Origin of the sequence: Acidiphilium sp. C61 (genome assembly GCF_905116885.1) — a bacterium.
In the GTDB taxonomy this organism is placed as follows: Bacteria; Pseudomonadota; Alphaproteobacteria; order Acetobacterales; family Acetobacteraceae; genus Acidiphilium.
In genome coordinates, this window is sequence record NZ_CAJHNI010000005.1 from 1 (window position 1) to 57,671 (window position 57,671).

Below are 57,671 nucleotides of genomic sequence, written 5' to 3' on the forward strand. Positions count from 1 at the left end.
AATTCGCCGGGCCAGGCGGTGAAGCCGGGGTCGATGGGAGGCCGCTGCCGGGCTATCGCATCGCCATTCTCGACCAGGCGAACGATTCGGTGACCGAGGGCGAGGTGGCGCTGCCGCTCGGCGCGGCGCGGCCGGCCGGGCTAATGCGCGGCTATGTCGATGCCGCAACCGGCGCGCTGCGCGGCACCGACGGCGCCTATTACCGGACCGGCGATGTCGCTCAGATCGACGCCGATGGCTATCTCACCTTTGTCGGGCGCGCGGATGACGTGTTCAAGTCGTCCGATTACCGGATCAGCCCGTTCGAGCTTGAGAGCGTGCTGATCGAGCACGCCAGCGTCGCCGAGGCGGCGGTGGTGCCGAAGCCGGACGAGATCCGCCTCTCGGTGCCGGTCGCCTATGTCGCGCTGGTGCCCGGCGCGGTGGCGGACCGGGCGACCGCGCTGTCGATCTTCCGGCATGCGCGAGCGCGGCTGGCGCCGTTCAAGCGCATCCGCGAGATCGTGTTCGTCACCGATCTGCCTAAAACGATTTCGGGGAAGATCCGGCGCGTGCAGCTGCGGCGCGGCGAGGCGGGCGGCGAGGCTGGGCTGGCGGGCGAGGTGGTGCGCTTCGCCGAGAGCGCATTTCCAGAGTTGGCCTCGGGCGAGGGCGGCGCCCAGGCATGATGGCACGCCGGGCAATCTGACGGGGTGGAGTAAAAATGGACATTCGCGACAGGGTATTTCTGATCACCGGCGGTGGCTCCGGGCTTGGTGCGGCCGCGGCGCGTGCACTTGCCGCGCAGGGCGGGCGCGTGATGCTTGCGGATGTGGCCGAGGGGCCGGGCATGGCGCTGGCGGCGGAACTTGGAGCGGCCGCGCGGTTCGTGCGGACGGATGTGACGGATGCCGGCCAGGCGGAGGCTGCTGTCGCGACTGCGCGGGCGGCGTTTGGCGGGCTGCACGGGCTGGTGAACTGCGCCGGAATCGTGCTGGCGAGAAGGTGCTGGGACGCGACGGGCCGGCATCGCTCGAGCGGTTCGCACGGGTGATTTCGGTAAACCTCATCGGCACGTTCAACATTATCCGCCTCGCCGCCGCGGCGATGGCGGAAGGTGCGCCGGATGAGGGCGGCGAGCGCGGGGTGATCGTGAACACCGCCTCGATCGCGGCGTTCGACGGGCAGATCGGCCAGGCCGCCTATGCCGCCTCGAAGGCCGGGGTGGCCGGCATGACGCTGCCGCTGGCGCGGGAGTTGGCGCGCAACGGAATCCGGGTGATGACGATCGCGCCCGGCGTGTTCGAAACCCCGATGATGGCCGGCCTGCCGGACGAGGCGCAACACACCTCGGCGCCGCCGTACCGTTTCCGCCGCGACTCGGACGGCCGTCGGAATATGCCGCGCTGGTCTGCCATATCATCGGGAACACGATGCTGAACGGTGAAACAATTCGGTTGGATGGTGCCTTGCGGATGGCGCCGCGCTGACCGGCTCCGACCCTCTTGCATCGCGGGGCGCGGCCTGTAATACCCGGTGCACCGCATCGGCGGGCGCGTAGCTCAGCGGGAGCACTGCCTTGACATGGCAGGGGTCACAGGTTCAATCCCTGTCGCGCCCACCACTCAAATCCGCGAAATCACACTGTTTTCTCGAAGACGGCCCGGTTGTACCTCCGGCTTTGAGGCTGTTCAGCGAGCACACAGCGAGCGACGCACGCCTTGTTTCCTGCGGTTCTCAGCCGATGGGAAGCGGAGCGAGCGGCGGCATCGAGGTGATGTCCGAGATGGTGGGATAGGTCTCGGGGACGGTCGTTCGAGGCGCCTCGGCTGGCACGACTCGGTCGCAGGTACCGGCGGTAGGAACCAGCCAGCGAGCAACCAGCGAGCAGGCGCAGCCTATAGATCACGCCGTCGTGAGGCTCGGTAGGGGCGGTTACGGACGGCAGAATGCGGCGGAACGGTCATCCCCACGGTCACCCAGACCGCCTGTCGGGCGCATCCTGACCGTCTCTGGACCGCTGCGGCGAGCGTCGACCGTGGCGTCGCGACTGCCGGCACTGGGTCGCGCGCGGCACGTGGGAGGAAGGTCATCCCCACGGTCATCCAGACCGTCGGCCGAGCGCAGGAGATGATCTCGGCGCCGCTGGCGCTCTGGATCATCAAGCCGGACGCTCGCCGCTGAACGGTCCCGCGAGCCGTCCTTCGGCCGTGTCCATCGGCACGCGATGCGCACGTCGATAATCGCGAGGATGTTCGGCGCATCGGATTCCGACATGGCGTCGCCCGAGAGGCCGGATCGATCCGAGAGATGCTCATCCACACCATCACCCAGATCGTCTTGCGGGAGCGCCTTGACCGTCTCGACACCGGTGCCGCGAGGAACCGGAGCGGCGGTGTCATGGCGCGCGAGAGCCGGCGGGAGGACGCGCGAGGTAGGGCGCGATGGTCACCCTCACGGTCGCAGGGACCGTCTTCCCGAGCGCCTGAGATCATCTCGGCGCCGCTGGCGCTCTGGATCATCGGCCCGGACGCCGCGAGATGAACGGTTCCGAGACCGTCTCCATGAGCATGCGCCGATGACCACGCCGATATTCGGCGCACCGGATTCCGTCATGTGGTCTGGCATGAGGGTTGGCGCGATCCGCGCGAGATGATCACTCCCACGGTCACCGAGACCGTCTTCCTGAGCGCTTCCCGACGATCCCCGGATCGCGGCGCGTCACAGAGGATCGCCTGCGCGCTGTGACGGACGGTATCCGCGACCGGCTGCCGAAAGCATCGATCATGGTTGGGTGATGATCGTGTCCGTCGGCGATCACCGCTTCCTCCGGTGATCGCCTCGGGTGCCCCTACGCCGCCTTCTGCGGGTGAGCCTCAATGTGGACCCGCGTGTACGAGAGCGACGCGAGCCTTGCGTTCGACCATTCGCGGATGGTCTCGCCCATCGAGACAGCGTACTGCGGCGCCTGTTCTGTGGCCGCGTGACACCGATTCCTGCGTGTCTCGGCGAGATCGATGATCGCCGTGGTGGCCGTCGGTTCGTCCATGAGGTCCTCGGCGTCGTTCTCGTGGTTGACCGGGGCCTGCATCCCCGTGACCTCGAAGCACGCCAGCGGGCCGTGCATCTGTTCGAGTTGGTCACGCAGCCAATCGATGCGACCCGGCATGCACAGCGCCTCGCGCTTCTTCTGGCGTGCGCCCCGCGCCTGATACCGGATCAGGAATGCAGACGGGGACAAATCCATATAAGTAGTAATTATAGGGGTTTGTCCCCGTGTGACCTGCGCGCGCCGCAGCGCCTTCTTCGCGGCCTCCTCGGAACAGAACAGGTCCGGATAGACACGGCAGGCGTCCGAAGGCGACAGGAGCGCCGCACCGCGCCCGAGCATCTTCTCGACGACATCCGGTGTGATCTCGCGCCACGACGTCAACGTATCCACCGAGAACGGCAGGACGACATCGTTGAGCACGAAGATGCGTGCCGGATTGTCCGCCGTTCGGTTGACGCCGCGAGCACGCCCGACCGCCTGAATCACTTCTGCGTCCGTGATCGCGCGCCGGATGCTTTCGAGTGAGGGATCGACGAAACCCTTCCGAGAAATCGGTTCGCCACGACCATCACGCATCAGGATGTAATCGACGACGTCCGTCAGCTCGGTGATCTCGGGATGCATGCCGGTCAGCGCGACCGCATGGTCACGGTGAGTATGTTGCGTCGCGAGCGGTCGGCCGATCACGAATAGACAGTCCACCACGCCGAAAGCATCGAGACCGGCGATGGCATTGAAATGTGCCACATCGACGCCGGGGATGCCGGTGAATTCGGCTTCTGCGCCGTGATACGTGATCACCAAGCCGGTGCCGTCACCCACCTGCAGCCGAATGAAATCCCGGATGTTACGGATGCGACGGGCGCGCCGTCTGTCCTCGGCGGTGCCCCCCTCGGTAGGAAGCACGGACGTCTTGCCAAAACCACCTGTGAGGAGACCTTTCTTGTCGACCGTCGGGAGCACTTGCGTCACATGCTGATGCGGCGTGGCGGCGCGCAATGAGGCCGTCAGACGCATGTGCGGAAGGAAAGCCCTGACCTGATCAAGGGCCAGTGTGGCGCAGGGCAACCCGATAGTCTATGTGCAGGCAGCAGTGCTACACTTTGACCCAATGGCCCACGATGACCGAACATCGCCCATTTTTAGAAGACGGTTCCGCGTCTGGCATATCTCGAACGGCCTTTCGGCGAATGCGGAAGGCGCAAAAGCTGGAGCTAATGATTGAGTGGTTTGGCCAAAACTACGAGGACCCGCCGAACGCACACCCTATCAAAGCGCCGAAGGCGGCTACCTCTGGATTTGGGGAGGGCCGCATGACGCGCGTGACGTGCTATATACGAAGTTTGGGAGTTTGGTTTCAGAAGGGCTCATCGACGAAGCGGTGCAGGAGATAGAAGCTGAAGGCACGGTCGATTGGGCTTCGAAGCCTACACGTGAAGATTATGACGAAACTGCCCCCCCGACGAACCTATCGCTCTGGATGTCTTTCTAGACGAACCTAGCGCTGAGTACGGAACGCTCGGCGAACGTACCGCTCGTGCAGAAGCGCGGGCCGCGGTTGAACAACTTCGCGCAGAACTGGATCAGGTTCGACCTATCGCATTGGCCACAATCGGCCACCGGCCAGTGAGTCCGAAGCTGCAGAAGATGAGGGCGCCAACCTTGAGGAACTGCGTCATGCCGCCGCAGAACTCAGCGCCGAACTGTCAAAATCCAAGCCGACCATCGCATTTGTTAAGCGGTGGGCGTCGCCCCTCCGGAATGCGATCATTGCAACTGCAAAGTGGGGCGCGGAAAAGCTCAACAAGGCGATAGACGCGGCAATGGCAACCGCAGGAAGCATTGTAGGGGGGGGAGCGGTCGCATGGCTCGCGAGTCTCGACCCGGCACTTCATCATGCATTCGGCGCGTTGGTGAAGTGGCTGGAAATAGCAGCCAAGCCTATTTTTAGATACAAATTCAAAAGTGAACGCAGACGAGCACGTCGCGGCTTCCTATGTAACGGGACAGCCCGCAGGGCATGTCGTCGGAAAGAGAGCACCCCAAGCCCCCTGCTCCTCTCAGAACTGCAGATCGTAGTGCTCGTCGTGATTGTCGGTGCAAGTCCCGATACCATGCGGATTGAGCCCCGCCTGAATCTGCATGCTGCAGGTTAGCATCGTTCCCTTGTCGCCGTGCAGGAAACCCCTCGCATTGGCCATGTTCGAGCGGACAGTAGTGAAACTTTCGCCTGAGGGAACACCGCCACCTACGTTTGCGACGCCGAAAGAACTCGCTTGGGCTGAAGGCAAAACGCCGACGTATGAACCTGTGAAGGCTTCGCCAGTCTTTTGATTGAATGCCTTCATGCCGCCCGTGTGGAACTCCTTTTGGATGGAGAAGCTCAGGACAGTCCCGTCGTTGCTATAGATCGTGCCGGGAATCCATCCGCCTATCATCGTGCAGCCGACCAGACCAATGCTTGCGACGTACGCGATAGCACGAAAGACCAATTTCAGACGGCGCATTACGAGTCCCTTGCACCTGCATCCAATGGCACACCTCAACAAAGCGCCGTTCTATTAGTGCCGTAATTGTATTGCAAGCGCACCGAACTCGACATGAGGAGCCGGGGCCGACATGACCAGCGGACCACTTATCGTGGGCATTGGACGAAGAGGTCACGCCGGCTCCACAGATCGACGTTCTTGAATGATTCTTCACCGGCGCGTTGTTCGGCGATACGGCGATCCCGGCCGAGTGAGGGTGGTGTCAGCGTAAGCCGAACCAAATGTGACGACTGGGACGCAGACCCGTTCGCGGCCGGCGCAGGTGGGAGAAGATCGCGAGCTAAATAGATATGGACGAGGCAATTCGGCCTCGGGTAAAATGCCGGAATTAGACGAAAAATGGATTTCGAACCACGAACTGGCTCACGCGGGACAATTTGTCCCAAATTTGGGAATCGCCCGTTCAACGCTGGATAACGCTGCGGCCCGTGGTTACGGACCGCCGTTCTACCGCGTTGGGCGGCTGATTCGGTACGACGCGACCGAAGTGCAAGCGTGGATCGACGCCGGGTACACTGTCCCCAAGCGTACAGCCACGAGCGGCTTTTTCGAGACGAACTGACAGAAGACTACGCCCGGCGCAGACACGCCGGGCGCATTGATTGGCATTATTTTGATGAACACTTCTATTTATGACGGCGCTGACAATGATCGAAATTTTTCATCAGCTTCAGACGCCGAACTGCATTTGATCTTGGCGGGAGAAGCGCGGTATTTCCGGTCCTCTATTTTTCGCTGTGGTTACCTTCCAGTTCCTCTCGCCAGTGCCGAGAAGGTCCCCTCGGAGCACGATTGGCCGACCAAGGCCCGTGCCCGTGCTGGCCAAACAGAGTGGACCGATCCGATCACGGCTCGCGACTGGAACAGCGGTATTCTCTGCGCCGGCCTCTACGCCGTCGACGTGGATGTTGATGATCCGGATGCCGCCGACGAGGTAACGGCCGCGCTGCTCGACACGCTCGGACCGTCGCCGGCAAAGCGCGTTCGCGGCCATACTCGCCTCGATATCTCGCGCTGTACCGCGCCGAAGGCGAGTCGAGAAAGCAGAAGGTGGGTAAGGTCGACGGCTACAAGGTCGAAATCCTCGGCCTCGGCCAACAGTGCATGGTCCACGGCATCCATCCCGATCTCGGAGTCGTCGAATGGATCACGCCTGAGGGCCGCTCGGATGACGGTCTCGCGCGGGTTCCGCGTGAGACCCTGCCTCTGATCAAGGCGGTCCAGATCGCCGAGTTCCTCTCCCGGTGCCGCACGATCTTCGGCATCGGCGACGATGAGCCGAAGACGACAGACCCGGAACCGTGGGCACCGCACGGCGCGAGCGCAGCGACTACACCGACAACGATGTCGCCGACATCGTGGCCCACCTCCCGGCTGACACGGGCTACGATGACTGGGTCGCTGTGCTGTCTGCCATCTATCGCGCGACCGGTGGCAGCGCCCGTGGCCGCGATCTCGCTCACGAGTACAGCCGCAAGAGCCCAGCCTACCGGCACCGGTCCGTCGACGAGAAATGGTGTGCCTTTCGCCACGGTGGCGCGCTGCGGCACGATTTCGGCCATCTTCTCAACCGCGTGAAGGAGGCCGAGCCCGGCTACCTGACGCCCAGCTTCCGCGCGAAGCTCTCCTCGGCCCGTCTTGAACATGCGCCCGCATCGGCCGGGGTTCCGCCGATCAGGTCATCATGGACGCTGATTTCTGATGACCCCGGAGCAGTACGAGAAGCATATCGCGGCGGTCTGCGATCAGATTGCTGCGAAGTCGAACGCGGGTGAAGTCATCGATCCCACCGCCATCAACGCTCGGCTCGAAGCCGGGAACCCGGCCAACTGGCCGATCCACGCTCTGTGCGCCAAACTCCGGGTGCCGGGTTTCCATGGACCGCGCCACGAACCGGCTCTTGCCAGCGCGGCGGCGGTCCGCGTCAAAATGGTGCGGGAGATCCAGAACGTCATCGACAAAGTTCTGACGTGGCACCGAAGCGGAAGCGGTGACGCCGGCGTAGCCGGTCTTCATTTCGCCATGCACGTCGATGTTGGCCTTGGAAAATCCTCCGCCGTGCGACGAGAGGTGCACCGCTTCATATCTGAGGCGCGCGCGGCCGGGAGCCCGCACCGGGTGCTCTGGCTCGTGCCCCACCATAGGCTCGCGGATGAGACACTGAAGGAGTTCAGGCTGCTCGGGATCAAAGCTATCATCTGGCGCGGTCGCGATACCATTGATCCCGGCTCGGGTCAGACAATGTGCCGTGACCTCGACGCGATCAATGAAGCGCAAGCCGTCCACGCCGACGTGGGAAAGACTGTCTGCGGCACTCAGGGAGGGCCGCAGTGCCCGTTTCGGGGTGGCTGTCAGTACTTGCAGCAGAAGCAAGCCGCCGCATCCGCCGACGTCATCATCGCGGCCACCAACGCGCTGTTTGCGCCGATCCCGATTTCGGTCAGCGATTTCGGCATTGTGGTCGTAGACGAAGGGTTCTGGCAGCGTGGCGTACAAAAGAAGCGTGACATTACCCTTTCATCGTTCGCCTCCGATGTACGTCGCAATCCGGTCCTCGCGAACGGCGCCGCCGATCCGAGTGGGACCCGCAAGCTCTATGGCTGGTGCACCATCGTCGAGCGTGCAGCGGCCGCCGCGGCCGAAAATGAGTTCCTAACCTCCGCATCCTTCAACGGCCTGCTGACCATCGCCGACGCGCAGGCGGCAGCCAAGCTGGAGTGGGCGCGCAAGGTGGACACGACACGCCTACTCCGGCCGACGATGAGCGCCGCGGATCGGGAAGCGGCCTTGGACAAGGCTGCTGTGAACCGCACTCTCGCGCGCCGTGCAGAGATGTGGCGTGCCATCGAGGCGATGCTCTCCGGCGCGGAGGACGGTCGGCTGCAGAAGATCGAGGAACGTTGCTCTTCGGGCAGGCAGGCGAAGCTGGCCCTGTACGGACGACATCAGGTCAATGAGGCCCTCTCGCGGCTTCCCATCCTACACCTCGATGCCACACTGGCCCTTGATCAGGTCAGGGCTTTCCTTCCGCACATGCGTCTGACGGCCTCATTGCGCGCCGCCACGCCGCATCAGCATGTGACGCAAGTGCTCCCGACGGTCGACAAGAAAGGTCTCCTCACAGGTGGTTTTGGCAAGACGTCCGTGCTTCCTACCGAGGGGGGCACCGCCGAGGACAGACGGCGCGCCCGTCGCATCCGTAACATCCGGGATTTCATTCGGCTGCAGGTGGGTGACGGCACCGGCTTGGTGATCACGTATCACGGCGCAGAAGCCGAATTCACCGGCATCCCCGGCGTCGATGTGGCACATTTCAATGCCATCGCCGGTCTCGATGCTTTCGGCGTGGTGGACTGTCTATTCGTGATCGGCCGACCGCTCGCGACGCAACATACTCACCGTGACCATGCGGTCGCGCTGACCGGCATGCATCCCGAGATCACCGAGCTGACGGACGTCGTCGATTACATCCTGATGCGTGATGGTCGTGGCGAACCGATTTCTCGGAAGGGTTTCGTCGATCCCTCACTCGAAAGCATCCGGCGCGCGATCACGGACGCAGAAGTGATTCAGGCGGTCGGGCGTGCTCGCGGCGTCAACCGAACGGCGGACAATCCGGCACGCATCTTCGTGCTCAACGATGTCGTCCTGCCGTTCTCGGTGGATACGTTGACGTCGTGGCGCGAGATCACACCGGATGTCGTCGAGAAGATGCTCGGGCGCGGTGCGGCGCTCCTGTCGCCTTCGGACGCCTGCCGTGTCTATCCGGACCTGTTCTGTTCCGAGGAGGCCGCGAAGAAGGCGCTGCGGCGCGCGCAGGTCACACGGGGACAAACCCCTATAATTACTACTTATATGGATTTGTCCCCGTCTGCATTCCTGATCCGGTATCAGGCGCGGGGCGCACGCCAGAAGAAGCGCGAGGCGCTGTGCATGCCGGGTCGCATCGATTGGCTGCGTGACCAACTCGAACAGATGCACGGCCCGCTGGCGTGCTTCGAGGTCACGGGGATGCAGGCCCCGGTCAACCACGAGAACGACGCCGAGGACCTCATGGACGAACCGACGGCCACCACGGCGATCATCGATCTCGCCGAGACACGCAGGAATCGGTGTCACGCGGCCACAGAACAGGCGCCGCAGTACGCTGTCTCGATGGGCGAGACCATCCGCGAATGGTCGAACGCAAGGCTCGCGTCGCTCTCGTACACGCGGGTCCACATTGAGGCTCACCCGCAGAAGGCGGCGTAGGGGCACCCGAGGCGATCACCGGAGGAAGCGGTGATCGCCGACGGACACGATCATCACCCAACCATGATCGATGCTTTCGGCAGCCGGTCGCGGATACCGTCCGTCACAGCGCGCAGGCGATCCTCTGTGACGCGCCGCGATCCGGGGATCGTCGGGAAGCGCTCAGGAAGACGGTCTCGGTGACCGTGGGAGTGATCATCTCGCGCGGATCGCGCCAACCCTCATGCCAGACCACATGACGGAATCCGGTGCGCCGAATATCGGCGTGGTCATCGGCGCATGCTCATGGAGACGGTCTCGGAACCGTTCATCTCGCGGCGTCCGGGCCGATGATCCAGAGCGCCAGCGGCGCCGAGATGATCTCAGGCGCTCGGGAAGACGGTCCCTGCGACCGTGAGGGTGACCATCGCGCCCTACCTCGCGCGTCCTCCCGCCGGCTCTCGCGCGCCATGACACCGCCGCTCCGGTTCCTCGCGGCACCGGTGTCGAGACGGTCAAGGCGCTCCCGCAAGACGATCTGGGTGATGGTGTGGATGAGCATCTCTCGGATCGATCCGGCCTCTCGGGCGACGCCATGTCGGAATCCGATGCGCCGAACATCCTCGCGATTATCGACGTGCGCATCGCGTGCCGATGGACACGGCCGAAGGACGGCTCGCGGGACCGTTCAGCGGCGAGCGTCCGGCTTGATGATCCAGAGCGCCAGCGGCGCCGAGATCATCTCCTGCGCTCGGCCGACGGTCTGGATGACCGTGGGGATGACCTTCCTCCCACGTGCCGCGCGCGACCCAGTGCCGGCAGTCGCGACGCCACGGTCGACGCTCGCCGCAGCGGTCCAGAGACGGTCAGGATGCGCCCGACAGGCGGTCTGGGTGACCGTGGGGATGACCGTTCCGCCGCATTCTGCCGTCCGTAACCGCCCCTACCGAGCCTCACGACGGCGTGATCTATAGGCTGCGCCTGCTCGCTGGTTGCTCGCTGGCTGGTTCCTACCGCCGGTACCTGCGACCGAGTCGTGCCAGCCGAGGCGCCTCGAACGACCGTCCCCGAGACCTATCCCACCATCTCGGACATCACCTCGATGCCGCCGCTCGCTCCGCTTCCCATCGGCTGAGAACCGCAGGAAACAAGGCGTGCGTCGCTCGCTGTGTGCTCGCTGAACAGCCTCAAAGCCGGAGGTACAACCGGGCCGTCTTCGAGAAAACAGTGTGATTTCGCGGATTTGAGTGGTGGGCGCGACAGGGATTGAACCTGTGACCCCTGCCATGTCAACGTCGTGACGGAAGGGGAATCCTCGTGATTTTGGGTGAGGACGCGATGCGTTTTGGCACCTGCTGCTCGCTGTATGCTCGCTGATTTCAGTAGACAAATCGCCGATCCGTGAGAACCAGCTACCGAAGGGGTACGGAAGCTGGGCGCACGGATTGGATTGCGGATCGTCGAGGGGCTCAAAGTCGGCGAGACCGTGTGGGACACCATGGTCATTGGTTTCGGTGCGCGCCGGCAGCGTGGACGGCCGACCTATGTTTTTCGATATCGAACAAAGGAAGGTCGGCAGCGGACCTACACGATAGGCCGTCATGGATCGCCATGGACACCGGACGAGGCGAGGGCCGAGGCGATCAGGCTGTTACGGATCGTGATCGATGGCGGTGACCCGAGCGGCGAGCGCCAGATCGAGCATCAGGTGATTTCGATGGCGGACCTCTGTGACGAGTATCTCGCTGATGCCGCGGCCGGCCGGATACTGACGCGGCGCGGGGTCGCAAAGAGCGCGAGCACCATCGCGACCGACCACTGCCGCGTCGACGCACATATTCGTCCTCTGGTCGGCCACCTGCCGGTCGCCTCGATCTCGCGGCAGGACATCGAGCGCATGATGATCGACATCATCGCGGGCAAAACGCACAAACGGGTCAAGCTCGATAGGCTCCGTGCCGTGTCGCACGTCCGTGGTGGACGCGGTGCCGCGAGCCGGACGATGGGGCTGCTCGGAGCCATCATGACGTACGCCGTACGGCGCGGGCTCCGCGAGGACAATCCCTGCCGGCTGGTGATCAAGCCGGCTGACGGCCGCCGCGAGCGCCGGCTCGATGACGCCGAATACCGTGCGCTCGGCACTGCGCTGGATGTGGCCGAGGCCGGGGGCGAATGGCCGCCTGCACTCGCCGCGATCCGTTTCCTCGCGCTCACGGGCTGGCGGCGCGGCGAGGTTCTCGGGCTGCGATACGCGGAGATCGACGTGGCGCGATCAACCGCTCGACTTGCCGCGACCAAGACCGGCGCGTCGATGCGACCGCTGTGCACGACTGCGTGTCAGATGATAGAGGCGATGGCGCCGGGTGAATTCGTCTTCAAGTCGGCCGGCGGGGATGCGCCGATAGCCAATTTTCGACGCGTATGGGAGCGGGTCGTCTATCGTGCCGCGGGGCTACCACGCGACGTGACGCCGCACGTGCTGCGCCACTCGTACGCCAGCGTCGCCGCCGATCTCGGGCTGCCCGATGCGACCATCGGCTCGCTGCTCGGGCACCGGGGCCATACTGTGACACGGCGCTACATCCACGTCGCCGACACGACGTTGATCGCCGCCGCCGATACCGTGGCGACGCGGATCGTCACACTGATGCGCAGCGATCCGGCACCCTGATGGAGGCGACGACGAGCACGGACAGCGTGTATGGGATTGTCCATGTCGAACACCGCATCCCATGGCGCGGTGCAGAACTGACCTTCACGTCGTACGAGCTGCAGCTTGTGCTCAGGCTCGCGGACGGCGGCCACGTTCCTCTCGCGGATTTGCCAATCGCGTGGGCGTTTGTTGAGAGATTCAAAAAAGACGGTCTGGATTTCAAAGAGGTTGCCGCGGCGATCTCGCAGACGGTGAGCCCCTCGTCGCCACACCTAGGTTTCTTGGACGACAGCGCCATCAACGACAGCCCGGAACTGCTCGCCATCGCAGAAGCGATCTACGTCCAACACAATGATAGATGGCGGGAGGAGGACGCCGACTTTTGGACGACAGCCGTCCTGTTTCCGTCGTCTACTGGCCTGCCGGTCACGATTTGGCTGCCGACGATGCTGTCGACCGATCAGCGGGCGGTCGTGCTCGTGGCGACTTCTCCAAGCGAACAAATGGACGCGACGAACGCCGCGATCCTTGGTGTCCAGCCCGAACCACATCTCATCGTGGGTCCGCTGGACCCGGCCTACGAGGCCGCTGCCGTCTCATGGATTCGCGCCAATAGGGAACCGCTGCTAGCCCGCTGGAGCGGTGTGATCGACAGTGCCGAGATGATTCGCCGGCTGCGACTACTTGGTCCCGATCATCACTCTTGAGGTCGGTTTCGAGGCCCCCCGGAACCTGCGGCATCGGCCCGGTCGATCACTGGCGACGACGCTTCCGCTTCTTCTGCAACCGCTTTTGTCTTTTCGCTTCTCGGTCCCATGCTGCCGAAATGGCGGCTCGCAGGAGCGCGGCCATCTCGTCGAGATGGCGGTCGTATTCCGCTGGCGTCATCGTCTCTAGGATGTCGGTGAAGAGATTGGGTTTGATGTCGCCGGGGGGATCGAACGACAGATCGAGGCCGAGAACAGCGGCGACGTCCTGCATGTCTTCGATCTGATCGGCTGTGTAGCGCGACGATTTGACCGGGTGATCCGGTTGATCACGATCTTCGCCGGGGTCGTCAAAACCATTTTCCCGGTCGTTCATGCTGCGTGATCCAGCACAGCGCGCCGTCCGCCGGGGATAGTCCGATACAGCGTCGATGGCGCGACGCCGAGTTGTTTGGCGATCTCGGCGCCGCTGAGAGTTCCCGCCGCAAGCATCGCCTGCGCCGCGCGGACCTTGCCGTCGTCGAGCGCGCGCGGACGACCGCCCTTTCGGCCTCGCGCTGCCGCCGCTGCCAAGCCGGCTTGCGTGCGCTCGACCAACACCTCGCGTTCCATCTGCGCCAACGCCCCGAGAAGGGAGTAGACAAACCGGCCTGCCGTCGTCGTCGTGTCGATCCCTTCGGTCAAGCTGCGAAGCGCGATCTCTCGCTGCTTGAGGTCCTCGGCCACTTTGATCAGATGCTGCAACGACCGACCGAGCCGGTCGAGCCGCCAGACCACCAGCGTGTCACCGGCTCGTGCCGCGTCGAGCAGCGCGGTCAGCTGCGGTCGGTCCGTCCGTGCCCCGCTCGCCGTCTCAGTCCAGATGCGGTCGCACCCGGCCGCGCGAAGGGCGTCGTGCTGCAGGTCGTGGTTCTGGTCACCCGTCGAGACGCGAGCGTAACCGATAAGCATCCTGTTCTCCCGAAACTCATCCACGCCGTCCGTTCTCGGACGACCAGTTTCAGGATATGATAGCGCGACAATCTGTCAGCTTTTTTCTGCAGTTTTCGGATACGGTTTTCGGAGACATAACGCGTTGACCCGAAAACCACCGTTTGCAGGAAAGATCGCGCAGCGGTCGGGTGCGAGGAAGATGATGGTCGTCGAGGTTGGCGACAACGACGGTCTCAGAGGCGCTCGGTCATGGGCCACAGAACCGACGCCGTCACTTGACACTGAAAGCGCCCGATGCCGGTCAGGCGGTTCGTTCCGGCCGGTCACTGTGTACGGCATTGTTCTGGGTAGACAGTGAATGCCAATTCAGGAACGTATTGACCGCCATTGAGAAGGAAGGTTGCAGATATGGACAGAGGTCATAAGCACCAAGAATGTGCCGTTAACAACAAATGGCAAATGCGACAAGAATGTGTTGCCAAGGACAATCGGGATCCATATCAACGAGACTACGCGCGAATTATTCATTCGGCCGCCTTCAGGCGACTGCAGTCAAAAACGCAGGTCCTAGGCATAGGTGATAGCGATTTCTATCGCACTCGCCTCACACACTCACTAGAGGTCAGTCAAATTGGTGAAAGCATTGCTTTGCAACTGAAGCGTGACCATAATGGATCATATTATGCAGAAATTCTTCCTGATCCGATATTGATCCGCACGATCTGCTTGGCGCATGATCTAGGACACCCGCCGTTCGGTCACGGCGGTGAGGTCGCGCTCAATCGCTGCATGCTCAACTACGGCGGCTTCGAGGGCAACGGTCAGACACTTCGAATCATGAGCCATCTCGAACCGTATCATAAGTGTTTGGGGATGAATCTCACCCGCAGGACGCTGCTCGGCGTCCTGAAATATCCAGCCCCGTATAGTCTCGTCGTCGACAGCAACGTTTATCCAGAGGTGGATCGGCCAATTCGGTCTGTCTTCAAGGCCGAGCCGTTCAAGCCCCCCAAATGCTATCTCGATACAGAATGTGGGCTCGTGGACTGGTTGTCGGAAGAGATAAATCCGCTCGACTGGAATCGCGTCAGCACAGAGTTCGAGGAAAAGGAGGCGGGGAAGCATTGGAAGACCAAGCACAAGACACTTGATACGTCGATCATGGAGATCGCGGACGACATCGCCTACGGCGTTCACGATCTTGAGGATGCGATTGGATTGAAACTGATTGATGAGACAGCATTTCGCAAGGATGCGAGTGAAGCGAATCTTCAGCCATTCTGCAAATGGCTCGATGGCTTGGTATACGATGATCTGATCAAAAGCCTGTTCTCGACTGAGACATACGAGCGGAAGAATGCCATCGGGAAACTGGTTGGCTTCTGCGTACAGCATACGAAACTTGAAACATCCAATCCTTTTTGTTTTATCGAACCGATCTTTGCGTTCAGGGCGGTCTTGGCAGACGGCGCTCGCCAAGTTCTCAATATCTTGAAAGATTTGGTGGTCAACAGGGTCATTCGGTCAGCAACCGTGCAGCAACTGGAATTCAAAGGCCAAAAGATCGTTACCGAGTTGTTCGAAGCTTTCGCAACCGATCCGGAACGGCTGCTGCCAAAGGGGGATGCGCAGCGTTGGGAAAATGCTGGGGGCAAAGTGGACAAAGTGGTCAAGCAACATCGGGTCATCTGCGATTATATCGCTGGCATGACTGATGAATACGCGACCAAGCGATATCAACAGCTATTCTCCCCCCGTATCGGATCCGTGTTTGACAGACTATGACGTGTTCATAGGGAACTTTTCGGACGGCGATGGCTGAGCCTTCTGGCCGAGTTGTTGCCTCAAAAATAGGTCGTGACGTGCGTTGATCTGTTGGTTCTTCCGGCGGTCACGAGGTCGCGGCATATAACACGTGAGAGCACTCGACCTGACCGGTCAAAACTATCTGTCAAGCTGAATTCATCCGCTGACCTGCAGGACGGTGCCGGTCAGAACGTCCTGCAGCAGGCCGAGGCCTTGTCGGCGGCATGGGCTGCCTGCACACGCATACCTTATCGACCGATCAAGATCACGCTGATCATGTCGATTACCATGCGGATTTCAGCCGCGATGCTGCTTCCGCGCTCGCGCAGGCGACAAACACGGTCCAGATATCAGGCTGCGATTTGTCGACATCGAGAACACGCAGCTCGGGCGCATCTTCGGTCAGGCAGCTGAACCGATAATAGTCGGCAGGATCGAGTGTGATTTCTGCAACGTAAGGATGTGTGGGCGGGATTTTGCCTTGATAGTGGATCATCGGAAGAACTCCATTTTGACGGGGTGACCTATTTAGCCGTCGTAATCAGCCGACTCCTTCCGCATAGGGCGCCTTTCAGATTGGACGTGACCATCGCCCTGTATTGGTAAACCTCGTTCGGGTCGCAAATGAGAGACCGGGGCACCGGGGCGACGACATGCCGATTCACGTCGATCCCTTTCGAGCGATCCGTGCAATTCCCGGATGCAGGCGCCGATGGCGTGGGCGCCTGCGCGACTACAAGCGGCGGCTGAGCGCGTGCGTGACGCCGGACAGGGTGCTTCCCACATTCGACCTGCGGCAGTGTGTTACAGCGAATTTAGATCGAAGCAGATCCACGAGATATTGCGCGCGGAATGGGAGATGTGCGTTAATGATGCATCGGTCATTTGCCGATGTCGGTCGAGAAGAACATTTTCGCCCGTCAGGCTCGCTGAGATTCGAGGCGGGTCAGTCCTTTTGAAAACTGTTTTTGAATTGAGAATTCTATGCACAACGGTCACCCGACGGAACACGACCCCGTCAGCAGCTTCAATGCCATTGCAAGCAACATCATCCACACGGGCCTCAACCGCATCGAATCCGGGAATACGGACGATCAGAAGCATGCTGGGTTGCCTCCGGCAAAGCCGATGATGTCCACGAAGGCGGCGCGAATTTACGAACGCGCTATGTGGCGCTGGAACACTGATCATACAGAGGCCGAGCGGTATCTACGCTCCGCAGCGATGTGTCTCTCTCCGCTGCAGTGCGAGACTATGTTTGAACACCTTCCTCCGCAACTTGTCGATACGTTCCGTGATTGGTTGGCGACCAAGGCTACCAAGGCCGCAAAGCGCGCGTGGAAACGGCAGCTCAGGAACGACCCCGATGCGAGGAAGGAACGCGAAGAGCAAGCAAAGCGGATTCGGGAAGCCGCCGCGGCGCAGTGGCAAGAGAAAGAAAGTTCTCGTCTCGCAGCGCTCTGCGCTGAAAAGGATGCACTTTTTGATGGCGATAGGCTGCTGTTTCTCGCCCGTCTGATGGCGTCGGACCGCAACAAAATCGCGACGGAATCGGAGCGGCATGCGACGATTCAACTTCGGAAGGCCTGTATCTGGCCGTCTAAGACAATGGAATTGCTCGGTTGCACTGAGAAGGAACTTAATCGGTGGGACGCGGATGGACGCCTGCCGCACCGGTTCAAGCGGCCGCTTTACCGACACCGTCTGTTCTTGGCTCGGGTCTGGCACATCAACGACGTTGCAAATGCCGCAAGCAAAGTCTCAGAGTGGCGTCAGCAGGACGCCATGAAGCAGGCACAGAGGCGGCGCTAAACTCAACACTGTTGACGGCGCGGCGGGCATGAGTGTGATGGTGGGATGATGTGTATGGAGGACGGCAATGACCACCTCACCTGACGGCCAGCAGACCGTCGCGCTGCCGCTGGTTGTCGGTGTCTCCACGCGCGCCATGTTTGATCTCACTGAAGAGCACGACGTTTTCACCCAGCGGGGCGTCGAGGCATACGCTCAGTTGCAGCGCGAACGCGAGAGGGTGCCCCTGAAACCCGGCGCGGCCTTCGAGGTGACACGTCGGTTGCTTGCTCTGAACGCCGAGGGACCGGCGCCGATGGTAAAGGTGATCCTGCTGTCGCGAAATTCACCGGACCTGTCGCTGCGTGCCTTCAACTCGTTCGAGCACTACGAACTGAGTGTCCAGCACGGCAGTTTCACAAGCGGTCGCACGGTAGCCCCATTTGTCGCCGCGTGGGGTATCGACCTCTTTCTCTCGAACGCCGATGACGATGTTCAATCGGCGATCACCGCTGGCACGGCCGCCGCCCGGCTTGGGCCTACTCCCGGAGCCGCGAGCGGAGAGGATGACCGTGCTCCCAAGGACGAGGTGCGGATCGCGCTGGACGGCGACGCCGTCCTGTTCAGCGAGGCGTCTGACCGGATTTACCGTGACCATGGGCTGAACCAGTTCCTAGAGCATGAGCGTGCGAACGCGCATATACCGATGGAGCGAGGACCATTCGGACGGACCTTTTTCCCGAAGCTCGCGCTGATCCGGCAAGCCTTCATGCGGGACGATGGAACCAGTCGGGTCCGGCTCTCGATTGTCACGGCCCGAAACGCACCTGCACATGAGCGTGTCATCCACACGCTCCGCGCTTGGGGCACGCCGGCCGACGAGGCTCATTTTGTCGGACGGCACGCGAAGGGACCTTTCCTGCGCGCCTGTAGGGCGCACATCTTCTTCGACGATCAGGAAACACACGTCGTCGGTGCGAGCGATTACGTGCCATCTGGGTTGGTGCCCGGGCCGCATTCGCCGGAGGACCCGGTCATTCCCGCCGGATAGGTTGGATCGTCAAAAAGATGAAATGCGGAAGCGGCTGTCGCCAGCGAACCCACTCGCGTTGATCGGGTCCAAGACAAGGCGCGATAGCGTATGCCGCCATCGAAGGATCTGCCGATAATCACGCGTGCGCGTGCGCCGCTCATACGTAAGGTGCGAGCGCGTCCTCGGTGTCAGCGAACACCTGTCTCTCACTCCCGCGTACAACCCTTTGATTCAATCGCATCACGACATCTTCAGTCACCGGCCGCTCAGCGATCCGGGTCGGCAGTTTTACGTCATCGAGCAGGAGCGCATATCTCGATGAGACAGGATAGTAGAGCGCCAGATGACCCGGCGGAGCATCGTCCATCTCGCCACCGAGAAGGTTCACGGTAGGTTGATCGCCGGCGATGAAAGACATGGACGTCTTGTTTTCCAAGAGAGCAAGCGGCCGTATCTTTCGCTGGGCGAACAGGGTCAAACCGACATTGGCCGCGAGAATGTGGGAAATGACGTTCCAGCATCGTTCCATATCCGCGGGAAGGTTGAGGGTGGCGCATCGCGCGAGAACGCGGCGCCGTAGTGCGGCCGTCCTAAAATGCTGCAAGCATATGAAGTGCGAAATTAGGATGGCATTGCCATCATCGTCGTAGAAACAGAGGTCCCCTTTCCGAGCCGCCTTGATCAGTGGCGCCGCGCGTGTCTCAAGCACCGAGTGGTAATCTTCTTCGGCATTGTGGACCTGTTCGTCCAAGAGGGCGACAAGCTGAGGGTTGGCCGAGGCCTGCGCTTCGGTCAACGCTTCCCTGAGTATGGCCCAAACGGATAATCTCCGCAGCGTGTCTTCGTGCAGGTCCCGAGACTCCGGTGGCGAATGCTCGATCCAGAATGTCCGGATGAACGCGATTTCCGACGGTGTCAGAGCATGCAGCTTGTAGAAGTCCCTCTGGACCGCAACGTCGTTGACGTTCGCAGAACGGATACGATTGTCCTGAAGCACCATAAGTCGATCTTTCGTCGCCCATGCGCGAAGATATGCTTTCCAGACGTGGTGGTGGCGGCGCTTCTTCATCAGTCCGACGTTACAAGAACAGGGTTCATCCACCGCAGTCGGGAGCTACGACCCACTCAGCAATGATGTGGTCGTCCACTAAAATAAGCTTGAAACCGTGCGCCAGAGATGATCGAAGGCGCGGAGCAAGTCGTCGCCGCGTACAACGAAGCGACAAAGCAGGCTAAGCAGCACGATGGTCGTCTGTCGGCGATACCAACGTCGCGCCGCTTCAATTCCATCCACTGACTCGCGTCGTACGAACTCTTCGTCGAGGTCGCCAAGCATCCCTTCACCAGTGCGCGGCGCGAGAACATTGACCAGCATGGCGACCACTTTGTACGGTCTGACGAACGTCGCATCGGTTTCGGTTGTGTTGCTACTGTTGCGGGCCGCAAGCATCAAGCGCTCTGTGTCTTTGACATATTGCTCAAAATCAGAGATCGCTTCGGAACCTTTGACTATTGCCTCGCACCGTTTTCGAAGCACAGCCTTCTCAGGGCGCCTCATGATCCGCGGAAGCGGAAACGGCAATATGGCATTTGCGCCGAACTCGACCACAAACCCTCGCTCAATGCTATCAAGGGCCTTCAACACGGCTCGCGTCGTTTCGTTATCGATACTTCTCTTCTCAGTATTTTCCTGCTCGACTATGCCAACACTCATTGATCACGCCCCTGCGAACGCGCCGTCGGCCCCCAATAGATGACGCAGGTGTTCTTCCGTTTGATGGACTGCTTCTCGTCCGGCGGTCTCGATTCTATAAAAGCGCTTCCGCCGTCCGCCGCGTTCGGCGGTCGCTTCTCCCCACCATGATGAAACGAGCCCCTTGCGTTCCATTCGGTCAAGGGTCGTATACAACGCTCCAATACTCGCATCGTGACCAGTCCTCTCCGAGATTCGGTCCAACAACGTGACGCCGTAAGCGTCCTCTGGCTGCTGGATCAATGTCCTGAGTACAGTAAGTTCAAAAGTTCCAAGGGTTCTACGTGGCATTTCTGTTTTGCGAATGTGTCTGCGAGGGAGTGTGTCTGCGAGGGAGTGTGTCTGCGAGGGAGTGTGTCTGCGAGGGAGTGTGTCTGCGAAAGGTCCAATGAGCTTCGTGACAATGTTTTTTACACTTTGTAGTAGATATCATCTGTAGCGATGCCGTGCAAGCAAAATGTTTGATCAGCGGGCAGTTTTCAACGGATCAACCACCGCGGCGACGAAGTTCTTTCACCGCGACACCCTTTATTATGTTTTCCCACAGCCGCCCCGCCGAGTATCGCCGGCAACCCCTTCGACCTGTGCCGCTCTCGGGGCAGCATCCCTCGACCCATTTCTCACAGCTTCTACCGCATGCCTCTGAGCGGCCCGTCTGTATAGAGACGGCCCTTTGAATTGTTCGGTGATCCACCCGGCGATCTCGGGTGCCGGTGTGAGCATGGACGGTCGGTGGCGCGGTGTGGTGCTTGTAGGACGACCGTCATGACGAGCGGGGATCGTGATGAGCGGTGCCAGTGATGCTCTCCGCGACAATCAGTGTAGACGGGACGGTGGAGCTTGATGGTGCGGGTCGGTGACCGTCTCCGTGGTGACCGGTACGCCGGACGTACCCGCCGTGACCAACCTGAGCCCGTTCATCGTCGTCATCCTCTGACCGTGCTCGCCTAAACGGTGGTTTTCGGGTCAACGCGTTATGTCTCCGAAAACCGTATCCGAAAACTGCAGAAAAAAGCTGACAGATTGTCGCGCTATCATATCCTGAAACTGGTCGTCCGAGAACGGACGGCGTGGATGAGTTTCGGGAGAACAGGATGCTTATCGGTTACGCTCGCGTCTCGACGGGTGACCAGAACCACGACCTGCAGCACGACGCCCTTCGCGCGGCCGGGTGCGACCGCATCTGGACTGAGACGGCGAGCGGGGCACGGACGGACCGACCGCAGCTGACCGCGCTGCTCGACGCGGCACGAGCCGGTGACACGCTGGTGGTCTGGCGGCTCGACCGGCTCGGTCGGTCGTTGCAGCATCTGATCAAAGTGGCCGAGGACCTCAAGCAGCGAGAGATCGCGCTTCGCAGCTTGACCGAAGGGATCGACACGACGACGACGGCAGGCCGGTTTGTCTACTCCCTTCTCGGGGCGTTGGCGCAGATGGAACGCGAGGTGTTGGTCGAGCGCACGCAAGCCGGCTTGGCAGCGGCGGCAGCGCGAGGCCGAAAGGGCGGTCGTCCGCGCGCGCTCGACGACGGCAAGGTCCGCGCGGCGCAGGCGATGCTTGCGGCGGGAACTCTCAGCGGCGCCGAGATCGCCAAACAACTCGGCGTCGCGCCATCGACGCTGTATCGGACTATCCCCGGCGGACGGCGCGCTGTGCTGGATCACGCAGCATGAACGACCGGGAAAATGGTTTTGACGACCCCGGCGAAGATCGTGATCAACCGGATCACCCGGTCAAATCGTCGCGCTACACAGCCGATCAGATCGAAGACATGCAGGACGTCGCCGCTGTTCTCGGCCTCGATCTGTCGTTCGATCCCCCCGGCGACATCAAACCCAATCTCTTCACCGACATCCTAGAGACGATGACGCCAGCGGAATACGACCGCCATCTCGACGAGATGGCCGCGCTCCTGCGAGCCGCCATTTCGGCAGCATGGGACCGAGAAGCGAAAAGACAAAAGCGGTTGCAGAAGAAGCGGAAGCGTCGTCGCCAGTGATCGACCGGGCCGATGCCGCAGGTTCCGGGGGGCCTCGAAACCGACCTCAAGAGTGATGATCGGGACCAAGTAGTCGCAGCCGGCGAATCATCTCGGCACTGTCGATCACACCGCTCCAGCGGGCTAGCAGCGGTTCCCTATTGGCGCGAATCCATGAGACGGCAGCGGCCTCGTAGGCCGGGTCCAGCGGACCCACGATGAGATGTGGTTCGGGCTGGACACCAAGGATCGCGGCGTTCGTCGCGTCCATTTGTTCGCTTGGAGAAGTCGCCACGAGCACGACCGCCCGCTGATCGGTCGACAGCATCGTCGGCAGCCAAATCGTGACCGGCAGGCCAGTAGACGACGGAAACAGGACGGCTGTCGTCCAAAAGTCGGCGTCCTCCTCCCGCCATCTATCATTGTGTTGGACGTAGATCGCTTCTGCGATGGCGAGCAGTTCCGGGCTGTCGTTGATGGCGCTGTCGTCCAAGAAACCTAGGTGTGGCGACGAGGGGCTCACCGTCTGCGAGATCGCCGCGGCAACCTCTTTGAAATCCAGACCGTCTTTTTTGAATCTCTCAACAAACGCCCACGCGATTGGCAAATCCGCGAGAGGAACGTGGCCGCCGTCCGCGAGCCTGAGCACAAGCTGCAGCTCGTACGACGTGAAGGTCAGTTCTGCACCGCGCCATGGGATGCGGTGTTCGACATGGACAATCCCATACACGCTGTCCGTGCTCGTCGTCGCCTCCATCAGGGTGCCGGATCGCTGCGCATCAGTGTGACGATCCGCGTCGCCACGGTATCGGCGGCGGCGATCAACGTCGTGTCGGCGACGTGGATGTAGCGCCGTGTCACAGTATGGCCCCGGTGCCCGAGCAGCGAGCCGATGGTCGCATCGGGCAGCCCGAGATCGGCGGCGACGCTGGCGTACGAGTGGCGCAGCACGTGCGGCGTCACGTCGCGTGGTAGCCCCGCGGCACGATAGACGACCCGCTCCCATACGCGTCGAAAATTGGCTATCGGCGCATCCCCGCCGGCCGACTTGAAGACGAATTCACCCGGCGCCATCGCCTCTATCATCTGACACGCAGTCGTGCACAGCGGTCGCATCGACGCGCCGGTCTTGGTCGCGGCAAGTCGAGCGGTTGATCGCGCCACGTCGATCTCCGCGTATCGCAGCCCGAGAACCTCGCCGCGCCGCCAGCCCGTGAGCGCGAGGAAACGGATCGCGGCGAGTGCAGGCGGCCATTCGCCCCCGGCCTCGGCCACATCCAGCGCAGTGCCGAGCGCACGGTATTCGGCGTCATCGAGCCGGCGCTCGCGGCGGCCGTCAGCCGGCTTGATCACCAGCCGGCAGGGATTGTCCTCGCGGAGCCCGCGCCGTACGGCGTACGTCATGATGGCTCCGAGCAGCCCCATCGTCCGGCTCGCGGCACCGCGTCCACCACGGACGTGCGACACGGCACGGAGCCTATCGAGCTTGACCCGTTTGTGCGTTTTGCCCGCGATGATGTCGATCATCATGCGCTCGATGTCCTGCCGCGAGATCGAGGCGACCGGCAGGTGGCCGACCAGAGGACGAATATGTGCGTCGACGCGGCAGTGGTCGGTCGCGATGGTGCTCGCGCTCTTTGCGACCCCGCGCCGCGTCAGTATCCGGCCGGCCGCGGCATCAGCGAGATACTCGTCACAGAGGTCCGCCATCGAAATCACCTGATGCTCGATCTGGCGCTCGCCGCTCGGGTCACCGCCATCGATCACGATCCGTAACAGCCTGATCGCCTCGGCCCTCGCCTCGTCCGGTGTCCATGGCGATCCATGACGGCCTATCGTGTAGGTCCGCTGCCGACCTTCCTTTGTTCGATATCGAAAAACATAGGTCGGCCGTCCACGCTGCCGGCGCGCACCGAAACCAATGACCATGGTGTCCCACACGGTCTCGCCGACTTTGAGCCCCTCGACGATCCGCAATCCAATCCGTGCGCCCAGCTTCCGTACCCCTTCGGTAGCTGGTTCTCACGGATCGGCGATTTGTCTACTGAAATCAGCGAGCATACAGCGAGCAGCAGGTGCCAAAACGCATCGCGTCCTCACCCAAAATCACGAGGATTCCCCTTCCGTCACGACGTTGACATGGCAGGGGTCACAGGTTCAATCCCTGTCGCGCCCACCACACAACCCACCGAAATCAAACGGTTTTTTGAGTTGTGCCACGATCACTTATCTTGGTCGTGCGCCTCTTAGATACCACCCAGCTACCACACGAAACCTTGTTTTCTGTCACTTTTGGCAAGTGGTGGTCAGGACGACCATGGATTTTCAGGCCGGTTGTGGGAGTTCGGAACGGCAAAAACCGATTTTGAAGGGATACGCCGCGCTCGCGTGAACCTGGAAAGGCGCCGCTGAGGGTTCCCGCCACCAATATAGCCTGTTCTGCCCGGATCTTGCCGGCCTCGACGAGCGCGGGATCTGCTGCGCACGGTGACTATCACTCTTCGGTCGCGACCAATGTTGGCGTTGATTTCTGCGCCGTTGCCTTGTCGCTCGGCTCCCATGGCAGGCGGTCGTCCCGTTCATCAATCAGGAATGGCAGACAGCAAAACGGACCGCATTGATGAACGATTTCGGCTTCGTGTTCGACGCCATCAATCACATACTTGACCGTTACACGTGGAGCCGGCTGTTTTTTGCGTTTCCTCATGCGGATGGCTCCTGATCTGAGACTAGAGATTCCAAGACCGTGGCAATCGCGTCCCAGATTGCCATGTCAAATTCCTGCTCCTCAGCCGGCGTCATTGGCTTGCGGAAGCGGGCCAGAAAGTTTGGATCGTAAAAATCACAATCCGAATCTTCGGTGGGATCGACGCCATCCATCTCCCCGCCAAGCAGCATTGACCGCAACTCATCATCGCTGAGATGCGGCGCGTCACCTGCGTTGTGCTGATCGTCCAGCGGCAACTGAGGCTGCTCAGACTGTATGCATGAGGTCATCGTCGAGTTCATAAGTATGGCAATGAGGGCATGGCTTCGGCTTGGTTTCGTCCGACAGGCTCTGTGCATGCACCTCTGCCTGCCACCACCAGATCGCCGCCACCTGCAAATCCAAGTTGATCTTGTCTGGCATCACATTCCGGCGAACCGCCAGTTCTTGGACCAGCGCATAGGCGAAGATCGACGCGGCGTAGTCGTCCCGGTTCAGCACCGTCGGCGACCGCCTGCAGGCTGCGCCAAACATGCGGGCGATTTCTTCGATCACTTCGGTCGGCACGCTCGCGCTGAAGAGGCGGCGTTTGCCGAGCCTCTTGAACGGACCACGTGGCACAACGGTCTGATCGGTGTCGGTATCGGGGTCATAATATGTCAGCATGAGGATTGTCCCATATCGGTTGGTTCTCTGTCGGGTGTTTTCGACGCGGCCATGATGGATCGACGCACCTGCGTGACCTTGGCCGGACTGACCTGCAGCAACCGTGCCGTCTCCCGCACTCCTCGACCTTCATTCAGCGAGCGTGTGATTTGATCGATCCGGATGGGTGCCAACCGAGGCCGGCCCAATCGTTTGCCCTCTCGGCCGGCACGATCCAGCGACGCGTTGATACGATCTCGGATGATGGCTCTCTCGAATTCGGCGAAGACGCCCAGCATCCCATACAGCGCCACCCCGGCGGGCGTGCTGGTGTCGATGGACTGTTGGTGCAGATAGAGATCGACGCCTGATGCCCTGAGTTCACCCAGCAGGCCAACCAGATCGGGTAGCGACCGTCCGAGGCGACAGACTGACCATGCGGCGACCACATCATATTCGCGCCGGGTCACGCCCTTCATGAGAGCATCGAGACCGGGCCGTTTCTGGCGGCCCTTTGCACCGGAGATGCCTTCGTCCGCGTGGACCGCCACGATATTCCATCCCAGCCGGGCGCCGGTATCACGCAAGGGTGTCAGTTGGTTCTCGATGGTCTGGCCGCGATCAGAGGTCGAGACCCGAACATAGAGTGCGGCGCGCTTCGTGATTTCCATCTCCAGAAGGAACCACGGATTTTCGAACTGTCAACAAAAAAGGATGATTCCGGGTACGCTCCGCTGATCTGATCCCTTCCGAGTCGTCCTGACGCTGTTTTGGGATTTGGCACGAAGGAGGATGGGGGTGTCGAGGAATCACAAGCCGGAAGAGATCATCGGCAAGTTGCCTGAGGCTGCGATTGTGCTGGCGCAGGGTGACCGAACTGAACCACGCTGGGAATCCCGGATACTCCAACTCTTGAGTAGGATGGAGCGCTGGAAAAGCGGAAGACATCGGTTCGGTATTCGCCTGAGGTCCGGGAGCGAGCGGTCCGGATGGTGCTGGAGCATGGCAAGGATCATGCTTCGCAATGGGAAGCGATCGGCTCGATAGCACCGAAGATCGGCTGCACGATCGAGACACTGAGGGGGTGGGTTCGCCAGGCGGAGCGCGATCAGGGGCTACGGCCCGGTCCGACGAGTGCTGACCAGGAGCGGATCAAGTCTCTGGAACGAGAGGTCCGGGAGCTACGCCAGGCGAACGAGATCCTGCGCAAGGCATCGGCTTATTTTGCGATGGCGGAGCTCGACCGCCGGTACAAGCCATGATCGCGTTCATCGACGCGCATCGTGAGGTCTACGGTGTCGAGCCGATCTGCCGGATGCTGCCGATCGCTCCGTCGACCTACTATGAGCATGCTGCACGCCGTATTGACCCAAACCGCTTGCCGCCCCGTGCGCGGCGCGGCGCGCGGCTTATGAAGCAGATGGAACTGGCCGGCGTGATCCGCGGCAAGCCGATGAAGACGACGGTCAGCAACTCCGCTGCGCCCTGTCCACGAGACAAGGTGAACCGGCAGTTTTATGCCTCAAGGCCAAATGCCCTATGGGTGTCGGACTTCACCTATGTCGCGACCTGGCAAGGCTTTGTATATGTGGCGTTTGTCATCGATACATTCGCTCGGCGTATCGTCGGCTGGCGGGTCAGCCGCACGGCGCATGCCGGTTTCGTCCTCGATGCCCTGGAACAGGCTCTTCACAACAGACGCCCGATGCGTGGCGGCGGCCTCGTCCATCACAGCGACCGGGGCAGCCAGTATGTCTCGATCAAATACACCGAGCGCCTGTTGGAGGCCGGCATCGAACCGTCCGTCGGCAGCGTCGGCGATTCCTACGACAATGCCCTCGCCGAAACTATCAACGGCCTGTTCAAGGCCGAGGTCATCCACCCTCGTGGCCCTTGGCGGAATGCAGAAGCAGTGGAATTCGCCACACTCGAATGGGTGGACTGGTTCAACAACCGCCGCCTCCTCGAGCCCATTGGCAATATTCCACCCGCTGAGGCCGAGGCGAGGTACTATGAACAACTGAACGAGCTGGCTATGGTCGCCTCAGTCAAACAAAATGGCCTCCGGGATTCCCGGCGCGGTTCAGACCACTCATAGGCTGATGCTCAAATTGTCGGTATGATAGAGCACTTGCCGATCTTGCCTGATCGGGTGATCTTTCAGCCGATTTGCAGCGGGCTCTCCATGCTCGGCGATAAGCACGCGTTGAGACCTACGATTTCATCGAACTGTGCCATGGGCGCAGGGCGGCCGATCAGATAGCCCTGCAACAGTGCGCAGCCTGCCGTGCGGAGCATCTCCGCTTGCGCCGGAGTTTCCACACCTTCGGCAACAACCGACAAATCGAGTGCCCGGCCAAGTCCCAAGACCGCCAGCACGATCGCCTCCGCCTCATCCACGCGGCCAAGATCGGACACGAAAGAACGATCGAGCTTGATCTTGTCGAAGGGGAACATTCGAAGCGTTGCCAGCGATGAATATCCCGTTCCGAAATCATCCAGCGATATCGTTACCCCCAGAGCCCTGATGCGGGCCAGGACGTCGGTCGCGGCGCGGGCATCGGCGAGCAGCAGGGATTCGGTGACTTCGAGTTCGAGCCGCGCGGGGGCCAGCCCGGTTTCGGCAAGCACCGCGGCGACCAGTTCCGGCAACTGGCCGTGCTGGATCTGGACAACCGATATATTGACCGCAACGCGCAGCGGAGCGCGCCATCCCGCGGCTTCGCGGCATGCCTCCCGCAGCACGAAACTGCCGATCTCGATGATCGATCCGGTTTCTTCGGCGACGGGAATGAACGCTGCCGGCGACACGTCGTTCTCGTTCCGCCGCCAGCGCGCCAGCGCCTCGAAGCCGACAATACTGCCAGAGGCGATGTCGAGCTGTGGTTGATACTGCACCGAGATTTCATTCCGGTCGCAGGCGCCACGCAAATCCGCTTCCATCCTGCGGAGGGCGAGCTGGGCGTCGTTGATCTGGGTGTTGAAGAATGCAAACCCGTTTCGGCTGGCCGATTTAACCTGGTAGAGTGCCATATCAGCGTGTGAGAGAAGGGCTTCGGCGGTCTCCCCATCATCAGGCGCCAGGGCGATGCCGATCGACACGGTCGTCGAGACGGCAGGCACCTCGCTCGTGGAGAGCCTTGCACTGACCGCGCCGATCAGTCGCTCGGCCAGGCGACTGGCATCCCCCGCACTGGTGATGCCGTTTTGCACGACAACGAACTCATCGCCGCCGCTCCGCGCGATCACGTCGTTTTCGCGCACTTCCCCGCGCAGGCAGGCCGCGAGATCAATCAGCAACTTGTCGCCGGTGGTATGCCCGTAGAGATCATTCACCGTCTTGAAACGGTCGATATCGATCACGTGGACCGCGAATTTCAACGTCTCCACACGGGCAGCAGCGAGCGTCGTGTCAAGATACGAGATCAGCCGCCGGCGATTGGCAAGGCCCGTCAGCGGGTCGTGTTCGACAAGATAGCGAATCTGTTCGGCAGCACGCCGGCTCTCGGAGATGTCCTTGGTAATTACGAGGTAGCCGCTCCCCTCGTCATCTTCGCTCACGGCCGTGACTTCGGTGCAGAACCATGTTCCCGCTGCACTGCCTGGCCATTCGACCGCACCGCCCGATCCGCCGAAAAGCTTGGCCACCGCTTCGTGGTAGTCGCTATCCACCCTGCCGAGAAACCATTCGATTCCGCGCAGCGTCTCGCCCTCATGTTCCGGCAGGCCACGAACCTGACCGATCGGCACAATCTCGCCCGCGGGAAGCGTCATCCGCCAGGCCTCGAGCTTTGCAACACGCTGCACATTGTCGAGCGCGTCGGCATTATCCTTGCTGCGTTCCACCGCACGCTGAGCGGTTTCGAGCATAAAATTCGTCAGCAAGGACAGTTTCTGGACCGTCAGGTCCGTACTTTCGGTGCGGAGTCGTAACGACAGATCCCCGGTGATGACGCCGCACATTGCCTGGCAGAGCGCCTCGATCGCCTGGCGATCGACAGGGTCTCCGCCGCCTGCGATGTTCATGCGATACCGGTCGCCTGTTTCGGTTTGAGCCTCACCTCGATGACGGACGTGCTTGAGGCGGTACTGCCTTCGATGAAGCTGATCTCGGCAACCTCGCCCCGGCGCGCGGCAAGATTGCGGGCGAGGGAACAGTAGAAATAAGCCAGCCGGTTCGAGGATCGGTAATGCATCCGGATCCCGTCCGGCAACGCCACGGCCCTGAATTTCTCGGCTACCTTCCGCTGTTCGTTAGAGCGCAGTCCGCAGGCCATGCTGCTATGGATGTCCGGCTGCAACATCAGGAAGTTCCGTGTGTCCGGTGCCACGGCGAAGAAGCCGGGGAAAGTCTGTTCCGCCCAGTCGAGGAAGAAGTCGGCGATCTCGTCGAACGCCGTCTCTGTATCGCAGCCGGTTATGTCGGCGATTGCGGCGACCAGCGCGCAGCATTCCGCATCGTCATATTCGGTATCGAGACGGAATTGCTGCTCGCTCTGAAAGCCCGCCCGCAGCAGGATCGCCATTCGTGTCTCCGCCGTTACGCGGCGTTTGAGATACCGGTCGATGGTATGGGGGATGATACCGAGCATGATGATTATAACTCTTTACATAAAATGTTTGATATTTAATTACCGGATTGATCATCGCTTACGTCATGATTCCATGACGGTACGCGGCCTGCCGATCTTCGGGCGGCCGCCTTACCCGGTCAGACGACCCCATCCGATCGGATGATGCTCTAACAGACGGAACCGGTCGCGCGGTAAGACTGCACGAGACCGTGGACGATGCGGAAATTGATCACACAGGTATTTTTGTAGGTCTGTGGCGGAACGGTTGGCGGGATGCCGCCAATTGCCGGCCGCTGATCCACGAAAGCGGGTCCGCCGGTCCAGCCCGGCACTGAATAGGTGATTGTGTGCCTGTACTGATCGTGGACAACGTCGCCGTTCACGCTGCGCCGGTCGGGCACACCGAGGGCTCTGACCAGGGCCGTTTCCGGCTTGCCGATGAAGTCCTGCATCTTCCTCGCGAGCCGGGGACCGGCGCATCCGGTCAATGCGAGGCATGACAGGCCCAAGAGCGATGAAGCGACCAGGGTTTTCCGGGTTTGCATGCTTGTGCACCTCTCCCTTCGTGATGGTCGTGGCACCCTCATGCTCTCAAATGGATATGCCCGGTCGCGCCGAAAGACCCGGTTGCCGGATCGCTCACGAATTTTTGCAGGATCGGATATCCCGGACCGGCAGCGGCGCCGGTCGCGCGCCGTGGCGGGGCGAGTGGCCGGCGGATCAGCTGCGAAGGGCGGCCAGCACCGCGTCGATCGGCCTGGACCAATCCCCAAGCGTTTGCTGCCGATGCAGCCTGATCGAGCTGTACCACGGCGTGTCGGATCGGCCGAGCAGCCAGCGCCAGTCGCACGAGGCTGAGAGGAGCACATGGCAAGGTTTGCCCATGGCCCCGGCAAGATGGGCAACCGAGGTATCGACCGTTACCAGCCCGTCGAGATGGTGCAGGATTCCGGCCGTCGCACCGAAATCGTCCATCTCGCCCGCCATGCTTGGCACGTCGTATTCGCCCTGTCGTGCGCCGAGCTGAAGGGCGATGAACCGGAGACCCGGGCTTTCGATCAGCGGCGCCAATACGCCCGTCGGCAGCGAGCGCCGACGATCGTTGTTGTGTCCCGGATTGCCCGCCCAGACCAGACCAAACAGCCGCGTGCCGGCAGGGCGCGCAAGATCGGCAAACCGCTCCACTGCTGCGGGTGGTGCGGCGAGATAGCCGCCCGCTGCCGGAATCGTCTCCGGCGTCAGCCGCAGCACATGCGGCAGGCTCATCTGGTCGATCGCGCAATCAACGTCCGCGGGCGCTGGATCTTCCAGCCGGCAAAGCCCGACTCCGAGCCCCGCGAAGAGCGGGAACAGCGTGGCCTGGCATGCGAGCGTCACGCGTCGTGCCTCGGCGATCAGACGAGGCAGGAACCGCGCGAACATGATGGTGTCGCCCAGCCCCTGCTCGGCGCGAACCAGCAGATGACGGCCTGCCAGATCGTCGCCGGTCCATACCGGGGCGGGCAGGTGGTCGAAATGCGGGCCGTAGATCGGATGGCGCTTGCGCCACTCATAGGCTTCAAACCCGGTGGCAAAATCGCCTGCCAGCAAGGCCGCGACGCCGCGATTCCATTGCGCGACGGCAAAATCCGGGTCGAGCGCGATGGCGCGGTCGCACAGCGCTATCGCTTCCGCGGTATCACCTTGGATCGTCCGCAGCACGGCAAGACTTGCCAGGGCCTCCCGCAGGTTGGGATCGATGGCGAGTGCTGCGCGCAAATCCGCCTCGGCCTGCTCGATGCGGTCGAGCCCGACAAGCGCGTTGCCGCGGTTGAGCAGTGCCCCGGCGTGGCGCGGTTCGGCGGCCAGAACCTGGGTGAACAGGCTGATCGCGGTGTCGGTCTTGCCCAGCGCTGAAAGGGCGGAGCCAAGGGTGAACCGTGCATGGTTGCACGTCGAATCGAGAATCAGCGCAAGCGCTGCGTGTCGTGTCGCCGCAGCGTTGTCGGCATGGGCGAGATAGGCCGCAGCGAGCCCGGCCTGCGCCGGCGCGAAATCCTGTCGCAGCCTTGTCGCCTCGGAATAGGCGGCGATGGCGCCGGCGGAATCCCCGCGCTCGATCCTGATCGCGCCAGCGACCATCCACCCTTCGGCAAGACCGGGCATGGCAGTGCAGGCCGCGACCGCATCCCGCTCGGCATCATCGAGCGCCCCGAGCGACCATAGCGAGAGGGCCCGGTTCGCCAGTGCTGCAGGAAAACCGGGCATGGCTTCGAGCACACCGGTGAAGCACCGTGCCGCCGCGGAATAATCGCCATTGCCATGGGCGGAGAGCCCGGCCGCGAAAAGCGCTTCCGGACCGTCGGCGGCTGCGGTCATGTTCTGATCCATGACCGTAACCTATCGGGAGAAGCTTAATGAAGCCTTACAAGGCCGTTTTGCGCGTCCGGTTCAACGTTCAGCGATTGCCGCCATGGCATCCTGCAACCGGGGAACGTGCCCCTCGGCCAGCGCCGTCAGGCTTGCGGGTACGTTGCCGATCTGCTCGCCATAGATCCAGCTGTCGGTCAGAACCTGCCGCACGAACCGGCGCGTGGTGGCGTTCGGGATCGATTCGACGAAGATCAGAGGATCGCCGCCATCCCTGATCGTTCGTGCCCATTTCGTGGCGGCCACCGGCCCGGCATTGTAGCTGGCCAGAATGCGCAGCAAATCGCCGTTCACGTCAGGCTGGGCGCCGAGATATTGCAGATAGGATTGGCCGAGCGCCAGATTGGCTGCCGGGCTCTCCAGGTTGCCGGCGATGTCGTAGCGCTGCGCCATCGCTCTCGCGGTTGCCGGCATCAGCTGCATCAGCCCGCGCGCGCCGACCGAGGACACGGCACGAGGATTGAAGCCGGATTCAGTGCGCGCCAGCGCGTAGACCAGGGCGGGGTCGACCCTGAAACCACCCGCGGGGTGCAGCGCCGGCAAGGGCAAGGTGACACCCGCAATCTCGTTGCCGGGCAGGGTCCGCACCAGGGTTACGGCGACATCGACCAGTCCCGCCCGCGCCGCGACGCGCAGCACGGCCCGACCCAGATTGGGATCAGCCTTGATTTGCGGCCAGAGGCTGCGCAGGGCGAGGGCGGCATCGGCGGTACGGCCGACCTGCAGCAGCGCGAAGGCCAGCGAGCCCTCGGGCTGCGCGGCTACCGCCTCGACATCCGCTTCCGACAGGCTGGCGGTCAGGCTGGCCAGACCGAGTTCGCGGCCCAGAAGCCGTGCCGCGAGCATGCCGTAGAACGTGCCCTGGTTGTTCGCGGCCTTGCCAAGGCTGGCGATGTAGGCATCAGGCTGGCCAAGCCGCAATGCGGCGCGCGCGGCCCAGAAGGCGCCGGCGGCGTGTTCCTCCGGATTCGCCTTCACGGCGTCGGCAGCCTGTTCGAAATGGGTTCTGGCCTCGGCGAGCCGGTTCAGTTGCCAGGCGGCCAGTCCGGCGATGAAATCCGGTGCCCAGACGTGATTTCCGCCTTCCTTCGCGGCGTCAGCGGCGATCTCCAGGGCCTGTGCATTGGCCCCACGCTCGAAAAGGTGCCGCGCGACGATCGCCCGCAACGCAGCGCCCGTCTCGGGAGAAACGTGATTGTCATTCCGGATCAGGTCGATGGCGCGGCTGGTCTGCCCCGCGCTGCTCAGCCGCCGGACCAGATCGGCCAGTCGTGCGGGCAGGTGCCTGCCGCCCTGCGGCGGGGTCGCCGCGCCGCTTGCCGCGAGGCCCGGCTCAGGCAGATATCGGACATCTGCCGCCGGTATCGTCGCGCCGCGCGGCAGCCGTGAGGCGAGCAGGCTCCTGATCCGCCCGGTGCCCGGCTGGCCGCCATATTTCCGCAGCCAGGCTTCGAGTTCCGGCGGCGTCGAATGATGATGCGGTCCGAGATAGCGCTGCGCCAGCACCTGCCCCATCAACACCTTGTCGCCCAGGCGCTGGATGAGTGCTGCCGCTTCCGCCATCCTGCCGGCCGCCTGGTCGGCGAAGATGCGCCGGTACAGCGCAACATCGCTCGGCGCCAGCGGACGGGCGAGCACCACCTCGTCGCCATTTGCCGGCGCCGATCGCGGGATCGCATAGGCTACTGATTCCGGGTGCGCTGCGGCACCCTGCATGTCGGTCGAAGGCCCCCTGTGCCCAGCCGGCGCCGCGTGAGCGGCGGTTATTCCGGTGGACAGCGCCGCGGTGACGATACACGCCCGGGCGACGCTTAGGCGGGAGAGCTTTTTAACGGCTCCTCGCATGACCGTTTGGCTACAACCCAACTTAGCGGCTGGGCAAGCTCTCCGAGAGGTTGAGAATCTCAAAAAAAACGCAAAGTCCCAGAATTGCTGGGGTTTCGTTGCGCTCTGGATTTCAACTTTTCGTGATTGACTGCGAAAATATCATGTTTGAATCGTCCTAGGCGCATGACTCAACACATTCGCGCCGCAATTCGAGCAGATCTGTCCAGGCCAGCCGCTTCGCATCCGGTTGCCGCAGCAGGAACGCGGGATGATAGGTCGGCAGGACACGCAATCCGCCCTCCATCCCGGGGATCTCGATCTCGCGCCATTTGCCGCGCAGCCGGGTAATCCCGTCCTTGCCGCCGATCAGCGCGCGCACGGCCACGGCGCCGAGCAGGACCAGGCGCGCCGGGCGCACGAGCGCGATATGCCGGTGCAGGAACGGCAGACACTGGGAGATTTCCGTATCGGATGGCGTCCGGTTTCCCGGCGGTCGCCAGGGCACGACGTTGACGATCCGCACCTTGCCCCGGTCGAGGCCGATGCTTTCCATCATCCGGTCAAGCAACTGGCCCGCAGGGCCGACGAACGGCCGGCCGATGCGATCCTCCTCGGCGCCAGGCGCCTCGCCGATGAACATGATCCGCGCATCCGCGGCGCCGTCGGCGAAAACGAGCTGGGTTGCCGTGCGTTTGAGCGCGCAGTGATCGAAGCGTTCGAGCGCGTCGCGCAGCGCGGCGAGCGTGGTCGCGGCGCTGGGATCGGCTCCAGGATCGGAATTCTGATCGGCATTCTGATCGCCGCCCGGCGGGGCAGGGGGGAGGGATGTTGCAGATGGCGCGATCGTGCGCGGTGCGGCTGCGGGCATGTCCCGGCGGCGCGGCGGTGCGGCGGCGTGGTCGGCCGGGGTTTCCAGCAACGCCTCGTCCGCCCCCCATTCCGCCTGCAGCGCGAGCGCCGCGAGCAATGCGGCGCGCGTATCTCCCGTCATGTTTCCGCCCTGTGCGTCCATCACCCGATTTGCGCCCGAGGCCGGGCTTTGCGCAATGCCCCGCGCTTCCCTATACGTTAATCGAAGCGCAGGAGAACTCACATGTCAGACGAAGTGCCGCCCCGGGAATCAATGGAATTCGACGTCGTCGTGGTCGGCGCCGGCCCGGCCGGCCTTTCGGCGGCGATCCGGCTCAAACAGCTCGATCCGGAGATATCGGTCTGCGTCGTTGAAAAAGGCGGCGAGGTGGGCGCGCATATCCTCTCCGGCTGCGTGCTGGAGCCGCGCGCCATGGCGGAACTCCTGCCCGATGCCGATATCGGCGCGATCGAGTTCTCGGCGAAGGCGGGCGAGGATCGTTTCCTGTTCCTCACCGAATCCGGCAGCCACCGCATGCCGACGCCGCCGCAGATGAACAATCACGGCAATTTCGTTGTCAGTCTCGGCAATGTCGTCCGCTTCCTTGGCGCGAAGGCTGAGGAGCTCGGCGTCGAGATCTATCCCGGCTTCGCCGCGGCGGAACTGCTGGTCGAGGATGGCCGCGTCGTCGGCATCGCCACCGGCGACATGGGAATCGGCAAGGACGGCCAGCCGACCGCGCAATACCAGCGGGGGATGGAACTGCGCGCACTATATACTGTATTCGCCGAGGGGTGCCGCGGTTCGCTCGGCAAGCAGCTGATGTCCCGCTTCGGCCTGCGCGACGGGATCGATCCGCAGACCTATGGCATCGGCATCAAGGAACTCTGGGAAGTGCCGGCGGAGCACCACAATCCCGGCATGGTCATGCATACGATCGGCTGGCCGCTCGATATGAAAACCTATGGCGGCTCGTTCCTCTACCATCTGGGCGGCAACCTGATGGCCTATGGTTTCGTGGTCGGGCTCGATTACGAGAACCCCTACCTCTCGCCGTTCGAGGAAATGCAGCGCTTCAAGACCCACAAGGCGATCCGCCCGTATTTCGAGGGTGCGAAGCGCATCGCCTACGGCGCGCGGGCGCTGAACGAGGGCGGTGTCCAGTCGATCCCCAAGCTCGCCTTTCCCGGCGGCGTGCTGGTCGGCTGCGAGGCGGGCTTCCTCAACGTGCCCAAGATCAAGGGCACACATACCGCGATGAAATCCGGCATGCTCGCCGCCGAGACAATCGCCGAGGCGCTGGCCGGCAGCCGCCCCGCCACTCTCGACGCCTTCCCCGAGAAAGTACGCGCCTCCTGGCTCTGGCCCGAGCTTGAGGCGGTGCGCAACATCCGCCCCGGCTTCGCGAAATTCGGCATGTGGGGCGGGCTGATCAACGCCGCCTTCGAAACCTACGTCACCCGTGGCAAGTCGCCTTGGACGCTGCGCAACCACGCCGACAACACCACGCTGAAACCCGCTCGCAACGCCGCGCCCATCGCCTATCCGAAGCCCGACGGCGCGCTCACCTTCGACCGGCTGAGCTCGGTGTTCATGTCGAACACCAATCACGAGGAAAACCAGCCCGCGCATCTCACCCTGATCGATCCGGCGAAGGCAATCGCGGTGAACTGGGCCGAATATCGCAGTCCGGAGACGCGCTACTGCCCGGCCGGCGTCTATGAGATCGTCGGCGCCGAGGCGGGCGATCCGAAGCTTCAGATCAACGCGCAGAACTGCGTGCACTGCAAGACCTGCGACATCAAGGACCCGACGCAGAACATCAACTGGGTGGTGCCCGAAGGCGCCGGCGGCCCGGCCTATCCGGGCGGGATGTGAGCATGACCCGGATCGGCATTGCCGGCATCACCGGCCGGATGGGCAAGCTGCTCGCCGAGGCCGTGCCGTTGGCCGGCGCCACGCTGGCCGGGGGCATCGGCCGCGATGGCGATCTCGACGCACTTGCACGCGAAAGCGATGTGGTGATCGACTTCACCCTGGCCGCCACGGTCAGCCGCCATGCCGGCATCCTCGCCGCATGTGGCACGCCCTGGGTGCTCGGCACCACCGGCTTCGATCCAGCCGCCGAGGCCGACATTGCTGCCGCGGCGGCGCGAATCCCGGTTTTCCAGGCGGCGAATTTCGCGCCGGGCGTGAACCTCGTGATCGCGCTGGCCGAGCGCCTCGGCGCCGCGCTTGCCGCCGAGACCCACGACGCCGAAATCCTCGAAATGCATCATCGCCAGAAGATCGATGCGCCCTCCGGCACAGCGCTGGCGATCGGCGCCGCGGTGGCGCGGGGCAGGGGAGTTGATCTCGACGCCGTCAAGGATTCCGGACGCGACGGCCATACCGGCCCGCGCGAGACTGGCGCCATCGGCTTCGCCGCCCTGCGCGGCGGGCAGATCGTCGGCAGCCATAGTGCGATCTTCACCAGCGCCGTCGAGCAGATCACGCTGACCCATCACGCGCTCGACCGGCGGATTTTCGCCGAAGGGGCGGTCCGCGCCGCGCTTTGGCTGGCCGGGCGCGCGCCGGGGCGCTACGGCATGCGCGACCTGCTCGGCCTCTAGCGGCGCGGCTCCTTGTCTTGACCCCCGGGCGGGATTGCGTCATCCCCCGCTTCGCTCCGGCATTCCGCCGGCGCCGCCGCCCGGCCCGGGCACGACGCTTCGCGACAAGAGGAGAAATCCATGCGCGACAAAGGTGACTACCTGTTCACCTCGGAATCGGTCTCCGAGGGCCACCCCGACAAGGTTGCCGACCGGATTTCGGACACTGTGCTCGACGCCTTCCTGGCGGCCGACCCCTATGCGCGCGTTGCCTGCGAAACGCTGGTGACGACGAACCGGATCGTGCTCGCCGGCGAAACCCGCGGCCCCTCGACCATCACGCGCGAATATCTCGCCCATCTCGCCCGTCTTGCGGTGCATGACATCGGCTACGAGCAGGACGGCTTCTCCTGGCGCGACGCGAAGATCGACGTGCTCCTGCACGAGCAGTCGGCCGATATCGCCGTCGGCGTCGATGCGGCCGGCAACAAGGACGAGGGCGCAGGCGACCAGGGCATCATGTTCGGTTATGCCTGCTCCGAGACCGACGCGCTGATGCCGGCGCCGATCTATTATGCCCATCTGATCCTCCGCCGCATGACCGAGCTGCGCAAGATCGGCGATGCCCGCGCCGCGGGCCTGCTGCCGGATGCCAAGAGCCAGGTCACACTGCGCTATGCCGATGGCAAGCCGGTGGGCACCACCTCGATCGTGGTCTCGACCCAGCACGAGGACGGGATGAGCCAGGACGAGATCAAGGCGATGCTCCGCCCGCTGGTCACCGAGCTGCTGCCCGAAGGCTGGATGTGCCCGGACGATCAGTTTTACGTGAACCCGACCGGCAAGTTCGTCATCGGCGGGCCGGACGGTGATTGCGGCCTGACCGGGCGCAAGATCATCGTCGACACGTATGGCGGCGCGGCCCCGCATGGCGGTGGCGCCTTCTCCGGCAAGGACCCGACAAAGGTCGACCGCTCGGCCGCCTATATGTGCCGCTACCTTGCCAAGAACGTGGTCGCCGCCGGCCTCGCCACCCGCTGCACCATCCAGGTCAGCTACGCGATCGGCGTATCCCACCCGCTTTCGGTCTATGTCGACATGCATGGCACCGAGCGGGACGTCGATCACGCGAAGCTGGAGGCCACGCTGCGCGAACTGGTCAACCTTACCCCGCGCGGCATCCGCGAGCATCTGCACCTCAACCGGCCGATCTATGTGCCGACCTCCGCCTACGGCCATTTCGGCCGCGAGCCGGATGACCGGCTCGGTACCTTCACCTGGGAAAAGACCGACCTCGCGCCGGCGCTGAAGGCCGCGTTTGGCCGCTGAGGAGACTGTCGAAGAGGCGGGCGGCAAGGCACTCAAGCCGCCGCCCGACCGGCTCTATGGCCGTGCCCGCGGCCACGCGCTGCGGGCACGCCAGGAAGAGCTGATCGAGACCCTGCTGCCGCGTCTGCGCTGGCCGGGGCAGGATTTCTCGAACGCGCCGAAGGAACTCTGGATCGAAGTGGGGGCCGGCGGCTTCGAACATGCCGAAGCGATTGCCGCGGCGAATCCCGATATCGGCCTTGTTGCCTGCGAGGTGTTCGTCAATTGCATCGCCTCGCTGCTCTCGCGCCTCGCCCCTGACGGCGCCGAGCCGATAATTCCGGACAATCTGCGCGTGCATGATGACGATGCCCGCGCCCTGCTGCGCAGCCTGCCGGCGGGTTCGGTTTCGCGCCTGTTCCTGATGTTTCCGGATCCCTGGCCGAAGGCGCGCCACGCCAAGCGCCGGTTCGTTCACCCGGCAATTCTCGCCGAGGTTGCCCGCGTGCTCCGTCCCGGCGGCATCTGGCGCATCGCCAGCGACGATCCAACCTATCAGCAATGGGTCGATGAAGTCTTTTCTAACGATGTTACATTTTCTTTGTTAAATAAAACGATGTCCCGGCCAGAAGGATGGCCGGCAACACGCTATGAAGCCAAGGCGGCAAGGGCAGGACGACAGTCGCACTACTGGACATTTGTTTCAAAATAGCTTTTTGTCGCGACGTTTTACGACCTTACGGCGGTTGACAGATCAGGTATGCACGATACAACCGGAATGTGACGTGCGGTCGTCACTGGGTCGTCTGCATCACAATGTTGTCAGAATGTCTCGTTAGTGAAAACGGGCCGCATGTGTCGCTGAGCCGGTGTGCCGCCTTGCGCGGCCACATTACGGAAGGGGAAATGATCCAAATGGATTTTGTGAATTCTGCATCGTTCAACCGCCGCGGCCTGCTCAAGGCTGGCGCGGCCGCCGGCGTGTCCAGTCTTGTCCTGCCGCAGGTCACCTGGGGCGCCAGCGAAAAGCCGGTCAAGATCGGCATGATCGACCCGCGCACCGGTGTCTACGCACCGGCTGGCCACAACGAAATCATCGGCGCCACCATGGCGGTCGACGAGATCAACAAGAAGGGCGGCATTCTCGGCCGGCCCGTCCAGCTCATCGTCGAGGATGACAACAGCCTCCCCGGGCCTGCCGTCAGCAAGGCGCAGAAGCTCGTCGCCGAGGACAAGGTCAACTTCCTCATGGGCACGGTGAACTCCGCCGCGTCCGAATCGCTCAGCCAGTTCGCCCTGCAGCACGAGATGCTGTTCGTCGACACCGGCGGCCACGCCGACGACGTGACCGGCAGCAAGTGCCACTGGACCACGTTCCGCACCTGCTCCACCACCTGGATGCTCACCGCGGGCGACTTCAAGACCCTGTTCAAGAAGTTTGGCAAGAAGTGGTTCTTCGTTGTCCCCGACTATGCGTTCGGTCACGCCCTCTACAAGGACTACATGGTCCAGCTGAAGAAGGCGGGCGGCGAGGCCGTGGGGCATGCGCTCGCGCCGCTCGGCACCACCGATTTCTCCTCCTACCTGATTCGTGCGCGCGCCGCGAAGCCGGACGTGCTGATCTGCCTGCAGGCGGGCGATGACCTCGTGAACCTGCTGAAGCAGGCGGTGCAGTTCGGTCTCGACAAGCAGATCGCCATCGCTGGCGCGCTGCAGGAAATCGAAGTGCTCCAGGCGCTGCCGAAGGCCGCTCTCCTCGGCTGGTGGACCTTCGAGTGGTACTGGAACCAGCCCGGCGTTCCGCATGTCGCCGATTTCGTCACGGAAGTGAAGAAGCGAAGCGGCGGCAAGGTGCCAACGGCGCGAACCTGGTTTGGCTATTCGACCGCCCACGCCATCGCGATGGCCGCGAACCAGGCGAAGTCTCTCGACTCGCTGAAAGTGGTCAAGGCTCTCGAGGGCATGGAACTGCCGCCGGAAGTCGCGCTGCAGCCGGGCAAGGTGCATTACCGCGCCGAGGACCATCAGATGATGGCGAACATGTTCCCGGGCTACGTTCCCAAGGACGCGAGCTACCCGAACCTGTTCAAGGTCGCCGATGTGGTCCCGAGCGAGTCGATCGCGCTCTCGCCCGCCGCGTCCGGCTGCAAGATAACCTACCCGAGCTAAACTCCGTCCGCATGGTGGCTTTCTCTGGCCCACGACGCGAGTCGTGGGCCAGTTCGCTGGTGCGACCATGCGACTTGTCTGAAGCCGCGCCCGCGGGCGCTAAATGTGAAGTGAAACCGTGGAATCTCTGTTATTATACAGTGCCTTCAACGGCTTGGTTGTCGGCATTTTCTACGCGCTGATGGCGCTTGGTCTGTCGTTGATTCTGGGTCTGAACGGCGTCATCAACTTCGCCCATGGCACCTTCATGGCGCTTGGCGGCTATCTTGCCTTCACGCTCGAGCCCTATATCGGCTTCTGGGGCGGTCTGGTCGTGGCGCCGATGCTGGCGGTCGTGGTCGGCCTGGCGACCGAGCGTTTCCTGATCCGCCCGCTCTACGGGCGCGATCCGCTGTTTTCGCTGCTGCTCACCTTCGGTCTGGCGATGATCATGGAAGACCTGATCCGCACGATCTGGGGATCGATCGGCCAGCCTTTCTCCCTGCCGGCCTATCTGAATTCGCCGCTCAGCTCGTCGCTGTTCTTCCTCACCGGCTTCCGCCTCGTCGTCATCGCCATCACCGTCCTGGTGACCGGCGCGCTGTTCGCGGTGTTGCGGTTCAGCCGCATCGGTATCCGGATACGCGCCGGCAATGCCGATCTGGAAACCATCTCCTCGCTCGGTGTGAACATCTTCTTCCTGCGCGCTGCGAATTTCGGGATCGGCATTTTCCTGGCCGGTGTCGCCGGCATTCTCGCCGCCGGGCAGCTCGGCCTGTCGCCCACGATCGGTGATTCGCTGATCATGCCTGCCTTCGTCGCCATCATCGTCGGCGGTGTCGGCAGCCTGATGGGCAGCGTGCTCGGTGGCCTGATCATCGGCATCGCCTCCGGTCTTACCGCGGCGTTCTTTCCGGTCGCGCAGGAAGTCGTCATTTACGTCATCATGGCGGTGGTCCTGGTCATCCGTCCCCGTGGCCTGCTCGGGCAGGAAGGTCTCTTCGAATGAGTTCTGCACTTGAAACCAGGCCGCCCTCGCGGCCTGCCTCCTCGATCGGCGGCCGCGAGATTTCCGCGGCCATCATCTGGCTCGCCCTGCTCTTCGTGCCGATCTGGCTGCCCGCCATCGGCGGCTTCACCGATCTCGCCTCCCGCGTGCTGATCTACGCTATGGCCGCGACCGGGCTGAACCTGCTGCTCGGCTACACCGGCGGCCTGTCCTTCGGCCATGCAGCCTATTTCGGCCTCGGCGCCTACGGCACCGGATTGTTCATCATCCACGTGATCCCCTCGATGCCGCTCGCCCTGATCGCCGGCACGCTGCTCGGCGGGATCGGCGGCATCCTGGTCGGGCCGATGGTGATGAAGCGCAAGGGCATCTATTTCTCGATGATCACCATCGCCTTTGGCCAGATGTTCTACTTTCTGGCGGTCCGCTGGAACACCATCACCGGCGGCGAGGACGGGCTTACCGGCTTCTCCCGCGTGCCGCTGCATCTCGGTGGCCAAGCCGTCAAGCTCGGCCCGGCGGGATTCTATTACGTGGTGCTGGCGCTGTTCGCCGTTGTCATGCTGGTGGTGTGGCAGATCCTGCGCTCGCCGATGGGGCATGCTTTTGTCGCGACGCGCGAGAACACCACGCGGCTGCGCTTCCTCGGCGTTGCGGTGGACAAGCAGATCTGGGTCGCCTTCGCGATTTCGGCCTTCATCACCGCACTGGCCGGCAGCCTGAACGCGATGCTCACGGCCTTCGCCTCGCCGGATGACCTGCAATGGCAGCTTTCCGGCTCCTTCGTCGTGATCTGCGTCCTGGGCGGCATGCGCAGCTATTGGGGTCCGTTTCTCGGCGCCGCGATCTACATCGTGGCGCAGGACTACCTGTCGAGCGTGACGCAGAACTGGATGAGCTATATCGGCCTGATCTTCGTCCTGTCGGTGCTGTTCTTCCCGCAGGGACTGCTTGGCTTCATCAAGGGGAGGGGGCGGTCGTGAGCCTTCTGAAACTCGAACATGTCGGCCGCCGGTTCGGCGCGCTCCAGGCTCTCAAGGATATCTCGCTCGCGGTCGAGCCGGGCGAACTGCGCGCCGTGATCGGGCCGAACGGCGCGGGCAAGACCACGCTGTTCAACCTGATCAGCGGCTTCTTCCCGCCCACCGAGGGGCAGATCATCTTTGACGGCCAGCCGATTACTGCGGTCAGCCCGAACGACCTGGTCCGCCGCGGCATCATCCGCACCTTCCAGATCACCCAGGTTTTCCTCTCGCTCTCGGTCTATGAGAATGTCCGCGTTGCGGTGGAGACGGCGATGGGCTTGCAGCTCCGCCCGTGGATCTCGCGGGCGACGCGCGCAAAGGTCGATGACAAGGTGGACGAACTGCTTCAGGTCACCCGCATCGCCGACAAGGCGGATCGCATCGTCGGCGAGATGTCGCATGGCGACCAGCGCGTGGTGGAAATCGGCATCGCCCTGTCGCGCCATCCGCGCCTGTTGCTGCTCGACGAGCCGACCGCCGGCATGGGGGATGAAGAAACCCACCACATGACCGACCTGATCCGCCGGCTCAACAAGGACCAGGGCATCACCATGCTGTTCGTCGAGCACGACATGGCGATCGTGTTCGGCATCGCCGACCGCATCACCGTGCTCGACAACGGCACCTTCCTTGCCGAGGGCACGGCGGCGGAAATCTCCGCCAATCCCCGCGTCCAGAGCGCCTATCTTGGAACCGCCATCGAGGAGACCGCCGCATGAGTGCCGTTCTCGAAGCCGAGGGCCTGCAGACCTATTACGGCAAGAGCCACATCCTGCACGGCGTTTCGCTGAAGGTGAACCAGGGCGAGCTGATCGCCCTGCTCGGCCGCAACGGCGCCGGCAAGACCACCACGATGCGCAGCGTCATGGGCCTCACCCCGCCGCGCGATGGCAACATCAAGCTGTTCGGCAAGGATGTGACTAAGGCGGCGTCCCATCGCATCGCCAATGCCGGCGTCGGCTATGTTCCCGAGGGTCGCAAGATTTTCGGGCACATGACGGTCCACGAGAACCTGCTCGTTCCCCCCGAGACCAAGGGGCCCTGGACCATCGAGACCATCTACAAGCTGTTCCCGCGGCTTGAGGAACGCAAGACGAGCAAGGGCGGACGACTCTCCGGCGGCGAGCAGGAAATGCTCGCCATTGCTCGCGCGCTGCTGCTGAACCCCAAGTTCCTGATCCTCGACGAGCCTTCCCAAGGGCTTGCCCCCGTCATCGTGCAGGAAGTGATGCGCACGATCGGGAGGATGAAAAACGAGGGGATGTCGATCCTGCTGGTCGAGCAGAACGCGCATCTCGCCCTGCAACTCGCAGACCGGGCCTATGTGCTTTCCGACGGCGAGGTCGCCTATGACGGCTCCGCCGCCGAACTTGGCGCCGATACCGAGCGGATGGAACACCTCGCCGGCGTCAGCCACGTAGGCTGACGCTTTCACGTTCGGCGTCAGCCATCTAGGCTGATGCTGGAGCGATTGGCGTCACGGCGCCGTTCCGTTAAGCATGGCAGGTCAGTCATGAGGCCTGCCATGTCATCCATCGCCGACTCCCCTGCCGCCACGACAGCTACCGATCGCGAGGCCGCGAAAGTCATGGCGGCGGGCATTGCCAGCATGGTCCTTACGGTCGGCCTTGCCCGTTTCCTCTACACGCCGCTCCTGCCGGTGATGCAGGAGCAGGCGCATCTCTCCATCACCGGCGGCGGCTGGCTCGCGACGGTAAATTATGCCGGCTACATGAGCGGCACCCTCCTGATCGCCGCGATCGGCGACCTGCGCACCCGCTTCCTGTTCTACCGCGCCCTGCTCGGCATCGCCGTCATCACCACGGCGGCGATGGGCCTGACCACCAACCTGGTCGCCTGGGCGGTGCTGCGCTTCTTCGCCGGGATGACGGCGGTGGGCGCGCTGCTGCTCGGCACCGGGCTGATGCTTGCCTGGCTGCGCCATCATGGCAGGCGACTCGAACTCGGCGTGCCCTTTGGCGGCCTCGGGCTTGGCATCGTCGTCTCCGGCCTGCTGCCGATGGCGATGGCCGGCCGGCTCGACTGGGCGGGCGAGTGGATTGCCTCCGGCCTGTTCGGCATCGTCTTCCTGATCCCCGCCTGGGCGTGGATGCCGATGCCGAAACCTGCCGATCCCGCCGGACCCGCCGCCCTGGCGGACACGCCGCCCGTCGCCCGTTGGATGGTGCTGTTCGTCGCCGCCTATTTCTGCGCCGGCGTCGGCTATGTCGTCAGCGCCACCTTCATCGTCGCCCTGGTGGCGCATCTGCCGGCGCTGCGCGGCATGGGGAATCTGGTCTGGGTCGTGGTCGGCCTCGGCGCGATCCCGACCGCCCCGCTGTGGGACCGCGTTGCCCGCCGCACGGGCGATATCAGGGCACTGCTCGGCGCCTTCGCCCTGCTCACGCTCAGCATCGTGATCGGCGCGATCACGCGCGGCGTCGCACTCTCGCTGTTCGGCGCGGCACTCTATGGCTGTTCGTTCAACGGCGTCACCAGCATGACGCTGACGATCATCGGGCGGCTCTATCCGCGCAATCCGTCGAAGGCGATGGCGCGGATGACGATCAGCTTCGGCGCCGCGCAGATCATCGCGCCCGCCGTCTCCGGCTATATCGCGGCACTCACCGGCAGTTACGACGGCGCGTTATGGATGGCAGCTTCGGTGATGGTCACCGGCATGGCCTGCCTGCTGCTGCTCCCGCGCCGACGCACGCAGGCGGCAGCCGAAGCCGCCGCCTGATCCGTATGGTCGTCAGCGCCCGCGCTGCACCTGCGTCACGTCGCGCACCGCGCCGTTGGCGGCACTCGTGGTCAGCGCGGCATAGGCCTGCAGCGCGGCACTAACCACGCGCTCGCGCGCCGCCGGGCGCCATGCCGCCTTGCCCTTTGCCTCCATCGCCGCGCGCCGCGCCTCGAGCGTCGCCTCGTCGAGCTTCACGTCGAGCTTGCGGTTCGGGATGTCGATGGCGATGATGTCACCCTCCTCGACCAGGCCGATCGCTCCGCCCTGCGCCGCTTCCGGCGAGATATGCCCGATCGAAAGCCCCGCCGTGCCGCCGGAGAACCGCCCGTCGGTGATCAGCGCGCAGGATTTCCCGAGGCCCTTCGATTTCAGATACGAGGTCGGATACAGCATTTCCTGCATTCCCGGCCCGCCTTTCGGCCCCTCGTAGCGGATCAGCACCACGTCGCCCGCCTTGACCTTGTCACCGAGAATGCCGGCGACCGCATCTTCCTGGCTCTCGAAGATCCGTGCCGGTCCCTCGAAGACGAGGATCGAGGCATCGACCCCCGCCGTCTTCACGATCGCGCCGTCGAGCGCGATGTTGCCATACAGAACCGCGAGCCCGCCATCCTTGCTGAACGCATGTTCGGCGTCGCGGATGACGCCCTTCTCGCGGTCAAGATCGAGGTTCTCGTAGCGCCGGCTCTGGCTGAACGCCTCGGTCGTCCGCACCCCGCCGGGGGCCGCGCTGTAGAGCGTCTTTGCCGTCTCGCCGCCGCGCATCACGTCCCAGCGGTCGATCGCCTCGCCGAGCGTCTTCTCATGCACCGTGGAGCAGTCGCGATGGATCAGACCGGCGCGGTCGAGCGCGCCGAGAATGGCCATGATGCCGCCGGCGCGGTGAACATCCTCCATGTGGACATTGCTGACCGAGGGCGAGACCTTGCAGAGATTGGGCACCCGGCGCGAGAGCCGGTCGATATCCGCCATGGTGAAGTTCAGCTCGCCCTCGCGCGCCGCAGCCAGCAGATGCAGCACCGTGTTGGTCGATCCGCCCATCGCGATGTCGAGCGACATCGCGTTCTCGAACGCCTTGAACCCGCCGATCTGCCGCGGCAGCACGCCCTCGTCGTCCTGCTCGTAATAGCGCCGCGCGAGATCGACGATCTGCCATCCCGCCTCGACGAACAGCCGCTTGCGGTCGGCATGGGTGGCGAGCAGCGAGCCGTTGCCCGGCAGGGCAAGGCCGAGCGCCTCGGTCAGGCAGTTCATCGAATTGGCGGTGAACATGCCCGAACACGAGCCGCAGGTGGGGCAGGCGGAGCGTTCCATCACCGCCGCCTGCTCGTCGGTCTTGGTCGGGTCGGCGGCGACGACCATGGCGGTGATCAGGTCGGCCGCCTTGGTCTCGCCATCGGCGATGTATTTGCCCGCCTCCATCGGCCCGCCCGAGACGAAGATGGTCGGGATGTTCAGCCGCATCGCCGCCATCAGCATGCCCGGCGTGATCTTGTCGCAGTTGGAAATGCAGACCAGCGCATCGGCGCAATGGGCATTGACCATGTATTCCACGGCATCGGCGATCAGCTCGCGCGAGGGCAGCGAATACAGCATCCCGCCATGGCCCATGGCGATCCCGTCATCGACGGCGATGGTATTGAATTCCTTCGCCACGCCGCCGGCGGCCTCGATCTCGCGGGCGACGAGCTGGCCGAGATCCTTCAGGTGCACATGGCCGGGCACGAACTGGGTGAAGGAATTGGCGATGGCGATGATCGGCTTGCCGAAATCCGCATCGCCCATGCCGGTTGCGCGCCAGAGTGCGCGGGCGCCCGCCATGTTGCGGCCGTGGGTGGAGGTGCGGGAACGGTATTGGGGCATGGTGTCTCGTTTCCAGTCTGGCGATTTTGACGGATATTATAGGGTCAGCGAAGGTGCCGCGCTACCCTGCGTCGGTCAGGGCAAATACCCGCAGCGCCGAGGCAAGCGGGCGCTCGGGGTCGCGGGCCGCGTCCACCTCACGGACCAGCGTGCCGAGCGCCACGCCCCGCCGCGCCGCCGCCGCCTCCAGCGCTGCCCAGAATTCCGGCTCCAGCGCCACGCTGGTGCGGTGTCCGGACAGCGAAAGGCTGCGCTTTTCGAGACTCATTCCCGGCGTGGCAGCACGGAGAGCAGCGCGGGCAGGAAAACGAAAGTGGCGATCAGCACCGCCACCAGGCTCAGCAGCAGCAATTCGCCAAGGCTCGCCGTGCCGCGATCACGCGAGGCGGCGAGCGATCCGAAGGCGGTGCCGGTGGTCAATGCGGAGAACAGCACCGCCCGGGCCGTGGCCGAACCCAGCAAATGTTTCATGCCGTCGCGCCAGTTCATCACGAAATACACGTTGAACGACACGCCGACCCCGAGCAGCAGCGGCAGGGCGATGATGTTCGCGTAGTTCAGCTGCAGCCCGGCGAGATGGGCGAACAGGGCGGTCAGAAAGGCCGACAGCGCCAGGGTCAGCACCACCAGCGCCGAATCCCGCGCCGAGCGCAGAAACAGCATCAGGATCAGCGCGATCGCGACGGCGGCCAGCGCCGCGGCCTCGCGGAAGGCACCGAGGATCGTATCCGCCGTCGCCACCGTGGTCGCCGCCGGCCCGGCGGCAACCGGCACCACCGTCTCCACCGCCCGCACGAAGCGCCACAGCCCCGCAGAGCGCTGCGCCGCCGCGGTCGGGATCACCTGCACCCGCACCGCGCCATCCGGCAGGAACCAGTCCCGCCGCACCGATTCCGGCAGGTTCGCCGCCGTGATCTCCTGCGGTGAGAGCGCCTGGTTCAACCGTTGCAGCGCATCCGGCAGGTAGCGGGTCAGGGCAGCGTTCATCGCCATTACCCGCTCATCGGGGGCGGATTTCAGCTGTTCCAGCGCAGCACCGATGCCGCGCAGCGGCGAATCTTGCGGCAGCTTGTCCGCCACCGCGGCGATCGCCGCCGCGGCTTTGGCCGCCGCCGCGCGCAGACGCTCGGGGCTGGCCGCCGGCGGCGCGCCGGTCGCAAGGCTCGGCGCCAGAATGCCCTGCGTCTGCTGGATCATGCCGAGCTTGGCGCTCTGGTGCTGCGGCACGAAGGTGGCCCCGGAAATCACCTGCGCCACCTCGGGCAGCTTGCCGAGCCGCGCCGAAAGCGCGCGTGCATCCGTCACGTTCTTGGCCAGAACGTTGATGTAGAAGGGATTCGTCACCGATTTGCCGAGCAGCGAGTGCAGCGTCCGCATCGCCTCGGTGTTCGGGTTCTGGGTATCGAGCGGGTTGGCGTCGAATTGCAGCGTCGCGGCGGCGAGAATCCCGGCGAGCGCGGTCGCGGCGAATACGCCGAGCACTGCGCGGCCATGGCGGCGCAGCGTGCCATCCGCCCAGTCGCCGATCGGAAAGCCGATCCGCTCCACCTCGCCGCGCGGTCGGGTGAAGGCCAGCAGCGCGGGGAGGAAGCTGATCGTGCAGAAGAAGGCGATCACCATGCCGATGCCGGCGATCAGCCCAAGCTCGGCGACACCGACGAAGCTGGTCGGCACGAAGGCGAGAAAGCCGCAGGCCGTCGCCCCGGCGGCCAGCGCGATCTGCAGCCCCGCCTCGTCCGCCGCCCCGATCAGCGCCAGCGCGGGGTCGTCCACCCGGTGGCGCACGTCGCGCAGCCGCACGCAGAACTGGATCGCGAAATCGACCGCGAGCCCGACGAACAGGATCGCGAACGCCACCGAAATCAGGTTCAGCGTGCCGATGGCGAGGGCGGCGAAGCTGATCGTCAGTGCCAGCCCGGCGAGCAGTGTGGCAAGGATCGGCACGATCATCCGCCACGACCGCACCGCCAGCACGAGCCAGAGCGTGATCAGCGCGGTGCTGATCAGCAGGCCGGCCACCATCCCCTGGGTCAGGCTCGCGAACTGCTCGTCCGAGAGGGGGATCTGCCCGGTATAGCTGATCCGCGCCGCGCCGTCCTTCACCTCCGGCAGCCCGGCGATGATCCGGCGCAGCGCCGCCGTCGCCACCCCGCCCGGCTGCAGCGCGCCATGATCGAGCACGGGATGGATCAGCACGAAGCGCACATCGCCCTGCTCGGCGGCCACCCCCGGCATCAGCAACGACTGCCAGGACAGCGGCGTCGCATGGCCCGCGGCGGCGGCATCAAGCGCCTTGCGGAATGTGTCGAGCTGGGCGCGATAGGGGGCGAGATTGGCCTGCCCCGCGCCAACCCCCACCGCCATCAGATCGATCGCCCTGAACAGCCCGGCGGCGGAGGGATCGGCGGAGAGCTGGCCGAGAAAAGGCTGTGCGATCACGATCGCGTTCAGCAATTTCGCGAGCTGGGTCTCGGGCAGCAGCAGCAGCCCGTCGCGGTCGTAGAAGCTGCCGGTGCCGGGGCGCGTGGCATCGTGGAAATCGACCTTGTCTGCCGCCACCTTCGCCGCCAGCGCCCTGGCCGCCGCATCTGCCGTTTCCGGCACATCGGCCCGCACCACCGCGACAATGAGGTTCTGGAACTGCGGAAACGCCTTGTCGAATTTCATCTGCTCCTGCCGCCAGGGCAGGCTGGCGGCGAAGAGGTGATCGGTATTGGTGTCGATGCCGAGATGCGTCGCGGTATAGGCGAGCCCGAGCACGATGGCGGCGAGATAGGCCGCGATCACCGCGCGCGCGTGGCGTCGGCTCAGCGCAACCGCGGTCATGATCAGTCTTCGCATCGAACGGTTCCGCTCAAGGATCGCATGAAGGGGGCCGGCGCATCAGCCGCGGATGAGCGCGTCCGGCACGCCAAGCCCCGACGCGCGCAGTGCCACCGCCGCGCCGGGGTGAAACGGTACCGGCGAGCTATGGTCGATCCAGCCGGGGCCAAGCCGCGCGGGACCGCTGCCGGGCAGATCGCGCAGCAGATCCGTCCGGTGCTGCATCGCCGTCGTTGTCAGCACGCCGGCGATGCTCCGCGGCAGGCTCGCGGCGCCGATGGCGATGGCCTCGGAGCCGATTGTCGCCACTGCGGCGGAGAGGTGAGGCAGCGTATGGCGCCCGATCACCGCCGCGCCGATGCCGGGCAGCGCCCTGGCCGCCGCCACGATCTCGTCATGCGCGAAGCCGATCAGGTTGAAACCGCCGCGAGCGGCCGCCTCGCGCACCGAAGGCAACGGGGTGATGCCGAAGAAGGCGCACGCGTCGAGCTGTCCGCGATGCAGCAGGTCGATCTGCTCGCCATAGAGCCCCTCGATCGCGAGCCGTGGCCTGATCCCGGCAGCGGCAAGCGCCTCCGGGGCCAGCACCGCGCCGGCGCCCCCCGCAGGGCCGACGCCGATCACTTTTCCGGCAAGATCCCGCAGCCGGCGGATGCGGCTGCGGGCCGGGGCAAAAATCTGCAGGCTGGCACCGCAAATCGGGAACAGGGCCCGAAATCCCTGGAGCTTCACGCCGCTGGTCCACGTCCCCCGGCCGGCCCAGGCCTGGTTGGCGACGGCGAGCACCACGAGGCCGAGCTGCGCCGCGTTCTGTTCCACCAGCAGCACGTTCGCAGCACTGCCGCCGGAGGCGCGATAGGACACCGAAATCCGCGCCGATTTCTGCGCCGCCTGCCCCCAGGCCTGGCCATATACCGAAAATCCGCCGCCCGGCTGCCCGGTGCCCATCGTCAGGGCGAGCGGAATGGCCGAAAGCTCGGCGGCCCGTGCGGCCAGCGGCGCTCCCATCATCGCTCCAAGAACCGCGCGCCGTCCCCGCGCCATGTCGCATCTCCTTGCCATTCGCCGCATCGTTGCGCCCGATCCGGGCAAATTCGGGGCAAAGCATGCCCTCATGGCCCGGTTAAAGCCCGAAGCGGCCTGGGGGGCAAACTCAGGTCAGGTTGCGGATCCGCTCCAGCCCGGCCAGCAGGGCCGCGCGGATGCCTGGCTCCAGCGCCGAATGCCCTGCATCCGGCACCACCGTCAGCCGCGCGGCAGGCCAGGCGGCGGCGAGGTCGAAGGCGGAGTTGGGCGGGCAGATCATGTCGTAGCGCCCCTGCACGATCTCCGCCGGCACGCCGGCCAGCCGCCCCATTCCGGCGAGCAGCCCGTCCGGCGGCAGGAACAGGTTGTTGAGGAAATAATATGCCTCGATCCGCGCGAGCCCGAGCGAGGTGCGGTCCTGCGCGAAGGCGCTGACCGTCTCGTAGCTCGGCAGCAGCGTCGAGCATGACCCCTCATAGACCGACCACGCCTGCGCCGCCGGGAGGTGGATCGCCGGATTGGGATCGCAGAGCCGGCGGAAATAACTCCCCAGCAGGTCACCGCGCTCCGCCTCGGGCAGGAAGTTCACCAGCGCCGCGTGGGCGTCAGGGAAGAAGCGGGCGATGCCTTCGAGGAACCAGTCCACCTCGCTCGGCCGGCCGAGGAAGATTCCGCGCAGCACCATGCCCATCACACGCTCGGGATGCGCCTGGGCATAGGCCAGCGCGAGGGTCGAGCCCCAGGAGCCGCCGAACAGCAGGACCTGCCTTATGCCGAGATGCTCGCGCAGCGCCTCGATATCCTCGATCAGCGCCGGCGTCGTGTTCCGCTCCAGGCTGCCGAGCGGCGTCGAACGCCCGGCGCCGCGCTGGTCGAAGATCACCACGCGCCAGAATGCAGGGTCGAAGAAGCGCCGATGCACCGCGCCTGCGCCGGCGCCCGGCCCGCCATGCAGGAACAGCACCGGCCGCCCGCGGGGATTGCCCACCTGCTCCCAATAGATCACATGCCCGTCGCTGACCGGCAGATACCCCGTCTGATACGGGCCAACCTCGGGAAACAGATCACCGCGCGGCATCTGCTGCCCCTTCGAGACAGGCCTCGATCACCCGCGCCACCTGCGCGTCGTCGAGATCGGGATGCAGCGGCAGCGCCATGATCCGGGTTGCCACATCCTCGGACACCGGCAATGCCGCCCCGTCATGCGCGGCGCGATAGGCCGGCTGGTGATGCAGCGGCTTCGGGTAATATACGGCGCTCGGAACACCGCGGGCGCGCAGCCGCGCCTGCATCGCCTCGCGCGCCGCGCCATCGCGCAGCAGCACCGCATAGATCGCCCATGCGCTCGAACTCTGCGGCACGCGGACGGGGGTGGCAAACACCGATGCCAGCGCCGCGTCATAGCGCCGGGCGATCGTCTCGCGCCGCACCAGTTCGGCCTCGAACACGTCGAGCTTGGCGAGCAGCACCGCCGCCTGCAGCGTGTCCAGCCGCCCGTTCATGCCGATCCGCTGCACATCGTAGCGCGTCGTCCCCTCGCCATGGGTGCGCAGCGAGCGATACAGCGCCGCGCGCTCATCGCTCTCGGTGAACAGCGCTCCGCCATCGCCATAGGCGCCGAGCGGCTTCGAGGGGAAGAAGCTGGTCGCCGTCGCATCCGCAGTGCGGCCGAGGCGCTCGCCGCCGAGGGCGGCGCCGAAGGCCTGGGCACAGTCATCCAGCGTGAACAGCCCGTGCCGGTCGGCAATGTCGCGCAGCGCCGGCCAGGGCGCGGGCTGCCCGAACAGATCGACGCCAACCACCGCCCGCGGCCGCAGCAATCCGGCCGCGCGCACCGCGCCGATGCGCGCCTCCAGATGCGTGGGGTCGATCTGGAAGGTCGCCGGATCGATATCGACAAAGACCGGCGTCGCACCGAGCAGCAGCGGCACCTCGGCGGTCGCGGTATAGGTGAAGGCCGGCAGGAACACGGCATCGCCCGGCCCGATCCCCTCCGCCATCATCGCGATCTGCAGCGCGTCGGTGCCCGAGCTCACGCTGACGCAATGCGCCGCGCCGCAGAAGGCGGCGAGCCGCTGCTCCAGCTCGGTGACTTCGGGGCCAAGGATGAACTGGCCATGCGCCAGCACGGCGTCGATCCGCGTCCGCAGGCCGGCGCCGAGCCGCGCCTGCTGCGCCTTGAGATCGAGAAACGGAATCGGGGGAAGATCGGTGTCCATCGGCGTTATCTAGCCGGTCGGGCCCGCCGCGGCGAGGGGTTGCGCGCCGAACTCGGGCACCAGCCTCGCCAGCGCCGCGAGCGCGGCCGCCGCCTCGCCACGCTGGATCAGGGCGGCCAGCTCGTCGAAGGCGCGGCCGACCAGGGCCGCGTCCGCCACCCGGGGTGCGGCCATCAGCAGGCCGGCAAACCCGGTCTCGATCGGGCGTTCGGCGCCGTGGAACAGCTCCTCGAACAGTTTTTCTCCCGGCCTGAGCCCGGTGAAGCGGATCGGGATGTCGAGATCGGGCCTGAGCCCCGCAAGGCGGATCATCTGCCGCGCCAGATCGACGATCTTCACCGGGTCGCCCATGTCGAGCACGAAGATCCCGCCCTGTGCGACCGGCAGCGCCGCATCCGAGCGGCCGACCACGGCGGCCTGCAGCACGAGCGAGACGGCCTCGCGCACGGTCATGAAATAGCGCCGCATGTCGGGATGCGTCACCGTGAGCGGCCCGCCGCGGCCGAGCTGGCGGCGGAACAGCGGCACCACCGAGCCGGTGGAGCCGAGCACGTTGCCGAACCGCACGGTGACGATCCGCATCCCCGCCTGCCGCCGCGCCGCGACGTCGAGCCCCTGGGCATACATCTCCGCCAGCCGTTTCGACGCCCCCATCACCGAGGAGGGGTTCACCGCCTTGTCTGTCGAGATCAGCACCATCAGCCCGGCGCCGGCGGTACGCGCGGCATCGGCGACGTTGCGGGTGCCGAGCGCGTTGGTGGCGATGCCTTCCAGCGGGTTGGCCTCGACGATCGGCACATGTTTCAGCGCCGCCGCGTGGAACACCAGGTCTGGCCGCCATTCGGCGCAGAGCGCCTCGATCCGCGCGCGGTCGCGCACATCGGCGATCACCGCCGCGCGCGCGAGGCCCGGCAGCAGCTCCGATAGTTCGAGATCGATCTGCCACAGCGCGAATTCGCTCGAATCGAGCAGGACGAGCCGCGCCGGCCCGAACCCCGCGACCTGCCGGGCCAGTTCCGAGCCGATCGAGCCGCCGGCGCCGGTCACCAGCACGCAGCGCCCCTGGATCATCCGCGCCATGCCCTCGCGGTCGAGCGCGACCTGCGGGCGGTTGAGCAGGTCCTCGATGGCGATCGGGCGCAGCGCGGTCTCCGGCTCGCCCGGCGTGGTGGGCGAGAGGGCGGTCGGGCGCGGGGCGCGGGCGGTGCGGATGCCGCGGCGCTCGGCCTCGTCCATGATCTCGCGCAGCGCCGGGCCGACAAGTTCGCGGCTCGCCACGACCAGCACGGCCGGCATCTGCCCGGCCTCGGCCAGTCGATCGAGCGCGGTTGCCAGCCCGCTGACCTCGCCGAGAATCGGCACGTTATGAATGCGCCGGCCGGTCTCCCGCGCCGAACCGGCCAGCACGCCGATCACCCGGTAGCGCTGGTGGCTTTCGCGCGAGAGGGCGGCGAGGAACAGCTCCGCTCCCTCGCCATCGCCGAGCAGCAGCGCGTTTTCGGCATCGTCCGCCGGTGCTTCGCGCCGGGTGCGGGCCATTCGATAAAGCACGCGCGGCGCCAGCAGTGCCAGGCCGAGCGTGATGATCAGCAGCGGTGGAAAGCTTGCCGAGGGGATCCGCGCGCCAACGCCTACGAGCAGAAGCACGATCAGCAATGCGGCGGAGACCGCGCTCGCCAGCACTGCGATCGCGTCGGGCAGGGCGGTGAAGCGCCAGTGCTGTCGTGACAGGCCGAACGGCGCGCCGATCAGCCAGATCGCCGCCGATCCGGCGAGCGGCAGGATGGGCGGCGAAGGCATCGGTTGCGCCGGGTCGGCCAGCCAGCAGGCGGCGATCACCGCCAGCGCGGCCAGCAGGCCGTCGAGGGCAAAATTGACCGCGATGCGGATCTGGCTGCGCTGCAACGTCATGGTGCTCTGTCTGTAGCGGAATTGCCCGCCGCCGTCATAGGGTGCACCGCAGCGACGAAATTGGTTGCACCTAATTTACCAAAAGGTGTAACCCGCTCTGCATCAAAGGTGCAACCGCAAGAGGAGGGACGGCAATGGCTGTCAGCACGATGGGGGTCAAGCTCGACGATCAGGTCCGCACCCGGCTCCGCGCCCAGGCCGAGCGCGAGGGGCGGACGACACATCACCTCGTCAAGCAGCTCATTCTTGCCGGGCTGGAACGGCTCGAACGCGGCGAGACGCTCGACGCCGCCGCCACCGCGGAGGACGATGCGCCGGCCGCCGTGCCCTTCCTCGAATTCGTCCAGGACGTGCAGCCGCAGACCGTGCTGCGGGCTGCGATCACCGCCGCCTACCGGATCCCGGAGACCGACGCCGTCGCCGGGCTGATCGAGGGCGCGACCCTGCCAGCCGCCGCCGCGAAACAGGGGCGGGCGACCGCGACCAGCCTCGTCACCGCGCTGCGCGCCCGCCGCAATGCCGGCATGGTCGAGACCTTGCTCCAGGAATACGCGCTGTCGAGCCATGAGGGCATCGCGCTGATGTGCCTGGCCGAGGCGCTGCTCCGCATCCCCGATGCTGCCACGCGCGACGCCCTGATCCGCGACAAGATCGGCGCCGGCGACTGGCAGAGCCATCTCGGCGGCAACAAGTCGGTCTTCATCAACGCCGCCACCTGGGGGCTGCTGCTCACCGGCCGGCTGAACGCCACCGCGAGCGAGGCGGGCCTGTCCTCGGCGCTGAGCCGGCTGCTCGCCCGCGGTGGCGAGCCGGTGGTCCGCCGCGGCGTGAACATCGCGATGCGACTGATGGGCGAGCAATTCGTCATGGGCCGCACCATCGGCGAGGCGCTGGCCAATGCCCGCAAGCGCGAGGCGAAAGGCTTCGCCTATTCCTACGACATGCTGGGCGAGGCCGCACTCACCGCAGCCGACGCCGCGCGCTACTATCGCGACTACGAACAGGCGATCCATGCGATCGGGGCCGCCTCGGGCGGCAAGGGGATCTATCGCGGGCCCGGCATTTCGGTGAAGCTCTCGGCGCTGCATCCGCGCTACAGCCGCGCCCAGCGCGCCCGGGTGATGGAGGAACTGGCGCCGCGGCTCAAGGCGCTGGCCCTGCTCGCCCGCCGCTACGATATCGGCATCAACATCGACGCCGAGGAAGCCGACCGGCTCGACCTCTCGCTCGACCTGCTGGAAGGCCTCTGCTTCGAGCCGGGCCTTGCCGGTTGGAACGGCATCGGCTTCGTGGTGCAGGCCTACCAGAAGCGCGCGCGCGCGGTGATCGAGTTCCTGATCGACCTCGCCCGCCGCAGCCGCCACCGGCTGATGGTCCGGCTGGTCAAGGGCGCCTACTGGGACAGCGAGATCAAGCGCGCCCAGCTCGACGGGCTGGAAGGCTTCCCTGTATTCACTCGCAAGATCCACACCGACCTGTCCTACCTCGCCTGCGCGCGAGCGATGCTGGCGGCGCGCACCGAGATA

Annotated in this window: 50 protein-coding genes, 1 tRNA gene, 1 pseudogene and 1 other annotated feature (1 of these 53 running past the window's edge); of the genes and pseudogenes, 25 read left to right on the forward strand and 27 right to left on the reverse strand. The window is 64.3% G+C overall.

Going from position 1 to position 57,671, the window contains the following annotated elements:
* The 3 genes and pseudogenes from HUW10_RS02940 to HUW10_RS02950 all read left to right on the forward strand — a co-directional run.
* A partial coding sequence (locus tag HUW10_RS02940) for an AMP-binding enzyme (protein ID WP_236656177.1) occupies positions 1–668 on the forward strand: 668 nt, incomplete at its 5' end.
* A gap of 35 nt (positions 669–703) precedes the next feature.
* Positions 704–1,469: pseudogene (locus tag HUW10_RS02945) on the forward strand (SDR family NAD(P)-dependent oxidoreductase).
* Between the two features lie 61 nt (positions 1,470–1,530).
* A tRNA-Val gene (locus HUW10_RS02950) sits at positions 1,531–1,603 on the forward strand.
* Positions 1,604–2,830: 1,227 nt separating this feature from the next.
* Here HUW10_RS02950 and HUW10_RS02955 read toward each other — a convergent pair.
* Both HUW10_RS02955 and HUW10_RS02960 read right to left on the reverse strand, forming a co-directional pair.
* Positions 2,831–4,048, reverse strand: coding sequence for a hypothetical protein (locus HUW10_RS02955; protein WP_174502139.1), 1,218 nt, complete (start codon positions 4,046–4,048; stop codon positions 2,831–2,833).
* Between the two features lie 1,043 nt (positions 4,049–5,091).
* The gene (locus tag HUW10_RS02960; protein WP_174502140.1) at positions 5,092–5,538 is read right to left on the reverse strand and encodes a hypothetical protein; all 447 of its coding nucleotides are present in this window, start codon (positions 5,536–5,538) and stop codon (positions 5,092–5,094) included.
* 640 nt (positions 5,539–6,178) lie between these two features.
* Between HUW10_RS02960 and HUW10_RS02965 the strand changes: the two genes are divergently transcribed.
* From HUW10_RS02965 to HUW10_RS02985, 5 genes are all read left to right on the forward strand, one after another.
* Positions 6,179–6,790, forward strand: a complete 612-nt coding sequence (locus tag HUW10_RS02965) for a bifunctional DNA primase/polymerase (protein WP_174502141.1) — start codon at positions 6,179–6,181, stop codon at positions 6,788–6,790.
* 91 nt (positions 6,791–6,881) lie between these two features.
* Positions 6,882–7,355, forward strand: a complete 474-nt coding sequence (locus tag HUW10_RS02970) for a PriCT-2 domain-containing protein (RefSeq protein ID WP_174502142.1) — start codon at positions 6,882–6,884, stop codon at positions 7,353–7,355.
* Positions 7,282–9,831 (forward strand): hypothetical protein, encoded by a 2,550-nt coding sequence (locus tag HUW10_RS02975; protein WP_174502143.1) that lies wholly within the window; start codon positions 7,282–7,284, stop codon positions 9,829–9,831. The genes HUW10_RS02970 and HUW10_RS02975 overlap by 74 nt, the downstream gene beginning before the upstream one ends.
* 1,429 nt (positions 9,832–11,260) lie before the next feature.
* Positions 11,261–12,481, forward strand: a complete 1,221-nt coding sequence (locus HUW10_RS02980) for a site-specific integrase (RefSeq protein ID WP_174502144.1) — start codon at positions 11,261–11,263, stop codon at positions 12,479–12,481.
* Positions 12,481–13,170 (forward strand): hypothetical protein, encoded by a 690-nt coding sequence (locus tag HUW10_RS02985; protein WP_174502145.1) that lies wholly within the window; start codon positions 12,481–12,483, stop codon positions 13,168–13,170. The genes HUW10_RS02980 and HUW10_RS02985 overlap by 1 nt, the downstream gene beginning before the upstream one ends.
* Positions 13,171–13,216: 46 nt before the next feature.
* Here HUW10_RS02985 and HUW10_RS02990 read toward each other — a convergent pair whose 3' ends face one another.
* Complete coding sequence (locus HUW10_RS02990; RefSeq protein ID WP_174502146.1) at positions 13,217–13,546, reverse strand: hypothetical protein; 330 nt, start codon at positions 13,544–13,546, stop codon at positions 13,217–13,219.
* Positions 13,543–14,121, reverse strand: a complete 579-nt coding sequence (locus tag HUW10_RS02995) for a recombinase family protein (protein ID WP_174502147.1) — start codon at positions 14,119–14,121, stop codon at positions 13,543–13,545. Before HUW10_RS02995 ends, HUW10_RS02990 begins: the two co-directional genes overlap by 4 nt.
* 390 nt (positions 14,122–14,511) lie before the next feature.
* On the opposite strand from HUW10_RS02995, the gene HUW10_RS03000 reads away from it, so the two are divergent.
* A complete protein-coding gene (locus HUW10_RS03000) occupies positions 14,512–15,888 on the forward strand; it encodes an anti-phage deoxyguanosine triphosphatase (protein ID WP_201712576.1) in 1,377 nt (458 codons plus the stop codon).
* 304 nt (positions 15,889–16,192) lie between these two features.
* Here the strand turns inward: HUW10_RS03000 and HUW10_RS03005 are convergent, their stop codons facing one another.
* The gene (locus HUW10_RS03005) at positions 16,193–16,405 is read right to left on the reverse strand and encodes a hypothetical protein (protein WP_174502148.1); all 213 of its coding nucleotides are present in this window, start codon (positions 16,403–16,405) and stop codon (positions 16,193–16,195) included.
* Between the two features lie 488 nt (positions 16,406–16,893).
* Here HUW10_RS03005 and HUW10_RS03010 point away from each other — a divergent pair, with 488 nt between their 5' ends.
* Both HUW10_RS03010 and HUW10_RS03015 read left to right on the forward strand, forming a co-directional pair.
* Complete coding sequence (locus HUW10_RS03010) at positions 16,894–17,721, forward strand: hypothetical protein (protein WP_174502149.1); 828 nt, start codon at positions 16,894–16,896, stop codon at positions 17,719–17,721.
* A gap of 67 nt (positions 17,722–17,788) precedes the next feature.
* Complete coding sequence (locus HUW10_RS03015) at positions 17,789–18,751, forward strand: 5'-nucleotidase (RefSeq protein ID WP_174502150.1); 963 nt, start codon at positions 17,789–17,791, stop codon at positions 18,749–18,751.
* A gap of 139 nt (positions 18,752–18,890) precedes the next feature.
* Here HUW10_RS03015 and HUW10_RS03020 read toward each other — a convergent pair whose 3' ends face one another.
* The 3 genes from HUW10_RS03020 to HUW10_RS18650 all read right to left on the reverse strand — a co-directional run bounded on the left by HUW10_RS03020 (position 18,891) and on the right by HUW10_RS18650 (position 20,777).
* A complete protein-coding gene (locus tag HUW10_RS03020) occupies positions 18,891–19,802 on the reverse strand; it encodes a DUF4238 domain-containing protein (RefSeq protein ID WP_174502151.1) in 912 nt (303 codons plus the stop codon).
* A 78-nt stretch (positions 19,803–19,880) separates the two neighbouring features.
* On the reverse strand, positions 19,881–20,447 hold the full coding sequence (locus HUW10_RS03025) for a hypothetical protein (protein WP_174502152.1): 567 nt from the start codon (positions 20,445–20,447) through the stop codon (positions 19,881–19,883).
* 3 nt (positions 20,448–20,450) lie between these two features.
* Entirely contained in the window at positions 20,451–20,777 is a 327-nt protein-coding gene (locus tag HUW10_RS18650) for a PadR family transcriptional regulator (RefSeq protein WP_174502153.1), read from the reverse strand.
* 803 nt (positions 20,778–21,580) lie between these two features.
* On the opposite strand from HUW10_RS18650, the gene HUW10_RS03035 reads away from it, so the two are divergent.
* Together HUW10_RS03035 and HUW10_RS03040 are read left to right on the forward strand one after the other, a co-directional pair.
* On the forward strand, positions 21,581–22,159 hold the full coding sequence (locus HUW10_RS03035; RefSeq protein ID WP_174502147.1) for a recombinase family protein: 579 nt from the start codon (positions 21,581–21,583) through the stop codon (positions 22,157–22,159).
* Entirely contained in the window at positions 22,156–22,485 is a 330-nt protein-coding gene (locus HUW10_RS03040; protein ID WP_174502146.1) for a hypothetical protein, read from the forward strand. Before HUW10_RS03035 ends, HUW10_RS03040 begins: the two co-directional genes overlap by 4 nt.
* Before the next feature lie 46 nt (positions 22,486–22,531).
* On the opposite strand, the gene HUW10_RS03045 is transcribed toward HUW10_RS03040, so the two are convergent.
* The 6 genes from HUW10_RS03045 to HUW10_RS03070 all read right to left on the reverse strand — a co-directional run bounded on the left by HUW10_RS03045 (position 22,532) and on the right by HUW10_RS03070 (position 26,487).
* Complete coding sequence (locus HUW10_RS03045) at positions 22,532–23,221, reverse strand: hypothetical protein (protein ID WP_174502145.1); 690 nt, start codon at positions 23,219–23,221, stop codon at positions 22,532–22,534.
* The gene (locus HUW10_RS03050; RefSeq protein ID WP_174502144.1) at positions 23,221–24,441 is read right to left on the reverse strand and encodes a site-specific integrase; all 1,221 of its coding nucleotides are present in this window, start codon (positions 24,439–24,441) and stop codon (positions 23,221–23,223) included. The genes HUW10_RS03045 and HUW10_RS03050 overlap by 1 nt, the downstream gene beginning before the upstream one ends.
* Positions 24,442–24,958: 517 nt before the next feature.
* The gene (locus HUW10_RS03055; RefSeq protein WP_174502154.1) at positions 24,959–25,171 is read right to left on the reverse strand and encodes a hypothetical protein; all 213 of its coding nucleotides are present in this window, start codon (positions 25,169–25,171) and stop codon (positions 24,959–24,961) included.
* Complete coding sequence (locus HUW10_RS03060) at positions 25,168–25,428, reverse strand: hypothetical protein (RefSeq protein ID WP_174502155.1); 261 nt, start codon at positions 25,426–25,428, stop codon at positions 25,168–25,170. The genes HUW10_RS03055 and HUW10_RS03060 overlap by 4 nt, the downstream gene beginning before the upstream one ends.
* A gap of 10 nt (positions 25,429–25,438) precedes the next feature.
* The gene (locus HUW10_RS03065) at positions 25,439–25,837 is read right to left on the reverse strand and encodes a hypothetical protein (protein ID WP_174502156.1); all 399 of its coding nucleotides are present in this window, start codon (positions 25,835–25,837) and stop codon (positions 25,439–25,441) included.
* On the reverse strand, positions 25,831–26,487 hold the full coding sequence (locus HUW10_RS03070) for a recombinase family protein (RefSeq protein WP_174502157.1): 657 nt from the start codon (positions 26,485–26,487) through the stop codon (positions 25,831–25,833). Before HUW10_RS03070 ends, HUW10_RS03065 begins: the two co-directional genes overlap by 7 nt.
* A 318-nt stretch (positions 26,488–26,805) precedes the next feature.
* Between HUW10_RS03070 and HUW10_RS03075 the strand changes: the two genes are divergently transcribed.
* Positions 26,806–27,914, forward strand: a protein-coding gene (locus HUW10_RS03075) for an IS3 family transposase (RefSeq protein WP_371808612.1) whose coding sequence is annotated in 2 segments (ribosomal slippage) — positions 26,806–27,043 and positions 27,043–27,914 — 1,110 coding nt in all. Because the reading frame shifts where the segments join, the coding sequence is not laid out codon by codon here.
* Positions 27,033–27,149, forward strand: a sequence feature (AL1L pseudoknot). Its footprint overlaps the gene before it by 117 nt.
* Positions 27,915–27,976: 62 nt before the next feature.
* Here the strand turns inward: HUW10_RS03075 and HUW10_RS03080 are convergent.
* The 6 genes from HUW10_RS03080 to HUW10_RS03105 form a co-directional block, all read right to left on the reverse strand.
* Positions 27,977–29,842, reverse strand: coding sequence for a bifunctional diguanylate cyclase/phosphodiesterase (locus tag HUW10_RS03080; RefSeq protein ID WP_174502158.1), 1,866 nt, complete (start codon positions 29,840–29,842; stop codon positions 27,977–27,979).
* Positions 29,839–30,408 (reverse strand): heme NO-binding domain-containing protein, encoded by a 570-nt coding sequence (locus HUW10_RS03085; protein ID WP_174502159.1) that lies wholly within the window; start codon positions 30,406–30,408, stop codon positions 29,839–29,841. Before HUW10_RS03085 ends, HUW10_RS03080 begins: the two co-directional genes overlap by 4 nt.
* A gap of 149 nt (positions 30,409–30,557) precedes the next feature.
* Positions 30,558–30,842 (reverse strand): hypothetical protein, encoded by a 285-nt coding sequence (locus tag HUW10_RS03090; RefSeq protein ID WP_236656179.1) that lies wholly within the window; start codon positions 30,840–30,842, stop codon positions 30,558–30,560.
* A gap of 268 nt (positions 30,843–31,110) precedes the next feature.
* Positions 31,111–32,748, reverse strand: coding sequence for a tetratricopeptide repeat protein (locus HUW10_RS03095; protein WP_236656180.1), 1,638 nt, complete (start codon positions 32,746–32,748; stop codon positions 31,111–31,113).
* 72 nt (positions 32,749–32,820) lie between these two features.
* Positions 32,821–34,515, reverse strand: a complete 1,695-nt coding sequence (locus HUW10_RS03100) for a lytic transglycosylase domain-containing protein (protein WP_236656181.1) — start codon at positions 34,513–34,515, stop codon at positions 32,821–32,823.
* Between the two features lie 286 nt (positions 34,516–34,801).
* Entirely contained in the window at positions 34,802–35,638 is an 837-nt protein-coding gene (locus HUW10_RS03105; protein ID WP_174504732.1) for a uracil-DNA glycosylase family protein, read from the reverse strand.
* An 81-nt stretch (positions 35,639–35,719) separates the two neighbouring features.
* Between HUW10_RS03105 and HUW10_RS03110 the strand changes: the two genes are divergently transcribed.
* The 10 genes from HUW10_RS03110 to HUW10_RS03155 all read left to right on the forward strand — a co-directional run bounded on the left by HUW10_RS03110 (position 35,720) and on the right by HUW10_RS03155 (position 46,300).
* Positions 35,720–37,354, forward strand: a complete 1,635-nt coding sequence (locus HUW10_RS03110) for an electron transfer flavoprotein-ubiquinone oxidoreductase (protein ID WP_174502163.1) — start codon at positions 35,720–35,722, stop codon at positions 37,352–37,354.
* 2 nt (positions 37,355–37,356) lie between these two features.
* The gene (gene dapB / locus HUW10_RS03115) at positions 37,357–38,088 is read left to right on the forward strand and encodes a 4-hydroxy-tetrahydrodipicolinate reductase (RefSeq protein ID WP_174502164.1); all 732 of its coding nucleotides are present in this window, start codon (positions 37,357–37,359) and stop codon (positions 38,086–38,088) included.
* A gap of 120 nt (positions 38,089–38,208) precedes the next feature.
* Positions 38,209–39,396 (forward strand): methionine adenosyltransferase, encoded by a 1,188-nt coding sequence (gene metK / locus HUW10_RS03120; RefSeq protein WP_174502165.1) that lies wholly within the window; start codon positions 38,209–38,211, stop codon positions 39,394–39,396.
* Positions 39,386–40,087 (forward strand): tRNA (guanosine(46)-N(7))-methyltransferase TrmB, encoded by a 702-nt coding sequence (locus HUW10_RS03125; protein WP_174502166.1) that lies wholly within the window; start codon positions 39,386–39,388, stop codon positions 40,085–40,087. The genes metK and HUW10_RS03125 overlap by 11 nt, the downstream gene beginning before the upstream one ends.
* 194 nt (positions 40,088–40,281) lie before the next feature.
* The gene (locus tag HUW10_RS03130; protein ID WP_236656182.1) at positions 40,282–41,544 is read left to right on the forward strand and encodes an ABC transporter substrate-binding protein; all 1,263 of its coding nucleotides are present in this window, start codon (positions 40,282–40,284) and stop codon (positions 41,542–41,544) included.
* Positions 41,545–41,698: 154 nt separating this feature from the next.
* Complete coding sequence (locus HUW10_RS03135; RefSeq protein ID WP_236656184.1) at positions 41,699–42,532, forward strand: branched-chain amino acid ABC transporter permease; 834 nt, start codon at positions 41,699–41,701, stop codon at positions 42,530–42,532.
* On the forward strand, positions 42,529–43,515 hold the full coding sequence (locus HUW10_RS03140; protein WP_174502168.1) for a branched-chain amino acid ABC transporter permease: 987 nt from the start codon (positions 42,529–42,531) through the stop codon (positions 43,513–43,515). The genes HUW10_RS03135 and HUW10_RS03140 overlap by 4 nt, the downstream gene beginning before the upstream one ends.
* A complete protein-coding gene (locus HUW10_RS03145; RefSeq protein WP_174502169.1) occupies positions 43,512–44,276 on the forward strand; it encodes an ABC transporter ATP-binding protein in 765 nt (254 codons plus the stop codon). The genes HUW10_RS03140 and HUW10_RS03145 overlap by 4 nt, the downstream gene beginning before the upstream one ends.
* A complete protein-coding gene (locus HUW10_RS03150; protein ID WP_174502170.1) occupies positions 44,273–44,983 on the forward strand; it encodes an ABC transporter ATP-binding protein in 711 nt (236 codons plus the stop codon). Before HUW10_RS03145 ends, HUW10_RS03150 begins: the two co-directional genes overlap by 4 nt.
* Before the next feature lie 99 nt (positions 44,984–45,082).
* On the forward strand, positions 45,083–46,300 hold the full coding sequence (locus tag HUW10_RS03155) for a YbfB/YjiJ family MFS transporter (RefSeq protein ID WP_174502171.1): 1,218 nt from the start codon (positions 45,083–45,085) through the stop codon (positions 46,298–46,300).
* A gap of 12 nt (positions 46,301–46,312) precedes the next feature.
* Here the strand turns inward: HUW10_RS03155 and ilvD are convergent, their stop codons facing one another.
* The 7 genes from ilvD to HUW10_RS03190 form a co-directional block, all read right to left on the reverse strand.
* Positions 46,313–48,166, reverse strand: a complete 1,854-nt coding sequence (ilvD, locus tag HUW10_RS03160; protein WP_174502172.1) for a dihydroxy-acid dehydratase — start codon at positions 48,164–48,166, stop codon at positions 46,313–46,315.
* 61 nt (positions 48,167–48,227) lie between these two features.
* Positions 48,228–48,434, reverse strand: a complete 207-nt coding sequence (locus HUW10_RS03165; protein WP_174502173.1) for a ribbon-helix-helix domain-containing protein — start codon at positions 48,432–48,434, stop codon at positions 48,228–48,230.
* Positions 48,431–51,007 (reverse strand): MMPL family transporter, encoded by a 2,577-nt coding sequence (locus HUW10_RS03170; RefSeq protein WP_174502174.1) that lies wholly within the window; start codon positions 51,005–51,007, stop codon positions 48,431–48,433. The genes HUW10_RS03165 and HUW10_RS03170 overlap by 4 nt, the downstream gene beginning before the upstream one ends.
* Positions 51,008–51,049: 42 nt before the next feature.
* Complete coding sequence (locus HUW10_RS03175) at positions 51,050–52,033, reverse strand: TAXI family TRAP transporter solute-binding subunit (RefSeq protein ID WP_174502175.1); 984 nt, start codon at positions 52,031–52,033, stop codon at positions 51,050–51,052.
* A gap of 109 nt (positions 52,034–52,142) precedes the next feature.
* The gene (pip, locus tag HUW10_RS03180; protein ID WP_174502176.1) at positions 52,143–53,093 is read right to left on the reverse strand and encodes a prolyl aminopeptidase; all 951 of its coding nucleotides are present in this window, start codon (positions 53,091–53,093) and stop codon (positions 52,143–52,145) included.
* Positions 53,080–54,234, reverse strand: a complete 1,155-nt coding sequence (locus tag HUW10_RS03185; RefSeq protein WP_174502177.1) for a DegT/DnrJ/EryC1/StrS aminotransferase family protein — start codon at positions 54,232–54,234, stop codon at positions 53,080–53,082. The genes pip and HUW10_RS03185 overlap by 14 nt, the downstream gene beginning before the upstream one ends.
* Positions 54,235–54,243: 9 nt before the next feature.
* Positions 54,244–56,145 carry a nucleoside-diphosphate sugar epimerase/dehydratase gene (locus HUW10_RS03190; protein WP_174502178.1) on the reverse strand — a complete coding sequence of 634 codons (1,902 nt, stop codon included), beginning with the start codon at positions 56,143–56,145 and terminating at the stop codon, positions 54,244–54,246.
* Positions 56,146–56,279: 134 nt separating this feature from the next.
* On the opposite strand from HUW10_RS03190, the gene putA reads away from it, so the two are divergent.
* Positions 56,280–57,671, forward strand: the 5' end (the start) of a protein-coding gene (gene putA, locus HUW10_RS03195; protein ID WP_174502179.1) for a trifunctional transcriptional regulator/proline dehydrogenase/L-glutamate gamma-semialdehyde dehydrogenase. The gene runs 2,421 nt beyond the window's last position; only the first 1,392 of its 3,813 coding nucleotides appear in the window; the start codon lies at positions 56,280–56,282; its stop codon lies off the right edge, out of view.

Excerpts from the sequence above, each read along its gene's own strand:
- HUW10_RS03010 (WP_174502149.1), top strand. The coding sequence starts at position 16,894 with ATGCACAACGGTCACCCGACGGAACACGACCCCGTCAGCAGCTTCAAT.
- HUW10_RS03175 (WP_174502175.1), bottom strand. The coding sequence starts at position 52,033 with ATGGCGCGGGGACGGCGCGCGGTTCTTGGAGCGATGATGGGAGCGCCG.
- ilvD (WP_174502172.1), bottom strand. The coding sequence starts at position 48,166 with ATGCCCCAATACCGTTCCCGCACCTCCACCCACGGCCGCAACATGGCG.
- HUW10_RS02990 (WP_174502146.1), bottom strand. The coding sequence starts at position 13,546 with ATGAACGACCGGGAAAATGGTTTTGACGACCCCGGCGAAGATCGTGAT.
- HUW10_RS02975 (WP_174502143.1), top strand. The coding sequence starts at position 7,282 with ATGACCCCGGAGCAGTACGAGAAGCATATCGCGGCGGTCTGCGATCAG.
- HUW10_RS03015 (WP_174502150.1), top strand. The coding sequence starts at position 17,789 with ATGACCACCTCACCTGACGGCCAGCAGACCGTCGCGCTGCCGCTGGTT.
- HUW10_RS03045 (WP_174502145.1), bottom strand. The coding sequence starts at position 23,221 with ATGGAGGCGACGACGAGCACGGACAGCGTGTATGGGATTGTCCATGTC.
- HUW10_RS02960 (WP_174502140.1), bottom strand. The coding sequence starts at position 5,538 with ATGCGCCGTCTGAAATTGGTCTTTCGTGCTATCGCGTACGTCGCAAGC.
- HUW10_RS03185 (WP_174502177.1), bottom strand. The coding sequence starts at position 54,234 with ATGGACACCGATCTTCCCCCGATTCCGTTTCTCGATCTCAAGGCGCAG.
- HUW10_RS03150 (WP_174502170.1), top strand. The coding sequence starts at position 44,273 with ATGAGTGCCGTTCTCGAAGCCGAGGGCCTGCAGACCTATTACGGCAAG.
- HUW10_RS03140 (WP_174502168.1), top strand. The coding sequence starts at position 42,529 with ATGAGTTCTGCACTTGAAACCAGGCCGCCCTCGCGGCCTGCCTCCTCG.
- HUW10_RS03005 (WP_174502148.1), bottom strand. The coding sequence starts at position 16,405 with ATGATCCACTATCAAGGCAAAATCCCGCCCACACATCCTTACGTTGCA.
- HUW10_RS03100 (WP_236656181.1), bottom strand. The coding sequence starts at position 34,515 with ATGCAGGGTGCCGCAGCGCACCCGGAATCAGTAGCCTATGCGATCCCG.
- HUW10_RS03080 (WP_174502158.1), bottom strand. The coding sequence starts at position 29,842 with ATGAACATCGCAGGCGGCGGAGACCCTGTCGATCGCCAGGCGATCGAG.
- HUW10_RS18650 (WP_174502153.1), bottom strand. The coding sequence starts at position 20,777 with ATGCCACGTAGAACCCTTGGAACTTTTGAACTTACTGTACTCAGGACA.
- HUW10_RS03165 (WP_174502173.1), bottom strand. The coding sequence starts at position 48,434 with ATGAGTCTCGAAAAGCGCAGCCTTTCGCTGTCCGGACACCGCACCAGC.
- HUW10_RS02955 (WP_174502139.1), bottom strand. The coding sequence starts at position 4,048 with ATGCGTCTGACGGCCTCATTGCGCGCCGCCACGCCGCATCAGCATGTG.
- HUW10_RS03095 (WP_236656180.1), bottom strand. The coding sequence starts at position 32,748 with ATGACCGCAGCCGCCGACGGTCCGGAAGCGCTTTTCGCGGCCGGGCTC.
- HUW10_RS03085 (WP_174502159.1), bottom strand. The coding sequence starts at position 30,408 with ATGCTCGGTATCATCCCCCATACCATCGACCGGTATCTCAAACGCCGC.
- HUW10_RS03040 (WP_174502146.1), top strand. The coding sequence starts at position 22,156 with ATGAACGACCGGGAAAATGGTTTTGACGACCCCGGCGAAGATCGTGAT.
- HUW10_RS03070 (WP_174502157.1), bottom strand. The coding sequence starts at position 26,487 with ATGGAAATCACGAAGCGCGCCGCACTCTATGTTCGGGTCTCGACCTCT.
- HUW10_RS03090 (WP_236656179.1), bottom strand. The coding sequence starts at position 30,842 with ATGCAGGACTTCATCGGCAAGCCGGAAACGGCCCTGGTCAGAGCCCTC.
- HUW10_RS02995 (WP_174502147.1), bottom strand. The coding sequence starts at position 14,121 with ATGCTTATCGGTTACGCTCGCGTCTCGACGGGTGACCAGAACCACGAC.
- HUW10_RS03025 (WP_174502152.1), bottom strand. The coding sequence starts at position 20,447 with ATGAGTGTTGGCATAGTCGAGCAGGAAAATACTGAGAAGAGAAGTATC.
- dapB (WP_174502164.1), top strand. The coding sequence starts at position 37,357 with ATGACCCGGATCGGCATTGCCGGCATCACCGGCCGGATGGGCAAGCTG.
- HUW10_RS03130 (WP_236656182.1), top strand. The coding sequence starts at position 40,282 with ATGATCCAAATGGATTTTGTGAATTCTGCATCGTTCAACCGCCGCGGC.
- metK (WP_174502165.1), top strand. The coding sequence starts at position 38,209 with ATGCGCGACAAAGGTGACTACCTGTTCACCTCGGAATCGGTCTCCGAG.
- HUW10_RS02985 (WP_174502145.1), top strand. The coding sequence starts at position 12,481 with ATGGAGGCGACGACGAGCACGGACAGCGTGTATGGGATTGTCCATGTC.
- HUW10_RS03035 (WP_174502147.1), top strand. The coding sequence starts at position 21,581 with ATGCTTATCGGTTACGCTCGCGTCTCGACGGGTGACCAGAACCACGAC.
- pip (WP_174502176.1), bottom strand. The coding sequence starts at position 53,093 with ATGCCGCGCGGTGATCTGTTTCCCGAGGTTGGCCCGTATCAGACGGGG.
- HUW10_RS03105 (WP_174504732.1), bottom strand. The coding sequence starts at position 35,638 with ATGGACGCACAGGGCGGAAACATGACGGGAGATACGCGCGCCGCATTG.
- HUW10_RS03110 (WP_174502163.1), top strand. The coding sequence starts at position 35,720 with ATGTCAGACGAAGTGCCGCCCCGGGAATCAATGGAATTCGACGTCGTC.
- HUW10_RS03170 (WP_174502174.1), bottom strand. The coding sequence starts at position 51,007 with ATGCGAAGACTGATCATGACCGCGGTTGCGCTGAGCCGACGCCACGCG.
- HUW10_RS03055 (WP_174502154.1), bottom strand. The coding sequence starts at position 25,171 with ATGAGGAAACGCAAAAAACAGCCGGCTCCACGTGTAACGGTCAAGTAT.
- HUW10_RS03000 (WP_201712576.1), top strand. The coding sequence starts at position 14,512 with ATGGACAGAGGTCATAAGCACCAAGAATGTGCCGTTAACAACAAATGG.
- HUW10_RS03190 (WP_174502178.1), bottom strand. The coding sequence starts at position 56,145 with ATGACGTTGCAGCGCAGCCAGATCCGCATCGCGGTCAATTTTGCCCTC.
- HUW10_RS03065 (WP_174502156.1), bottom strand. The coding sequence starts at position 25,837 with ATGCTGACATATTATGACCCCGATACCGACACCGATCAGACCGTTGTG.
- HUW10_RS03155 (WP_174502171.1), top strand. The coding sequence starts at position 45,083 with ATGTCATCCATCGCCGACTCCCCTGCCGCCACGACAGCTACCGATCGC.
- HUW10_RS03020 (WP_174502151.1), bottom strand. The coding sequence starts at position 19,802 with ATGAAGAAGCGCCGCCACCACCACGTCTGGAAAGCATATCTTCGCGCA.